Source organism: Paenibacillus sp. 2RAB27 (assembly GCF_052115445.1).
Lineage (GTDB): Bacteria > Bacillota > Bacilli > Paenibacillales > NBRC-103111 > Paenibacillus_E.
Genome location: NZ_JBFRGR010000001.1, coordinates 576714 through 634384 on the forward strand (window position 1 = coordinate 576714; position 57671 = coordinate 634384).

Consider the following 57671-nt stretch of genomic DNA (forward strand, 5'->3'; position numbering starts at 1 on the left):
GTAAAGTTATCGACATCACCTGACGGAACCTGCCCGCTCCATCGATCTCAGCTGCTTCATACAAATCTGGGTTAATGCCAGCAATTGCAGCAAGATATATAATGGTACCCCAACCGCTGTCTTTCCAGATACCAGAACCAATTAGAATAGATCGAATGTAACTGCTCTCACCCATAAAATAAATAGACTCCACACCTAACCAACCTAATACTTGATTTACAATTCCTGTTGTCGGGGAAAGCAATCCTATAATGATTCCGCCGACAATGACCCATGACAGGAAGTGCGGCATGTAAATAATCGTTTGTACCAATCTCTTATATCCGTTGAACCGAATTTCATTCAGTAATAAGGCCAGAATAATAGGTACGGGGAAAGCAAATATAAGGTCATACATACCGATTAACAGTGTGTTTTTCAAAATGATCAGAAACTCTGGATACGTAAATAACCGTTTGAAATGTACCCAACCAACCCAAGGACTGCCCGATATCCCCTTGAATATATTATAATTTTGAAACGCAATGGAGGAACCGAATAAGGGGATATACTTAAACACTGCAAAATACAGGAGCCCAGGAATTGAAAGCATATACAAGGGCCAATATTTCTGAATAAATGCCCACTGAGATCGAGCATTCGCAAACTGGAACTGTTTTTCTGCAGAGATGTCCGTTTTCGAAGCCATACGATTAGCTCCCTTCATTTTTTTGGCATCAACATAATGATCTTCGTGCCTTGGCCTATCTCGCTTACAATCTGCAACCCATACTGCTCACCAAACACCATTTGAATCCGACGATGCACATTTAAGATACCTATGCCGCCGATCCCTTTCGTCGAGCCGCTTTCTGCAAGCCGGTTCTCATTAAGCTTCTCCCGCAGCTCTTGCAGTCTTGCTTCTGCAATCCCTACGCCGTTATCTTCTACACTAATCCAAAAAATTGAATTATCTTCGCCCGCGTGAACACGAATAGCATGGTGGTCCTCCACACCGTCTGGAAAAGCATGCTGAAACGTATTCTCCACTAACGGCTGAAGTGTCAGCCGCACCATATGACGAAGCAAATACGTCGGATCGATGTCCACTTCCATATCAAACTCTCGTCCGATCCGGTGTTTCATCACGAGTAAGTAGTGCAGAACATGTTTAAGTTCATTGGCTACTGTGATTTCTTCCAAATGAGTCTGTACAGAATAGCGAAGCATATACGCCATTGCCTTCACGATCTCATAGATTTCCTTACTATCTTTAATAACCGCATAGCATACGATCGTTTCTAGCGTGTTATACAAAAAGTGGGGATTAATTTGAAGCTGCAGCGATTGAAACTCAGCTTTCTGACGCTCAATGCGATTTTCCTGATCCCTTAGCTCGGCTTGATATACTTCATCAACAAGCTCTGCGAGTCGACTAACCATCAGATTATAGCGATTAATCAGCTCTACAATTTCATCTCGGTGATTGGGAAGCGGCAGAATGACCCACTTTCCTTTCTCCGTTTCACGCATCGCGCTTTTTAGTTTGCGAATCGGGCCTGTGATCGACTTACCAAACCTGATGGCAAGCCATAAAGCGAGAATGAGTGTAAACCCTCCGACAATAATCGTTGTAGTCCGTATCGTGTCGGTTGGTCTATGCAATTCATCGACGGACATGGAGACAACAAGCCGCCAATTGCCATATTGGGAACGACGGCTCATGAACATACGTGATTTCCCATCAATCTTAGAGGTGAATGCGTGAGTACCCGCTTCTATAACCTGTTGATGAATCGCTTCCGGCATCCCCTTGCCGATCTGCGCAGCATTTGGATGATAAACATAGTTCCCATTACCGTCGGTGATAAAGAAATAACCATCGCTCTCTAAATCGATGCCCTTCCATAACTCAGAAAGCTCTGATKCTTTCAGCTCAATGGCGAGAATACCCTTAAGTTCTGTAGAAGAAAGCCCGCGGATACGGCGAACGAGCGTCAGTGTCTGATTGGCTTGCTCCGGTAAAATACTATGATTCAGTACAACCAAGCTGCCATTCGTCGTCGTATTATGTTGGAAAAAGTCTAGCTGCTGTTGTATTTGCTCCTTTGTGAACGAACCCGCGTTAATCCCATTGTAAACATACATGGCGTTACCGTTGAAATTCATTAAGAAGATATCAGTAATTTCCGGATTTCTTATAAAAATAGGTTCGATGCCTACTTCTTTGACAAGTTTACGAAGTTCGTAATACGGATATCCGATTTCCCCTTCTGGCAGATCAATGAATCGTTTAACATCGTTATTGCTGAGCAAAGACACCATGGAGCGCTCATATGCGCGAATATAATAGTCAGTGTGATACACCGCATTACCTACGACTTGAGTCAACTGCTTCTCAACAATTTGTTCCAACTCACGCGAAGAGGCTTTGTACGAGAAGTAACCTACGCTAGTTAAAGATATTAAAATGACGACGAGGTAAGATAGAAACAACTTCTGATATAAATTGAAATTTTTCATTTAATTCCTATGGAATTACGGTATTCCGACGGGGACACCCCATAAATTTTCTTAAAGGTTTTGGTAAAATGCGGGTAGTCTTCATAACCTACTTCAATGGCGATATCAAACGTTCGCATATGGGGAATGGCGAGCATGTCCTTCGCTTTCTCCATCCTTTTATTCATCCGATAGCTGACAAACGTTTCGCCCGTCATCCTTCTAAATAACGTACTGAAATAGGATGGAGAAACCCCGATCAAATCCGCCACCTCTGCTAGCGTGATCTCAACAGATAATCGCGTATCGATGTAGAGCTTCGCTTCTTCCATTGGATCCTTGTAATTACCCTGCCGTGAACATTGTAGTTCTTTCATCAACGCTCTCATGCGACACTCAAACAAGATATACAGATCCTCTCGCGTCGAAGCCTTTAGCGGATCTTGCAAACCTGGCATGCTAAATTGTTTCTTTTCTTGAAAATAGTTGTCCAATAGATGCAATACATCATCTAATTGATATTTCAATTGATTGATAGTTAACAAGCTGCAACGTTCTCGCCACTCCGTCATGAGTCTGGTCATTTCATCCATCTGCAGCGACCAGATACTCCCTTTTATCCGTTCAATCCACTCTACGTACCCTGAAATGGATATACAACTTTGCGCATGGAGCTTGAGAATCTGATCGAATATATCGTGCAAATCAGGCGGTGTAACAGGTTTCAACAAATAGTGCTTTACCCCGTAAGACAAGCATTTCTGTGCATACTCAAAATCGTTATAGCCGGAAATCACGACCTTAAGCAAATTAGGATGACTATTGTGCAGGATGCGACAGAGCTCTAATCCATCCATTTTGGGCATACGTATATCGGTGATGAGTAGGTCCGGCTCAAAATGGCTAAACCGATCGATTGCCTCGAGTCCGTTATTCGCCGTCTCAATCGTTTGAAATGGTTGCGTGTATTGTTGGGCCATCTTCATCATCCCGCTGCGAATTATCGGTTCATCATCCACAATCAGTACTTTCATCCTTCAATCCTCCACACGCCTAAGTATGACTGATAAATGAAGCGGAGCCTCCGAGATCGAAACTTGCCTCAGCTTCAGTCTAAATGTGTCAGTGCTGCCTCTTAGTCCAACAGCTGAGTCAGGCAATAAAAGATCTATTGGTTTGCAGCCTTGTGTAGAGCGGAGCATGATGTCGAGCCTACATTCAGACACATCCCACTCTAACGTGCACTCGACTCCGCCACGCGCTAGCAGTGGACCCGCTTTTCCTTTTCTCCAACGGGCAGGCAGCGCAGGTAAAATATGCAGCTCACCGGGAATTGAGAAGAGCAGCATCTCTTGGATGGCAGATGTCCATCCCATGTTGGCATCGATCTGCACGGGAGCCCACTCCATGTCAACACCAATTCCCATACCGCGCCAGTCATTATGCAGGGTAATTAGATTGTTCATGACACAGGATCGGGTTAATGTCTCCAGACATTCGAGTGCCGAATCGCCTTGACCCATTCGCGCATAATTGTTCGCCATATGCGCCAGCGACCAGCCTGATTGCTCTTTCAATCCTAAGCCTAAGCGTTTCTCAATGGACGTGACGAAAGCTTTGTAAAGAATAGGATCGCTCTCACGCGTTACCTCAGTTCCGGGAAATACAGGGTATACATGCGATTCATGGCGGTGATGATCATTTTCCTCAAAATAAGGATGCATCCATTCTCTAACGGCGCCATCTTCCGTTAGTTGATACGGTGGGATTCGTTCAAGCATTTGCCGCCATGTCGAAATGTCTTCCAGATACATCCCAGTTGTCTGGGCCCCTTCGATGAGGTGTGTCAGAAGCTCCTTGGCAATGGCAAAGTCCATCGTCGCATTCATCGTTGTTCCCATTGAGCTGCCAGGACCCTTCCAATAATTTCCCGGTGTATTTTCCGGTGAATTAGAAGGGGAACTCATCCAGTATCCATCATCATCCATCGTAAAAAAGTCTTCATAGAACAAAGCAGCCTCCCGCATAAACGGCAGCGCCCGCTCTTGTAGAAATGCCAAATCTCCCGTATGCAGGTAGTAATCATAATAATGTTGACTGACCCACCCCGCTCCACCTGTCCAGTGAATAATATGCGGGGACGTATGCTTTAACAGCCCTGAGCCCGGTACGCTAGGAGCGGGGATAAAGATTCCGCGACAGCCATACAACTGTCTGGCATTGACTCGGAAATCATCCATGAGCTTTTCCATATAGTTAAAGACGGCAAGTAACAGCTCTGTCATGTTGCCCGACAATGCCTGCCAATACATCATCTGAAGGTTTTCATTGACCATGTGAAATGCCCAAACAGCGTCATAATCGCCGAACCATAAGCCGTATAAATGGCAAGGCTGCCCCTCCGCACGAGAACTTGATATTAGCAAGTAACGACCATATGCCCACATTTTCTCAACTAGAGCATCTGGTGCTTCCCCTTGATAGGCTTGCATCAGCAACTCTTCGTTGGATAACTCTCGCCCATCTGCTGCTAAGTCAAACGCCATCGCCTGAAATAAGCGGCCGTGTTCAAGCACGTGATCTGAAAGCAAGGTATCATAGCAAAGTGGAAGCTTGTTCATCTCTTCATCCAATCTGCGCCATTCATTTTCCCTATTTCCCCGAGTAAATAACTTAATGATGACGAAGACCGACTCCGCATTCTTCACGGTTAAGCCAACCTGTCCTGAACTTGTATGTCCTCCCTGATGGATGACGCGGGCTACGCCTCCGAAATCATTCCCGTCCGGATGTTGTGCGGCATAATAAATGGTATTACCTGTAGATTGCATGTCTTCGCCTTCGGGGAACACAATACCTGACTTGCGAAAATCTCTTTTATCATGAAGCTGCATGCGTAACTGCGCTTCAATCGATTGCGGTCCCCATTTACGAATATCGATGACGACGGCATCCGCAGTTCGGGATACAAACAACCTCCTCTCATAACGGGTATCCCCATCTGTCCAGCTAACCGACACCTCCCCGGTCTCCATTTGAAGCGTTCTTTTATAGGAGCGGAATGCTCGGCGAAGGGGCATGAATATCTTAAAATCCCCCAGTGGCAGAGGGGACGCCAGTTTGGGTTGGTAACCCTGATCTTTCAGCGCATCTGAAAGCACTTTGTCTGATTCCGGAGCCTGACCTTCATTCAGCAAGCGTCTTACCTCTCCCAATCGATCACTCACATCCGGCAGCGGCATCGTAACACCGTTCCACCATAAGTCTTCGTGGTTCAAAAGAACCGTCTCTTCGTGAACCCCACCGTAGACAGCCGCTCCAATCCTACCGTTACCAGAAGGCAATGCTTCCCGCCATAAAGAACGCCACCAAGAAGCTGTATAGTTCATTGAGATGAGATTTTTCGTGTTCATTGATGTATCCTCCTAGTCATTGTGCATAAAGAAGGAAAAGTATTTGCTTGGAAAACCAAACAAATACTTTCCATCATGCACGTTGGCAGCTATTTCCGATTACTTGAAACGATCACACCTGAGCCTTTTTTATAACGGTCATTTGCTTCTTTAAGAATCTCGTTTCCGCCTTTGCTCTTGTATTCTTCAATCACTTTCGGCCAGTCTGTTATCGGCTCTTTGCCATAGATCATTTTGATCATATGGTCAATGATCTGTTTAGGACCAACATCATCGCCTAGTGGCGCTAAATCCGGATACCTGGAGAAAGATTCAAGTCCTGGTACAAAACGAACCGATCCTAGACCTTCTTTGGAAACAACCGTATCCAAATACTGAATCATATCTCGACCTTCCGGCGTCAATTCTTCTCTTGCCTTGTTGTATTTCGCATCATGGACGAACCAGAACATGCCCCGGAATCCGTCTTCGTCGATCTCTTCTGGTTTGGTTGGCGGCGTAAACTTCACTTTGCCATTCTCCATGGTGTACGTTTCGCCTTCAATGCCGAAAGAGAAATATTTCTCAGCTTCCGGTGTCGTCATCCATTCAAAGAATTGAATGATTTTAATCGCTTTATCCTTCGATAGCTTACTATTCAAGTAGTAAGATGTGTTAATACTTGAATACAGCATGTGACCTCCCCAATTCTCAGGTCCACGCGGAGAAGGAATAATGTCAATTTGGGCAGTCGGAACTGCCGTCTTGACTTTGTTGCGGTAATTGGATAATCCAGCCGCGTTGGCCGACCACATCCCGACCTTGCCGGCGTCAATGTTTTTGCCGTAGTCCGTAGAGGAAATGGACGCAAAATCCTTCGGAATTAATCCTTCATCGAACATCGCTTTGTACGCTTGAAGTGCTTTTGACATATTTTCTACATCAAAAAATTTCGGAACCACTTGGTCTCCCTGTACTTCGAATTGAGAGGGAAGGACATCATACGCTCCCAGTATGGTATCCGCATATTTGAAGTTTTCACGCAATTGATAGGGATTTTCAACTCCTATCTTTTTAAAAGCACGCATGACATTCAAGAAATCATCAACTGTCTTGGGTGCGGGCAGACCTGTTTGGGCAAGCAGATCAGCTCGAATGAATGTCGCACGCCTAGATGGATTGGATAACCAAGAAGGTATTCCGTATATTTTTCCGTTGAAGCTCGTTTCTTGCCATGCTTCCTTCGGTACCGCTTTCATAATATTCGGTGCATATTGTTTGAGCAGGTCATCAAGCGGCATGAACACACCGGCTTCCACCGAGCCAGCCATACCTTTTGTGGTAGCGCCTCCAACATTTTGCACAACATCAGGAATATCATTGGATGAAAACATCAAGGACATTTTGGAATCAAAATCTTTGAGTGGGATCATCCGAAGGTCTAAGTCCGCTTTGGTCAATTCCTCGAGCTTCATCACCCACTTTTCTTTATTGACATCTGCTGACTTCTCGGCATATTTATTCCCAGATGTCGTTATCGACATTGAAAATTTTAGCTTTTCATTCACCTTTGCAGTCTCTTCACTGCTCTTCTGTGTAACTTCACTGCTGCATCCTGAAATTACGCTGATCGCCAAAACACCAAGCCATACCTTACCCCATATTTGTTTCACATACCCACCTCTATTTCAAGATTAACTCAAGTTACACTTGGTTATTCCTATCTTAATCTTCCAAATAACCGAAGGGCATGTATTTTTTTACACTGATCTTGTGTTTATTTATAAAAAGTGACTAACCCTGGTGCCCAAAGACATGCACTGGTGTACTCACGATATAACCGCGTTCATCCGTGATTTGAATGAAACATGCAGACGTATTTTCCTCAAGTAGTGCTCGAATTTCATTTGGACCCCATTCGATGTGTGCTTCCTTCGTAAGCCATTCAATCTCAAACCAGTCTGATATCTGTGTTGCATATCGCAGCTCGGCCTTCACAATGGGAAGCTCTGATCTAAATACGACGATTACTTCCCCCACGTTCACTTTTTCACGTAGAATCTGTGGCAGTGCGTGACCACCCTTCGTTATGTGATCAGCAAAGGCATAAATCTCTGGTGCTTTCCATCCCGCCGCATGCGAGTGTCTCAATCCGAAATGAATGCTAAGGCTTGAGTCCACGCTCCCCTTGCGTGACGCTTGATACGATTTACTAAATAAGTGAAGCGGAAAATGAGGATCATGACTCCAATTCACCCATAGCATGGGAATCGTAATGCGATCGAAATACGCCGAAGGATCCCACAATTGCTTAATCTTCTTAGCATACTCAGGCGGCATTTGCTGAAAGCTTTGTCCATACTTATTGGTTGCTTCGAACAAATAGCCACAGCCATAGACTGGAATGGCATAAGAAAACCGTTCGTCCACGCCTGCGACAATACCGGCCACGATCCCTCCCCACGAAATCCCGTGCAAACCAATTTGATCGCTAGCCACGTTTTCAAAGGAACGCAGAAAGGAATGCGCCAGAATGACATTCGCAACGGCGTGGAACATCCACTGATCCTCCACGGGGCTTGCATAATCTGCAAATTCACCTTGCCGAGAGGGTCCGCTCCATGTGTGTTCTGGCCATACACCTTCCGTAGTCTTGGACGTAGCGATATGCCCTTCCAGATCCATGGCGATGGCTGCATACCCGCGGTCGTTCCACAGCTGTACCCATTCTTTGAAAGCGGTCCCCCCGCCTCCATGAACGAGAACTACGCCAGGGACCTTGGCTCCTAATGCAGCATCAGGTATCCCATAATAGGCAAATACGCGTGTTTGCTTACCTTGGTAAGGCAATGCCTCGTACATAATGGCTTTGATTTGATCATCATCCATTTCAGGAACGGATACTGCTTGTGTCGCTTGATACAGTGATTCCAGGTTCCATGGCAGAGGCGGATGATTGTTTTCCCGGTTTTGATGTTCGTTTTCCACTTGATATCTTCTCTCCTTCGCTTCGTATTGATTATCGTGCCGCTAGCGTAATTTCGGCAGATTGGAGACCGATCGATGTTCCTGAAACCACAATCTCCCCTGGGGTATTTCCGCTCTGAATTAATAACAGGCAATAGCCATTAAATGCCCGACGACGATTCGCTTTATCAGGCTCATGGCTGCTTGGATTACCGTTGCCAACCCCCAGAATGGTCCCGGCGCCCTCTACCGTGAAGTATACTTCGTTATCCGCGATCGGTACAAGGTTATCCGCTTGGTCACGAATCGAAACTTTAACTACACAGACATCCGTTCCATCCGCCTGTATGTCGGTGCGATCTGGCTCCATGTGTACTCGGTATGGGAAATCCGTCGTCTTCACCTTTTTCTCAGCAAAAAGTTCGCCTTCCTTATAGGAAATTGCTGTAAGTTCCCCAGGCTCATAAGGAACTTTCCATTCTAAATGCCCAGCTTTAATCATAGGCTGGATGCCAAGCGTACGTCCATTTAGTTGCAGATCAACCTCATCCCCATTGGAATAGACCCAGACGTCCACCAATTCGCCTTCTTTTCCAGCCCAATTCCAATGCGGCAACAGATGAACCATAGGCTCTTCCGTCCATACAGATTTGAGATAATAATAAACATCTTTTGGGAAACCGCATGTGTCCATGATGCCAAAATGAGAAGAAATGCACGGCCACCTGTAAGGAGTAGGCTCGCCACGATAATCAAAACCTGTCCAAAGAAATACGCCAGTCAAAAATGGATTCTCAATTACGTCGTTCCACGCTTTTTCCACGGTACAAGACCAAGAAGGCATATACATTCCTTCATAGGATGGACAATAGCCTCGTTCTGTATCAATGGCATATATACCGCGGGTGGTTGTGCTGCTAGCGCTCTCACTTCCAAGTATGATTCTAGACGGATAATTGAAATGATCGGTCAAATCTTGTTGCTTTCTTTGCCCGTAATTGTAGCCAACAATGTCAACTTGATCGCTGTACCCCTCTCCATTCCAGCCATGATTCATAGCCGCAAGCGTTGGTCGAGTAGGATCCAGTTTGCGGGTCACATTGGCAAGTGTTCGAAGAATACGCGAGCCTGTTATCTTTCCTTCCAGTATCTCTTCATTCTCCATGCACCAAACAATAATTGAAGGATGATTACGATCCMTCCGGATCAAGCTTTCTAAATCGGCAAGCCCGCTAGGAGAACTATCCAGCTTCCGATTCTCATCAATGACCATCATGCCTATACGATCACAGATGGCAAGCAATTCCGGGGTAGGCGGATGATGTGCGCTTCGATAGGCATTGCAGCCCATTTCCTTCAATAACTGAAGCTTATATGCGATAACACGATCTGGTAAGGCAACGCCAACCCCTGCAAAATCTTGATGATTACAAGTACCCTTGAGTAGAACAGACTCTCCATTGAGTAGAAATCCTTCTCTCGTAAAAGCAAGCGTACGTATCCCAAAATGGGTTTCATAGGTATCCACGACTTTCTTCCCAATACTCACTTCCGTGATCAATTTATAAAGAACTGGATGATCAGGTGACCAGCATTGTGGGAGTGCCACATCTACCCTGTTCTCAACTTCCACCTGATCGAACCAGGCTACCTCTACGCTTTCCGATGTAAAAGCAACCATCTCACCGGCTTCATTCACGATCGTGGAAGTGAGCCAACATCCGCGATCCTTCTCATACTCGTTGTGAATAACTGTGCGGATGACTACCTCAGCACGCTGCTCCGTCACATGAGGTGTCGTTACATAAGTTCCCCAATGTGCGACATGGAGACGGTCCGTTTTCTGCAGCCAAGTATGCCGATATATGCCGCCTCCCTCATACCACCAGCCTTCATATCGCGTAGCATCGACTCTCACAACGATGACATTATTCCCTTCATCACCGTAGCGCGCTTGATCAGAAATATCATAATAGACTTCCGTATATCCACTATCATGTGTTCCAAGCAGATGTCCATTAAGCCATACGGTACTGACGCCCATGACACCATCGAAATGTATGCTTATCTTTTTCCCACAATCTTCAGCGGGTAGCGCAAACATTTTCCGATATAAGCCAATCCCCGTAGGCAAATATCCATGACTGCCAGGTCGGCTTCCAAGGTTCGGGTCATTCCGCACTTGTTCCTCCACAACCCAATCGTGAGGAATGCTGATCCGTTGCCAATCCTTTGGTACAAGGGCATCTTCTGTCGTTTGATCTACAAAAGCAATTTCTAACCATTCTCCCAGTTCTTGACTCCCAATGTCTGTGATACCACCTGTCTTCCCTGCTTTTACGGCGTATGGAATCGATATATCTCCTTTATGGAAAAACCAATCCTTGTCGAAATGCTCTTTCGATCTTACTTTTTGATACGTCATTTCAATGCACTCCTTTAACAATAAATGTATGCTATATAACTTTATTGAAATTATATTCCTGAACAAAACCTTCAACAATCAAAGAATATTTATGCTAATATAACAATATTAATGTAAAGGGATGAGCGTGATGACAATGAAACATTTCTTCTGGCATGTCCTAACCGATATTGATTTTCAATTACCTCTTTATCTGGTCTCAACGGGCTACTGGGTGAATCAACCAACCGTAGTGAGAAAGGATGGCTACAAGGCATATCAATGGATTCAGTGCTTTGACGGGCAAGGAGTTCTCGAAATCGAAGGGAAATCGATGACACTTTCCAAAGGACAGGGCATGTTACTATACCCGGAAGTACCTCACCGATATTATCCCGTAGAGGAACCATGGACGGTACAATGGGTTGAATTTAATGGCCATTTCGCTGGGCCACTTTTGCAATCCATGCAATTTAACTGCTCTATGGTTCTCTTTATGACGAAGCCTGACATGGTCGAAGCCAGAATCAATGAAATTAATCATCTTTACAGCATTCGTAATCAAATCTCAAGCTATGATGGTTCCCATCTGTTGTATGGCTTGCTTATGGATTTATTTCGATATACATCCACATCAGATACTCGCTCGAATCAGGAGCAATTGGAGCAGCTAAAGCCGGTTATCGACTACATCCAGCAGCACTTTGAGCAGCCCCTAACCCTTCAGGACTTGGCCAATCAACTGGGTGTTACACCGCAATATACGTGTGTTCTATTTCAGCAAACGTTAGGCACAAGGCCTTTCGCCTACATCAATCAGTATCGGATTCTTAAAGCGAAAGAATTTCTTCAATTATCCCCTGATCTCGAAATAAACCATATTTCGGCAAAAGTTGGCTTTGAAAGTCCGAGCTATTTTATTAAGTTGTTTAAACGAAGTGAAGGCATCACGCCCAATCATTTCCGAAGCGTGTACAAACTAACATGAAGAGGCTGAATCTCTCTGTAGAAGATCTACGTGAGATTCAGCCTATTGCTGTTTATTCGAGCATTTGTAGCTCGAGAATAAAAATTACTGTTAAACATAAATCCGTGCTTTTTATTGAGATAGGCGACGGAATTAATCACTATATGGTTGACTGCTATTTTTTTCCCACCTAATTTATACCCGTTACCGTCGCATATTCAGAATCTTTCATCTCCTAACGGACAAGAAAAACGTTATTTGGCATGGAGTGAGACTTCCCTGAATCTAACGGACACGATTGCCTTTATTTGCACCTAATAATAGGAAATAAGCAAAATTCTAGTGAATAGCGACGTTTGTGTCCGTTAGAATTTCAAAAACACTGATTTGGAGCAAATAAGGCCAGTTGAGTCCGTTACGAACAAAAAACCGTTCCCCTGCATCACTCCAATGAGCGCTATGCAATGAAACGGTGTGTGCTTCACTCCGTCGATCTCCATTCTCTAGGTGAACATACATCCAGTTCTATATTCGGATATGCTGCTGTTTTCCTTTTTTCAAAAAAGTTATACTTAATCATATGAATCCCCTAAAAGGAGTGATCCATCCTTGCAGTATGAGCGCCTGCCCCTAGCTGCCGGCTACACGATCCAAGAGAAATACGCCCAATTCACCGACCATGATTTACATATGCACGATGCTCTCGAGGTCAGTATAGCGCTGGACCAAGGGATGAAATACAAGATCGGAGATGCGTGCTATTATGCAGGTCCAGGGGATATCTTCCTGCTGCGTCCCTTCGAGCCGCATTCGAATCTAACCCAAGAGGAGGGGCAGCCCAGTCGTTGGATCATGCTGCTTTTCTCTCCTTCTTTCGTTGGGGTCATGCCCCGAGGTTCCAGTTTGCTTACACCTTTTTACATGACGAATACTTCACCACTCATTCCAGCGGATTCGGATTACGCTCAATCGGTAAAAAGACTGGCCCTTGAAGCGCTCGAGGAAGCGAAGCACTCGCTCCCCGGATGGGAACTTCAGCAGCAAACCTTGATGATCCAAATGCTTGTTCATATGCAGAGGTACTATTTGATGCATAACCGCGATCAACTACTAGAGGATTCCTCCGCGCAGGGCATTATCCAGGCAATTGACTATCTCATGGCGCATTGGGCAGAAGAGTTGGATATGGACATTGTGATTGAACAATCGCACCTCAAGAAAACGTGGTTCTATACCAAATTCAGGGAAGTGACGGGATTAACTCCGAATGAATTTATCATTCGGTTACGTCTTCAATATGCCGGTCATATGCTTCAATCGACAGCGAAATCCATTACGCACATCGCCCTAACTTGTGGCTTCGGATCAGCGAGTTATTTTAATAAAGTATTCAAAGAGCTCCATCACTTGACTCCGAGGGAATATCGCAAGCGTTGAACCCTTGTCGTACCCACTCCGTCTAGAGTTGGTATCCTGATAGCTGTACGCGGTCTTCCAGCAACTTGCCCGTCTTCGCGTAACGGCAGTTCACCGCTCCAACTTGGAAAGCATAGGCACGTCTTGGTCTATCCGTATGATTCATTTTACTGTGGTGGAGCGTTTCGCGATGGAAAAATACCGCATCCCCCGGTGCCATCGGATGGCATGGCGTTCCGTTGGCAGGCTCATCTGCTCGTTTATGCCCCTCTTCTGTATTGAGATTTGGTTGTCGACCTAGAAGATGGGAACCAGGCGCGAGCCAAAGTCCCGCATTCTCCTGCGAGATATGATCAAGTGCAATAAAACCATTCAGCATGTGACCAAGAATATGTGTGTATTGATTATCCTGGTGCCACTCGAGTCCCTTCCCCTGCGGATCCACAACGGCATACATCCCCATCCACAGCTTGACCTCATCGCCCAAAATTCGTTCAAACACACCAACGACATCCTGATTCGTCAGAAAGCTTGTTGTTTCAGGATAAGCAGCTTTCTCTTTGGCGATGTCGATAATTGCATGACTTTTCCACTGCCCGTCGCCTAGCGTATTCGCGAACACGGCATTCTCATTGTTGATCGCTTCCACGGTCTCCGCAGTTATAAATCCTGGTGCGTAAAAGTATCCCTCCCGATAAAACTGGTTGATCATTTCCTCTGTTAATTGAAAGTTCGTAACTCGTGACATCGCGACTGCCTCCTTAAGATCCCTTGATTACTTCCCTTCCATCGTACTGAATTTAACGTGAAATTTCTTGCATTTACGAGAGTGAGAATTAGCAATTTTGTTCAGTGGCGGCATGTTTCATGACTCATGAGAAAGAGAAATTGCCGCAGATTAGTGATCTGCGGCAGTTGTATGGAGCATTTGTATCTATCAGCTGCATTAGATGGAAAAAGTACATCTATTTCCGTGTTTCCTTCCCTGTTTTATGAAATAACTGGAAAACATACAGCTAAAATCAATCATTCTCGTCAATTGTAGCCGAAACACGAAAATTAGATGGAGCTTTTCCAGTTAAAATCCAATCTAGTTCAAATTGAGTTGAAATAACTGGATATTTTCCATTTATTTACGAAAACTGCTTTACTCAGCCGGTTTAGCGAGTTGAATCATCCCTTTGTTTACCTCGATGGGCCACATAACTGGACGCTCCAATGGATGCTTGTTCGGCTGATGAATGGTCAACTGGAGCGTACCGTCAAATTTGTGAAATATCATGCCGTGTCCGCCATCGCGGATATCCAGCGGTTCCGCATCTTGTATCCAAGGTCCGGTCACCTTACCTGAGGACGAGCGGGCTAAGCCCATCGTATACCCATTTACCCCAGTCGTCGACCAGAGCATGACAAGTTCGCCATTCGGCATTCGGTGTAGATAAGGGCCATCCGTGACATAGTTGCTTGACTGCTCGCCAAAACCAACTGACCATGGAGCCTCCGAGGCACGGAATAAAAGGATCGGCTCGGAAACGGCTTTCTGAAGATCCGCCTGCAGCTGAACCGCGTACATCTCTCCATCCTTCACTTCCAGCCACTCCCGGCAGAAAATCATCCATGGAGTCCCCGATTCATCCTCGTACAGCGTGCCGTCCAAGCATTCCCAATCCCGAGGCGTAAGCGTATCACCCGCAGGTTCGAATGGCCCCAGCGGCGTATCGGCGATCAGCAAACAGGTAGCTCTGCATCGATTGTCGGCTTTGAAGCTGGCCAGCGTATAATAGCGCCCGTCACGCGCATAGACCTCCGGAGCCCAGTAGTGTTTATTTGACCAGAAGTCAGGCGATGGACGGAAAGCCTGAAATGGTCCTTCCCATCCAGCTAAATCCTCACTGACATACACATCAAATCCGATTGCTGGACCTTCCCACACATTTTGCCCAGTAGAACCGTACAAATAATATTTGCCGTTCGTCTGATCAACTAAGACATACGGATCGCGGAAATGAATGTCGCTTAACTGTAGTAGACTCATAACTAGTAATCCTCCAGCGGTTATTTCCCTTCATTATAGGGGGATCAGCGATTAAACAGCAACATTACTTCACATCGACCACAATGGAAGGCAGCAATCGTCCGTGTACGTACGGCAGTAAACGCCAACGACCTTTTTCCGGGAGCATCATCAGGGTAGGAAGATGTCGGTCAGCACCATTGTTTGCTGGCCCTAAGGCGTTAGCTGATGCCGAGAGATTAGATGAAAATACTTCGACAAATGAATTCGTTCCTTCTTTTACGGCATAAACTTGGAATGGCCCAGCAAGCTCTTCATCCGTCCCCCAGAAATGCCACATATATTTCTGATTTCTTCCAGCTATAAATCCAGCATCAATAAAGCCAATCTGTTTCGCAATACCGCGCATCCAATAATTCCCTGATTGAAACATCGGACTTAGCTCCCAAGATGGTGTTTCCAAATTTACGATTACATGTCCGAATAACTGATCGTCTAATTTCACGTCTAGTCGCCACATGCCTTCAAGGGGAAGCGTAAATCGGGTCGTATACCTTTCAAGGCTAAGATACCCAGGGCTAGGTGTTTCAATTTTCTCAGAAGCGACCGTTTCACTTCTTCCAGTTTGTAGCTGTACAGCCTGAATAGTTAACGTTTTACCTATAAAGGTCTCCATTGCAGCTTCAAAATGAAACATATACCCATTCATTTCTCCAGCCCTCGCGTTAGGCTCAGGAGCTACATAAAAAATCAGACGCCCCTGCTCATAGTAAGCTTTCTGCTCATGGATATTTGCATATTCGGGACTTGGCCCACCTACGAAACCAAACACAATCACAATAACTAGAATCATCATAGTTGCCGCCCCAAATTTATATCGTTGTTTGGAGGAATCACTCGTTTCAGTGACACGATGAAGGACACGATTTGTGAGTTTCTTTGTAAAATGTCGATCTTCAAAAGGCGAATCTGCCATTCGCTTTGCCCAGGCAGGCTTTTCATCATTCATCCCCTACACCTCCTCCTTGTTATAGGTAACTAACGCATTCATCTTTTTCTTGGCCCGATTTAATCTTGATTTGATGGTACCAACCGAGACATGCAATAGCTTGGCAATTTCAATCATTTTGAGTCCATAATGATAATCCAGAATAAGCACTTCCCGATATTTACGAGGTAATGTCATCACCAAGTCCCAGAGATCACGTGTGTCATTCCGATCGAAAACAACCTGCTCCGCAGCTGGCGAGCTGCCCGTCGAGATGAACCGATCCGTCAAAGTTACTTTTCGAAAGAATGCCCCTTGCAGGTAATGGAGTGATTTATTTCTTGTGATTGTAAGCAGCCAACTCTTCACAGAGCAATCCCCGCGAAACGCATACATCCCAGTAAATGCCGCAAGAAATACGTCTTGGGATATATCGTCTGCCACATGAGAACGGCGTGTTAAGAAAAAGGCAAAGTTCCATACATCATCCCCGAACTCTTCCATTAAGTCTCGTAGTACAAGCTCCCGGTCATACCCTTGAGCCAAATATTTTAAATACTCGAAATCGTTCGCCACGCGCTCACCTCAACTAATAAGACCGTACAACCCGGAAAAGGTTCCTTATTGTGGAAAAAAAATAGCTCCAGACCTATATAAAGTCTAGAGCTACCGCATTACCGTTCAAGTATTATTCTTTTACACGTCCAAATAATCCTCAGCCAACATAGCAAACAACACGTGATCCTCACGTACGCCATTAATTTCCAACAACTTGCGTGCCAGCCCTTCTTGCTTGAAGCCTGCTTTTTCCAACACACGCATCGACCCCACATTACGCGGCATGACACCTGCTTCTACACGTAGTAATCCTATTTCTTCAAACGCGAATTTCATGATCAGTTGAATCGCTTTTGTCATGTACCCTTTTCCATTATGCGCCTGGTCCATGCTATAACCGAGAATGCACTTCTGATGTGGCCCACGTTGGACTTCAAAAAGCGAAATATCACCAATAAGTTGATCCGTTTCCGTTAGAAAAATGCCGAAAGCGTAACGCTTATCTTCTTCTCTTTGTTTGATCCCGTTTTCAATGCCCTTCTCTTGTACTTCTTTTGTATAAACAGATTCATTGCGCTTAGGACTAACGCCCTCGAATAATTCACGATTACGCAGCATGAGGTTCAGCATATCATCAGTGTCACTTACATCCAGAAACCGGATGTAGACTCTACCATTATTGTCATTCATGAATACCATCCTTTATCTAGAAGTCCTGTTATTATACGTCGGAATAAAGAATGGTTCAAATCACGCTATTTTTGTTTAAGAAAATAGTGCTGTAATTGGTTAGCGAGCTCATCATCCGAAAGGGGATTCCTGTGTGTGTTTTCCAAGTAAATATATTTCTCCGTTTCTGGCATAAGGTATTCTTTGTACCAGTGGAAAAAGTCTGGACTATCCCCCTGCATACGCAGGAATCTGCGCAGTGTATCTATATTAGTAACGGTACTCGCGATATTCGTTAACCAATCGGCACGATAGAAATTCGCCCATTTGCCATGCTCTGCCAAGCGAAGTGCCTGTAAACCTTTGTCGTAACACCACATGGATTGTGAAGCAAATACGAAGGCTTGCGCATATTGTTCGCTCCGAGCAGCTACATAGGAACGGCAGAGCCATAGCAATCCTTCCGAACCTGTCTGGTGAATGACACCTGGCAGCCACAAATGGTCAATAGCTCGCTGTTTGTCCTCACCATCCAATTTGCTAAGCAGCTCCTCACATGCCTTGACCCACTTGGACCAAGAAGCATGTCCCTCTTCAGCTCGCTGTTCAAACCATTGTATTTGCTCAGCGAAACTACCTTCTCCCGTCGCCCACAGCAAGCCACGATCCGCTTCATTTGTACGCCCTTGCAGCCAATGACCGATCAATCTTCTCGCAGGATGATTATAAAACTCGTCTCCAGCCAGATCATCAGCATGAGGCCCATATGCAATGGAGGCATCTGTATACGTGCGATACAAACCAGCAATTTCTTCCTGATGACTTGGGTAATAGCGACTAACAAATGCCTGTAAATGAGTCTCGACATCCATCGTTCCTTGAAGCCACAGCTCACGAACAAGATCTAGCAAATACACGTGCTGACGAATATTCCCGCAATTGAGCAGGAGATAATCGGTACATCCCGCTTCAAAAGCGCTCTCCAGTTCCTCCTTCACAAAGGCAGCCGAACCCTGAAACATCGTCAAATGATTCGATGCTTGAAGATCATGGAAGGTCACGTGGTAATAGATACCATGCTGACCACCATCATCCGCAGCAGGCAGCGCTCGCATCCGCACATTCAAATTCCCGTGCCGACGAGACACCATTTTGCCATACCCATTATCCGCCCAAATTTTGATCACATCATGAGGCAATTCAATATAACCGTCTTTATATAGCTCTGCAATCTCACCGTACAAAGCTACACAATAGACGGGGTTATCAACGGCTTCCTTAATCATCTCGTATTGGCGATATATGACGCGGGAAATCATTTCCCCACGCTTTGTTGGTGTATCAAAGGATGGATCATTCTCCCAAAAAGGCTTATCCCCCTGCCCTCTGAATGAGAGCACCCACAGAATGTTTTGATTCTTTTGCTTCTCAATGGCTTTCAGCCATAACTTTTCAAATAATTCAGGGGCCTCCTTGTAGCTGGCCGATCTGCCAGTATAAGCTCTTAGGAACATTTCTGCGCCCAAAGGCTCCGCGTGATGATGGGTAATCCACAACCCCATTTCTGCTGCTAGCTCTAAATGAATACCTGTCTTCGGTAGATCCGTCCCCGGAATCACCATATTTCCACCACAGCGAAGCAGCGCTTCAAAAACGGGCAGCCATACTTCACGCGAAGGTGGGTACGTCTCTTTCCATCCTATGAGACATACCTCATCGTTGACGAACCACCCGCGGAATCTCACTTTAGCTACAGGTGAGTTATAGGGTTCGCAATTCACTTCTATCGTAGTGCATTTCTGAATCGGCTGATCCATCCAATACCAGAATGGATGAATGCCTAGAATCGTTTCACTCACATGCAAGATACCGTAAACGAGCCCCAAGTCATCATTAGCAACGACATGTAATTGCAACTTCTCACCATCGTGCGTATATCGTAGAGCAAATGCTTCCGTATGCATCGCACAGCTATCATGCTCAGACGCATAACGAATGACAATCTCTGCATGTGCGGGTTCATTTACTAGAATTGGTTCCGTACCGAGCACATGTAGGATATCTCTAGTAAGCATATTTAAGGCATGACGAACTGGCATTCCCAATCGATCTGGCGGACAAATAGAAAGCCTTCCCTCCAGCCGTAACGTTGATTTACTATTCACATTTATATGCAAGTCTACACCCCTATCGAAGGAAAAAATCATGGCGCGTCCTAAGAAGCGACAACGCCATGATTCTATGCCATCTATTATTTTTTTACTGCTGTATCATACTCTTTAGCTTTTTTCATTAATTCTTCGTAAGCTTGATCAGCTGTTGCTTTGTCGAACATAACTTTCTCTACGATCGTTTTGTAGTCTTTCTTGAAGTTACCCCAGCCTTGCGGTTCAGCCACGAATTTCTGTGCTGCCGGTCCTACTTTGTTAATGAAATCAACGGATGTTTTGTCAGACGCGCTGAAATTTGGTGCTAAAGTCGTTACGATTTTCGCATTTCCTGGAATACCACGTGTTAATGATAATGTTTTCCCTGCTTCTTGGTCGTTAATGAACCATTCAACGAATTTCTTCGCTTCATCTTGTTGCTTGGAGCCTGCGTTCACACTCCAGAACATGCCTGGTTTCAACCAACCACCCGTTTGACCTGCTTTAGGAAGTGTTGTAAATCCAAAAGCGTCTGGTTTAAGACCATTAATAGCACCAACTTGGTTGGAGAAAATGTGACGAGCAAGCGCTGTTCCATTGACCACACTATCCATTTTCGGATCAAGTTCTTTGTCTGTCACCGTAATATCAGCAGGTGTAACGATGCCTGCTTTACGCATTTCGGATTGCTTATTCATGTAGGTAATCCATGTATCTTTATCGATCGATAGCTTGTTATCTGTAAAAGACTGCCCTTTACCTTGACTAAGCTGATAAGCTGTATAGTCAACTAAATCTGAGCTTTGATCAACGAAAACGTATTTATCTTTCCCTAGTTTGGCTTTGGCATCTTGACCGAATTTATAGTAATCATCCCAAGTCCAGTCCCAAGCCGGTGCCTTTAAACCTAATTTCTCGATCACCGTTTTATCGTAAGCCATGCCAAGTGCGGCAGTTCCTAACGGCATTGCGAAGAGCTTGCCATTCACTTTACCTGATTCGATAAGCGCTTTATCCATATCTGCAACATTAATGCTGCCTAGATCAGCAACCAAATTACGTCCAACATACTCATTCAAGTAAGCAGCATCCATTTGGATAATGTCAGGCGCATTTTTCGCTGCGAACTGAACGCCGAGCTTATCGAAGTAGCCGTCCCAACCGGAGAATTCGCTTTCAAAAGTAACATTTGGATGAAGTGCCGTATATTGAGTTAATGCCTTCTGAGTCGCATCATGACGCTCTTGCGCTCCCCACCAAGCAATACGCAATTTGACTGGAGCGGCTGGTTCCGCTTTAGTCGTGGCAGCTGCTGTTGGTTGAACCGTAGCTTTCGCTGGAGCTTCCTCCGTTTTGGATCCACAAGCTGACATGGATGCCACGACAACAAGTGATAGTGCAGTAGTCATTAATTTTTTCTTCATTGTATAATTACCCCTCTCGCATATGTCGATCTCACACACTTATCGTATCGCTGAAAGCCTGAACGGTATAGGAGAGAATCGAACTGATTTCTTTCAGTTTTTGAAACAAGTGGGGAGAAAACCTACTTTTTCAGCAAATCACTCGGGTTAATTCCGCAATATTTCTTGAAAAGAGTACTGAAATATGGCACATTTTGATATCCAACCTGCTCAGAGACTTCATAAATCAACAAATTGCCTTCTAAGAGAAGAGCCTTCGCTTTCTCCAGTCGGACACGAATGACATAGTTMATAAAGGTTTCCCCTGTCACCTTTTTAAACAACTGATTCAAATAATTTTTCGAGATAAATAGCTGTCCCGCCAACTCATCCATCGTAATGTCTTTCGCATAATGCTCATGAATGTAACCGAGCATGAAATCGACGGCTCCTTTATGCTTCTGGTTAACGCTTGGCTGTCGCTTGAGTCCAATGCTCTTCACCTTGGCTTGCAGGAAGCTCTCTACATCCGCACGATGAATAATCGTATCCGTTGACGTAACCAACTCATTCTCATCCGTAGGGGTGATCGACATGTCAGCTTGCTGTGCTGCATATTGCAGCAACGTCCAAATTTCCGTAGCTAAGACACGATAGAATAGCTTGGGATCGCCGCCTTTGGCTGACGCCTCTTGCCGGTTAATGAAGCGCTGAATATGCGACCACAGCTCTTCTTCACTGCTTTCCTGCAAAGATTGGGACAGGTAACGAACCAGATCCACCGCACCTTGTCCTTGTTCAAATGCTTGTAATGATTCGAAAGCAACATCTGCTGACTTTTTCAAATCTTCCCATTTACTTATGCGTTCACCTACCGCCGCTTTCACCGTTAAACCCAAATACCGCAGCATGCTGCTTGTTAAGGTCTCTATGAAGCGAGCAGATCGTTCAAGAGATTTCTCATCTGCTTCGCTGCGAGGAATGTGCAGAACAAGTGCTGAATACGGCCCGAATAACCAAATAAACGCTGATTCCGGCCATTCCTGCTGCGTTAATTCCTTCGTAATATTGGACATGGCGAAGCGAAATAAATGCCAATCTGCCACCGAGATATCCGTAACTCGGTCTGTCTTCACTAGTTCAAGCACGACGACCTGTTGATCATAATCTGTCCAGTACGCTTCGACATGGGGAAGCTTCATGTCAGCCGAATTAGGCTGAAGAGTACCATTAAGCAGAGCGGCTAGCTGCTCATCGGCCATTTGTTTCTCATAGTTTTGAACAAAACGAACAAGCCGCTTTTTCTCCATTTTTTCCAGATAGAAATCTTCTAATTGTCCAATCGTCCGAAACAAAACTTCGCGAATTTGTTCAATCGTTATTGGTTTATTCAAATAATCGTCGACATCCAGTCGAATCGCTTGCCTCGCATACTCAAAATCAGTATAACCGCTATGAATAATAAATCTGCCTTGAAAACCTTCCCCCCGCAGTTTCTCAATCATTTCAATACCGCTAATGCCAGGCATATATAAGTCCGTAATGACGATATCAGGCTCCACTTCACGGATTAACTCGAGTCCACTTTCTCCGTCAATCGCCTCTCCTGCGAATTCGGCATCCAGCTCAGCCCAAGGTATGATATGCCGTAAACCTCGCAAAACCTGAAAATCATCATCCACTATCGCTATTTTCCACATGCTCGTGTACTCCCTTATGTTATAAATATGGTTATTCGTCTGATAGTGGGAATCGAATGTCAACTTGAACGCCGCCTTGCTCCCGGTTACTCAGTTGCAAGCTATATTGCTTGCCGAATAGGGCATCCAGCCTTTCCTTCACATTACGAAGTCCATAGCCTCCGCGCTTCCTAGGCTTGTTCTGCCAATTAACACTGAGCCCCTTGCCATTATCCGTAATGGTTACATATAAGTTGTTCTCATCTCGATTAATGTCTATACCTATCTCAGCTTCGGAAGCGCCATGAAAGCCATGCATAAACGCATTTTCTACGAACGGCTGTAGAAAAATCTTCGGCATCAGCGAGTTCTTACAACTCTCATCCACTTTAATTTGATATGACATTTTATCTTCCCAACGCACCTGCTGAAATTTCAAATAGTGTTCAATGTGCGCGACTTCCTCCGTCACAGCCACTAGACTGTTCGTATTAGATAGCGCTAAACGAAACATACTCGCGACTTGCGCGAGCATAGAGCTGATCTTATTCTGCCCCGCCTCGATCGCCGTCCAGTTAATCTGATCAAGCGTATTATATAGAAAATGAGGATTGATCATCATTTGCAACGATTTCAGCTCTGCTGCCCGCTGCTGCACATGCTGCTCCCGCAGAGATTCATAGAGGTCTTCGATACGTTGTGTTAACTTACGATACCCATGAAATAATTTCCCAAACTCATTCTTATAGTCGGTTGGTAAACCTTGATCTTCCCCTGGTGAATACTGCCCCATGGCTCGAATCAATTGATTCATCGGTCTCATGAATCTGCGGGATAAGAATAAGGTAAGCAGCAGCACGAGCACAATCGAGGTAGCTCCAAGAAGAAGGAAGAGCTTCGCCATGCTTTTACTGCCTTTGGTCATTTCACCCCAAGAGCTTGCCTCAAAGAGAGTCCACTGGGAATCTGGTGATTTGGCCCAAACGAAGAAATCATCCTCCACACGTAAGGAACCGCTTGGCTTATCCAACTCCCCCTTCAATGTGAGTGTCGCTTGCTGCAATTTGCTGCTGTTGCCAGAATGCGTAATCAATCTGCCTGCTGCATCAAGTAACGCCATATTGGTCGTATCGTCTTCACTTGAAATCAGATGCCGAATGCTCGATACTTTAATATTGAAAACCATCAAGCTGTAATACTGGTTGCTATTATTGATGACCTTACGGGCGAAACTTATCACCGATTCTTCTCGTCCATTGGACATGATTTTGTGCTCGCCAAGCCAAGCGCTGTCCGTGTCTAGAATACTTGGATACCATGCTTCCTTATCTAATTGCGACATCTGGAAGAACGTAACAGGACCTTGGGTGTCCGATGTAAACGGGTAATCCGAATAGACATGGATCGATTGCAGAATTGGTGTGCCGAAGACAAGATAGTTCAATTGACTCTGCAGATCCGTCTCGATTTGCAGGCGCTCATAAGCGTCCTTATCTCGTAATCGGCCGTATAGGAGATCGACATTCTTAGCCGAGGTTCCCGAGGTCTGCTCAATACCAATTAAGCTTGTGCTCATTTTTTTGCTCAATTCATTCAGCAAGCGCTGCTGATAAAAAGAAGTATTGGAAGCAATTTCACTCGAAGTCCCCGAGTAACTAACGGCAATAACAATGCCGATCAGCATGGCAATAATGACGGCTGAGCTGAAGAAATAAACCGCGATAATGCGATATGTTTTGAATGGATTTTGCAGCATGTCTCTGCCCTCCGTATGATTCAAACTAAGCTCTTATGCAAAGAAAGCCGCAGCAAATGCAGCAGCTTTCCTAGTCAATCCTAAGCTTATCCTTTTAAAGCACCCGAAGCAATACCTTCGACGAAATGCTTCTGAGCGATGAAGAAAATGATCACGGCAGGCATAACAGAGACTAAGGACATGGCTAACATTTGCCCCCACGGCACCGTTCCTGCAGAATCAATGAACAGCTTCAAGGCTAAGTTAACCGTGTATTTATCGACGGAATTGATATACAGTAATTGACCAAAGAAATCATCCCAGTTCCAAAGGAAACAATAAATGGCGACAGTAACCAGTGCAGGCTTGGTCAATGGAATGATAATGCGCCAGTAAATTCCGAACCAAGAGCATCCATCTATTTTCGCAGACTCATCCAACTCTTTCGGAATGGAACGAATAAATTGCACTAGCAAATAGATAAAGAAGGGGCCTCCCACGCCGCCTGCGAGCAAATGAGGGACATAGAATGGTAAATACGTATTAATCCAATCAAATTTACTGAATAATACATACTGAGGTACGATCGTTACTTGCGTCGGAAGCATTAACGTCACCAGCAGGATACCGAACCAGAGCTTACGAAGCGGGAAGTCTAGTCGGGCGAAAGCAAACGCAACTAGTGAACAAGATACGATACTTGTGAATAATACGCCAATAATTAACTGAAAGTTATTGATATAAAATACACTGAAGTCATAGTTAGGTACTGATACCCAGCCTTCGGTGTAATTAGCCCAACGGAATGTTTCGGGAAATAAATTCGGCGAGCGCATCTCATCATTCGTTTTGAGCGAAGCGCCTAACCACCAGAAAACGGGATACATCATAATGATGCTTGAAATTAGTAATAAAAGATGGGTCAAACCTTGGCGTCTTGCCATCATTTCCCCTTCCCTCCTTGCGTCTCATAGTAAACCCAGTATTTAGAGGTTGCGAAAATAAGCGCGGTTACCGCTGCAATAATGACCAGTAAAATCCAAGCTAGCGCTGAGGCATAGCCCATTTGAAACTTCGAGAACGCTCGCTCATACAAGTACATGACGTATACATACGTTGAATTTACTGGCCCCCCATTGGTGATGATAAATGCCTGTGTAAACATCTGGAAGGAATTAATCGTTGATTGCACAAAGTTGAACAAAATAATCGGAGACAACATCGGCAGCGTGATCGTGAAAAATTGTCGTACCTTGCTAGCGCCATCTACAGAGGAAGCTTCATACAAATCCGTTGGAATTTGTTTCAGTCCGGCAAGGAAAATAATCATGGCCGATCCGAATTGCCACGCAATAAGAAGTACTAGTGTCCCTAACGCAGTGTCAGGGTCAGCAATCCATGACTTCCCTTGAATGCCAACAAGTGCTAAGGCTTGGTTAATAAAGCCGTCTTTGCTGAAAATATTTTTCCATAGAATCGACACTGCGATACTCGTCCCAATCAATGATGGGAAGTAGATCATCGTCCGATAGAAGGAAATCCCTCTGATTTTCTTATTCAGCAGCATCGCCACCAACAGAGCTGTAACGAGCTTCAGCGGTACGGAGAATACGACGAATAGTAAGGTTACCTTGATGGACTCGCGGAAGGTATCATCCTCCATCACGATATGCTTGTAGTTCTGTGCCCCAAGCCAATGCGGTGCATCCAGCAAGGAGTAGTCCGTAAACGAGTAATACAAGGACATCAAGATTGGCCCTAGTGTTAACAGGAAAAAACCAATCAGCCACGGGGACAAAAAGAGGTATCCGGCCACGGGAGACTCCCATCGGCTAAGAAACGGGATTTTCTTTTTCTTCGGTTTTGCAAGCAAACGGTCTGTTTGCTCCACGGTGCTTTCCATTAATCATTCCACTCCCTGTTCAAAGCGCTACGAGATTCGCTTGTTATCTTATAGGTTTATTATAAAAGGCATCTCCGATTAGTTACATTGCGCATCGAATGAAGTTCTTTCACTATTTCACAGTAAAAAAAGAAGACCCAGAGCACTTTCGCCCTGGGTCTTGCCTCTATACGATTACTTATTCACTACAATCCGATGAATCAGAACCGCCGCCTGTGCGCGGGAGAGCTCCTGCTTCGGATGAATGCCTGTTTCATCACCTTGAACAAAGCCTTTGGCGGTAAGGGCTGCAATGCTGCCTTTGGCGTAGTCAGAAATGTCGGAAGCATCTGTGTAGTCTAGTTTTACCTCTATTGAACTTGGACGACTAGGAAGCTGCTTACTTACTTGAAGTGCCCTTGCGGTCAGTACCATCGTATCCTCACGCGTGATCTGTTTCGTCGGTTCAAAAAGGTTATTTCCTGTACCCGTTGTAATGCCATATGCCTTGGCATTGGTGAGCGCATTGAAATAATAGTTACTGCTGTCAACATCTGTGAAGGCATCTACTGTTCGCGCTGAAAGATCTAGTGCTCGCATCAATAGAACAATGAAATCTGCTCGTGTAATGCTGCTTTGTGGGTCGAACTCCTGTACATTTCTACCTTCAATAACTCCCTTGGCTGCAAGTGTTTCAATCGACGCTTGTGCCCATTTCACTGAAGCTAGATCGGTGAAAGTCGGACTCTTATACATAATTGTATACTGACTAAAATGTTTAGTAGTAAAGATGACTTGACCTGACTGTACGTCATAATGCCCATTCGGTACAGGGATCATCTGTCCTTGTGGATTGACATAAAAAACGACAATGTGATCCGGATTCTGCTTTTCTTCTCGTGAAGGCAAATAAGGAATCTGAATCGTTACTGGTGCTTCTGGATTATGCCAAGCAATCGACTCTCCATTCGCTAGCAGCTGTATGTCGTAAACAGGATGATTATCAATCGAGTTAGCTTTCTTTAAGCGAATTTCCACCATGTCACCTAGATTGTTGAGACCATTCAGCATTTGATCAGAGATCACAATAGTGCCTAACTCCGATTGAAGCTTAAGTTCAAATGCATGCTCCTTCGCCTTCAACAGCTCAGCTGAGAGCAGCAGGCCAAATTGATCTAAGGATGAGTTGTTGGATTTCAAGTTAACAACGATCACTTTTTTGCCATTGGAATCATCTTGTGTAGATTGAATAGCGCTTTCTAAGTTAGCTTTCGTAAGCATAGCAATCCCTTGGTCGTTCGACTCTAACAAAAGTTGGGACGGGTCTTTCGTCGTATTCGTTCCCGTGTCTGGCTTCGTAACCGGATCTGGATCTGGTGATGGATCTGTGGTTGGATCTGGATCTGGTCTCGGATCAGGATCTACAATCACTACCCGTTTGATCTCAAGCGCATGTTCTGAAGCCGTCGCTTGAAATAGATCTCCCCGACCATTCGTTACATCTGATTTCGCTAATCGGATTACTGTTTCACCTGCGGGAGCTAAGTCTTTTACCTTCCACTTTACAACGAAGAGATCGGTATCAGGCGGGATAGCTTGATTGACATCCGCCATCAACACTTTTATCGTAAGTGATCCCTCAGTTGCTTGATCAGCCTGTATTATTTGCAATTGCGATGAGCTTGGAAGTGTGGATATCCACTGCAGCTTTGTTGAATCAAAGCCCACGATGAGGTCAACCGAATACACGGCCGAGTACACACTGCTCGACACATTGTTAATTTGGAAAGTAGATTGCATCGATTGGCCTGGTGTCGCTTCTGCGACGCCTGTTAAAGATGCAATAGCTCCGTGTGCTTGCAAGAACATTGCGTTAACCAACGTAGTCTGTCCAACTGTCACAGTGACATTCCCCGTCGTAGCTTCGTCATAGCCTGCTTTTTGTGCTGTAATCGTATATTCTGTATCAGGCACCACGTCAGAGAAGGTAAATGTACCAGACGCATCTGTTATCGTAGTTCTTGAGTCGCCAAGTTTAGAAAGCGTTACATGAGCACCAAATACATTATGGTTACTTTGATCCTTGACTGTTCCTGATATTTGACCATAAGGACTATTGGCCCTGTGAACGCCAATCTCATACGTTTCGTTTGCAGTTCCATCAGGTGAAACTACATAAACGACAATGAGATTTTGTCCTTCCACTAATGGAATTACTTCTGAAGTTGCACCACTTAACACCGTTTTTCCATTGATCGTGATATCCGCTTGGCTGTTGCCTGCAGTCGGAACGAGTGTGAGGCCATGAATGTCATAGGGTACATTGATTTGATATAGCGTTATGTTCGGATCAAAATCAGGTGATAATGTACCACCATTCACAAGTAGTCCTTGTAAAGATGCATCGACCTGAGCAGAGATCCGATGAATCGAAACGGTATAGGTTGCCGTTGTCAGATTATCTTCTGCTGTTACAACAATGGGAATGTCCGTGTCATCTCCAGTTAAAGCAATGGAATCAGAGCTATTACCACTTCCAACAGGTACACCGTTTACAAGAATTGATTTTACATTAGGACTGCTAGCTACAGGTGTCAGATTCACCTGCTCCACATTACTCGGCACTTGTATCGCGTAATGTGTTTCATCCAGACGTGTTAATGTTCCTGCATCACTCGATAACTCTGCAAGGGTTGCGTCTGTCTTCGAGTAACCAATCCCTTGCGTGACGCGGACATTATCGATATACACACTGCCATAATTGGTACTGTTCGCATAAAAATCAATTTTCTTAATATCCGCCATGGCGATTCGGTATGGGGCACGGTCTACTATTTTAAGACCATCGATGTATAGATCGAAACTCTGTGCAGCCATGTCGATCACCATACGCATGTTATACCATTGGCCAACAACATACTTCATAAAATCAGTCGTCGTTGTACCTTTATATCCCTTCATTATGCCTTTATCAAAAGCAAAGCTAATGCCAGGGTTCGTTAGATTCGTACTGCCATACACATAGGGCAAGCTAATCCAGTTATTCCCGTTAACATACGTGTCTTTTCGTTTCAAATCGGCTTCAATGGTGACAATCCCTGTTAGTGGTGTAGCAAAAGTTTGAGACAAACTAGTACTTCCAGAGTTGCTGCTTCTCGTTAAGAGGACACTTTTATCTGACACACTAGGGACCTCAGCGACCTCAACACTTCCGCCACTGGCGCTGATTGTCAAATTATTTCCCGAGCTCAATGTTCCTGTCGAAAGACTATTAAATGTATGATTGTACAGCACTTGCGGTTGTTTGCTCGATAGCAGCACTTTGCCAATATCCGTGAGACTCTCCGGTGTAATGCTGACATTACCTTTGAAAACCGTAAAGTAACCTGCTTTCGAAAGCACAATTGTGTAATTCTCGCCGATCGGCACCTGACCTAATTGCAAAATGCCTGTATGATCGGTTGCTCCGCTTGCAATTTCCTCACCTTCATACATGACTTTGGCAGAAACTCCCTCAAGAGCGGACATCTTCTCATCCAAAATGGTTCCACGTAGACTGCCATAAGGACTTGTGGAAGTAATGACAATATCCAACGTCGTCATATTCGGTGGTTGAATCGCGATTGTCGAGGTCGTCGTCGTATAACCCGTTTTTTCAGTTTTAAGCTCTACTCCCGTAGCTAACGGTACATCCGCAATCACGAACGAGCCTTTCGCATCACTGGTTGCCGTATAACTCACCGTATTAACAACCATGGATACCTTCGCTCCAGCAACTGCTTTGCCAGAACCATCCTTTACTTTTCCGTTCACTGATTCTGTTGGGCTGTCTGCTTCTGTGTAATATTCAAATGCCCCGATATCCGGGAGTCCGTTATACAGCGTTTTACCCGCATAGTCTTTCGAACCGTTGTTCGGCATCGCCATTCCGGCATTAATCATCGCTGAACCTGATTTTGAACGAAAACCCAGCGCTGAATCCAACCTTGGTCCTGTTTCGATTGTTCCAGAGGGGCCACTCACCGTGCTAACAAATTTAGGATCTACTTGTAGGGCCTTGGTATCACTAGTAGGAATCATTAATCCAGTACCAAAATAGTTGTTATTCTCGTAGAACGTTGTTCCACTAGTAGTTATTGTCGCTCCTGCACGTGTCGTGTACAGATTATTATTACGAATGTTGTAGGTTGCGTCTAAGGAAGTGCCATAGCCATAGATCAAATAATTACTTTTATCATTATAAATGGTGTTGTTATACACCTCGGCTATCGCCTTCTTATCTGAATGCAGATATATGGGGTATCTGGTGTTGCTTTTAATCACATTGTTACGAATCACGGTATCGCCGAATGAAAATTGGCAGATTAGAATGCCATCTCCATTATCATGAATATAATTATATTGAATGAGTATTTTTGTTGTCGCTTTATCCGGATCAATCCCATTGGAATCGGCTCCGCCCGCTTTTTGCGTAGTCTCATAAACCTCATTGTGCTGCACGACGATATCATCTGCATAGTACATTTCAATCCCTGAGGTTCCTGCCTTATAGACGACATTATTTTCAACAAGTCCGCCTCTTATATCTGTCAAATACATCGCATTACAGCCATATGCCGTATCTTTCTGCGTTATATAATTGTCTCTAATTATAATATTGGTATGCGGTGTGAATTTCGGATCGGTCCCATTGGCACGCTCGCCCCAGCCCGTTGATACGGCAATGGTATTCCCATCCGCATCCTTTCCATCCCCTGTGTATTGCTTAAATGTAATACCCGCAAAAGAAGTATTCGTAATTGTGGATTGTTCCACAATTACATCATTAATAACAGTCGCTTGACTAGGGGGACTAAATATATTCGGCACAGTTGTGTCGAACACGATGCCTCCTGTTTTTTTGGAGCCGTCCCAGCCTGTTTTAAAACGGATGCCTGGCTGTGGTGGAACTGGCTGTGTACCGCTAATCCAGTTGATTTGTCCTGTTACATCATGAACATCGACAGCTACGATACGGAAATAATCCAATGTTGAACTATTATCACCAGAGATATGAATGCCCCTGTAATCACCAAGGTTCTCACCTGGTGTAGCCGTTGCTGGCTTAGCATTGGATACGTCTAAATGATGAATCTCCCAATACTCCTGATTGAATAAACGAACCGCATCTTCTACCAAGCCTTTCCCTTGTATGGCAGGCTTACTCCCGCTGCCATATTGATCAACGATAATCGGCTTGCCTGGGCTACCTGAGCCCTTGGGCCATAACTGACCTTCCCAAACTTCACCTGATTTAAGCAAAATCTGATCCCCAGGTTGAAAAGTGGTAGCGTTTACTTTTTCTAGCGTTTTCCAAGCTGTGCCTTCACTTGTACCTGTATGCGAATCATTACCTCCTGTCGCATCTACATAGTAGATCATCCCCGTGACGGGTGACGCCTGAACACGAGATACCGGAAGCAGAGAACTTACAATTCCAAACACGAGTACAATGGCGAGGATCAAGGATGACCATTTCAATCTTTTGGGCTGAAGCAACATGTGTGACCTCCTCTTAATTTCGATATGCCATATTATAAGATCGATTTTCCCATCAATACCAGTAGGTAAATGAACGATTCTCTTTCACTATTCCAATCATTCGGGTTCACTTCGCACAAAAAATCCCAAATCACCGTCTCCGGCAATTCGGGATTTCAACAATACTAATCGTTATGGCGTATATACTTTTACAATGTCTACATTCGTTGTGCCCGTTTGTGAGTTATCCGCATAGAATTCGATCTTTGACACATTCGCTACTGCTGCTCTCATTGTTGCTTGGGATAGCTTCAACGTGCCATTAACATAGAAATCAAATTTATCGGTATTCGTATCTAGCACGACTTTGAAGTCATACCAGGTGTTCGCCGTGAAGGCTTGAATGTTCGTCCAAGTCCCATTAACGTTCGCTTTGATATTCCCTGTATCCATGGCGATCGATTCAGCTACGACACCAGTGCTGTCATAGAGGTATGGCAAGCACCACCATGACGTAGTTTCACTTCGTTTAACTCTAGCCTCCATCGTGATTGTACCGCTTGTAGCTCCAAACGATTTGGACATAGAGGTTTTGGCCGATGCTGTCGGCTTGCTGATCTGCACGCTCTTATCGGTTGCACTTGGCACGGCTTGCACGGTAATTGCATTCGGACTCGTGCCGTTGGCAATGGTCCAACCTGTTGGAGCACTGCCAGTAGCCACAGCATCGAACGTATCATTTACCAAGTAAGTAGGTCCAGTACTGCCACCCGTAACCTGTGTTTCATCAGCACCAATATCTGCTGCGCCTGTGTATAAGGTATCTCCCCAGAAATCAAGTCCACMGTTGGACGCAATCGTAACGCCTTGATTGATGATCGGAGAACTCGTTTGAAGCTTATAGCCACCTAATGTGCTCATTGCGGGTCCACTCGCTTCTGTTCCCGTTCCGCCAGTTCCTGGATTCACTAATTTCGGATCACCTGTTTTCGGATTCGCATCTCCAGCTGGAACCGTAAGCCCAGTCCCATAGTAACTATTCGTATTATAGGCAATCCCTCCGCCAGTTGTTAGCACCGCTGAACTCTGTGTCGAATCCAGAATATTATTTCTTATATGATAGCTAGCATTAATATAGGACCCGTAACCATAAATCAAATACGTGCTATTCGTATTGTAGATCGTATTATTATAAATTTGCGAGGTCGCAGCCGAATCGGAATGGAGATAAATTTGATATCTCGAATTACCTGTAATCACATTGTATCGGATGATGGAGTCGCCAAAGCTGAATTGACATAGCAGGATCCCATCCCCATTGCCATGAATGTAATTGTATTGGACGACCTGTTTCGTCGTACCTTTATCCGTATCGATGCCGTTGTAATCGGCACCACCGGCTTTTTTTACCACACCATACGTCTCATTCTTCTGAATAATAACATCATCCGCATAGTAGGTTTCAATCCCGGAAGTTCCCGCAGCCGCAACGACATTACTCTCAATCAACCCTCCTTTAACATCTGTCAAATAAATACCATTACAACCATAGATCGTGTTGGCTTGGCTAATGAAGTTATTCTTAATCGTAATATTCGTAAAAGGAACCCAATTCGTATCCGAAGCGGAGCTGCGAACACCCCAACCTACCGAAACGGAGGTATTCCCATTGTTATCTTTTCCATCCCCCGTATATTGCTTGAGAATAATCCCCCCAAAAGAAGTGTCCTTAATGGAACAATTGGAAATGATCACATCGTTGAATTTGCTCTTTACGGTTGCTGCGGCCGGAGCAAGCACGTTCGATGACATATCGAATACAATGCCGCCAGTTCGCTTGGAACGATCCCACCCTGTCTGGAAAGTGATGCCTGTTGCATTATCGGCCACATCGCCGCCAATCCAATTGACTTCACCACTTACATCATGAACATTGAGCCCATCTAAACGGAAGTAATTGAGCGTTCCAATATCTGCTCCTGTAATATGTACACCTCGAAGATCACCTACGAAACCGGTTGTTTGGTTACTAATATCTAGATTGTGAATTTCCCAATACTGCTGATTGTACAAATATACGGTAGCCTTCACCGCACCTTGGCCCTGAAACTTTGGTTTGGCTCCTGTGCCATACTGATCAATGACGATTGGATTCCCTGATATACCCGAGCCTTTCGGATATAACTGACCCACCCAGGTATTTCCGGCCTCAAATAAAATACGATCGCCAGGCTGGAACGTTGTGCTATTTACTTTCGTCAATGTTTTCCACGCCGTTGCCGTACTTGTGCCATTGTTTGAATCACTGCCGTTGCCAGCGTCGACATAGTAAGTTGTATTTGCAGCAAATACGGTTGCCGGTACAAGCATTATCAATAAAGAGAACATCATCATAATGGTTATGACGAATGCACTTAACCTTTTACCCTTTTTCATAAATAATTCCATGATCCTAGCCTCCCCCTAATTGTAAGCGCTTAACTTTTGTGCGAAAATAAAACGACTTACTTGCATGTGTGCTCAATAACAATCCAACTTCCTTGCCATCCCTCCCTTTGTCTCAACAGCCTGGCATCTCGCTAGTATATTTACTCATGTTGTATGTGCCCGCCAATTCAATTTTGAGTTCAGTATAGTTGACAATGGGGGGAGAACATAGAGGGGGATTGAACAAATTTCTTTCATTTTATTAGGAAATAAATGGATAAGATACAGTTATTTTCACCTGAAATCTTGAATAATTCCATTTAACTGTAAAATATACATGTAATTCGAATGGAATACTTCGAAACCACTCAAATCCTGAGAATTAGCTGTACATTTTCCATTAAAACTTAAAAATTAGGCTAATAACTGAAATATAGATGGAGTTTTTCCAGTTATTTGGATGCCCCCCCCCCCTAGCAGCACCTGCCAGAAGCTATATCGAAAAAAAGCGATTGCCACTTGGCATCGCTCGGGAAATATCTACTTTTTACATAATTTGATCAATCTTGAGAATACTAGGCAGCCAATTTCCCTGAACATTTACTGCTGATTTTTGAATGGCATTCATACTCATAATAGCCACTAGCCCAACTGTAAATGTGAGTACGAGTACAAGGATAAATCCTGCTAATAATTTCATTCTAATTGTTGCCTTCATCATTAAATCCCCCTAAGTATTGGTTACATGTCTTTTAATTGAATCGCTGAGAACACAAGATCAATGATTTCCCCACGTGCTTGATTTAAAAAACCTAATGATGTTTGTTGTAAATTTTCAATCGAGATACAGGATGTTAAAAGAATCTTATCCGTGAAATAATACATAGAAAGCTCGTAGGAAGAAGATACACTCTTAACAACTTCACTTATATTCGTGTTCTTGTATTTCTCAGGAAGTTCAATGGCATACATTAAGTACAATGTTTCATTTGGCATTTGTGTCATCTGAAAAAATTCTTTATACATATTCGTCGTAAACGCGTTCCATCGAAATCCTAATTGATAAAATGGCTCCTCCTCCCAATTCGGCTCGAATTGTGATATTAATTCGAGAAATTGCTCGCGATAGTAGTGGATTAGATTCATTGTTGTAGGTCCCTCGCAATTCCCTAACAAAATTTTTTACTTCTCAATATCCTAATCTTACCGATGAATTGTTGTGAAACTTCTATTTCGGATTTTAGCTAAACATGTTTTTTACTAATAATTAGCTAATGATTGTCAGAATTTTAGGTTAAAGTGATTAGAAAAGTCCTAATTTGTAAGGATTTTATCACGAAATTAAGTCTTAAGACCTAATTTTATCCTTGCAAATACAAGACTTTTAACCCAGTCACATTGAATATCCACGTAAAAAAGCGAACAAAAAAACGCCCCTCCTTCTGCTAAATTCAGCGAAGGATGAGCGTACTTCTTTATGTATTATATAGCTCTGCGTATGGCGTCCAGAACACGATCACCTTGAAATGGCTTGACGATGAAATCCTTGGCTCCAGCCTGAATTGCTTGTACGACCATGACTTGCTGCCCCATGGCTGAGCACATCACAATTTTGGCATTCGCATCTTTTTTCCTAATTTCCTTAACTGCTTCTACGCCTTCCATCTCAGGCATCGTGATATCCATCGTTACTATATCCGGTTTAAGCTCCTGATACTTCTGGATAGCTACTAGACCATTTTCCGCTTCACCAACAACATCATGTCCGCCTTTCGTCAAAATATCCTTTAACATCATACGCATGAAAGCTGCATCATCTACGATTAATATTTTTGCCATGATCCCTCACTCCTCTTATCAATACTCTTTCATTAAAACGACGCGGATATCTCCAACTGTCTGAATGGAAATGGGCAGCATCAGCTTGTTAGTCTGAGAGTCAAAATGGTAATTTTCCTCCAATAAAGACGGTGGCGTAATATCCAGTGCAACACCTTGTTCACCAAGGATCGTGGTGGTTCTGCCTGCAATAATATTGGCAATTTCGCTCACACAGCTATCCAGCATTTCACCTTCCATGTACATTCCAAAAATCGCTTCGCTCATTCGACTAAATACGACACGTTGCCCATCTAAAATCATACAATACTCACTATTCGTGAAATTGATGGAGACGCCAATTTCATCCTTACGGATCGGTTCATTACTTATACGAACTTCGGTTTGATCTAATGATTGCGGTAGCATGTTGCCAATTGATACTCGGACGCTGTCCAGTAATAAATTTTGCAAGTTCTGAGTCATACTTCTCTCCCCTATCCAGTTGGTTGTAACCGGTTATAACTTCGTTCAATACACTCACTTTAGCCTATAATTGTTAGGTAACTACAATCCTAATTGTTAAAGATGTATGTGAAAATGGAAAAAAAACGGAGCTCGCTTATCGCGATGCTCCGTTTTTAAACGTTTAAGACGCTAAGATAAATCATGTAATAATTGCTGGAATGCTGCGGCATCTGTTCTAAATTGTTCAACTGTGTCCCCCATAACAAACTCCATTAACATATAGCGGTCTTCATGGCTACCAATCTGCGCCAAGTACTGAGACCACTCGTGAATCCCCTCAGCAAATGGTCTGCGAATATCGCCTTCCCAATAATAAGCGTGAAGGTTTAACAGCTTCTTTCGCGCCGCTAATTCATGCAGACCTTCACAACGTTCCTTTACGGATAGCTCCGGTGTTGGCTGCCACAAGCAATACAGATTGGCATGATCTGCCTCATCCAATAGCCGCATAGACGATTGATTCGTGTCCGTTAGTGTCCCTCTATGCCACTCAAGCGCAACTTTTATACCTTCTGCAGCAGCCATTTCAGCGATATGTGTAGCTTCTTTAGCAAGGCGAGCATAATAATCGGAGTCAGCTGCCGAAGAGGGTACTGCTCCTGCCCAAATGCGAATGAGCGGAGCATGCAAAGCTTTCGCAGCAATCAAACTCTCTCGAAAAACTTGCTCAGGTTGTTGGTTTGCAAGCAATCGAAAATAAGAACCATATGCGGCTACCTGCATGCCGGAATCGATTGTTCTTGTGTACAGATTGTGTGCTTCGACCTCATCCCCAGGTTGAACATGCGCATTCTCCGACCATTCAATTGCTTTTAGCCCACATTGGCTGCTTAATTCGAGTATTTCAATTGCTGATCTTTCACGAAATGTCACGGATACAATTCCAGGTAAAATCATAGTTGCTTCCTCTCATTTTAACATAGTCTCAACTTACATAATTCCCTAAACGATTGCATTTGTAAAGAAAAAAAAGACGCCAGATCACCCGAGTAGAAAGAGTGATTGATGTCTTTTTAAACTTGCCTATAACCAATGGTCTAGCGGTTGAAGCCTTGCAGTTGTTGTTCAGCGATTTGTACTAGTCTCTTCGTGATTGTACCACCGATTGAACCTGCGTCGCGTGTAAGAAGATTTCCATTATAACCATTTGGCTGCAAGGCAATCCCTAATTCTTGTGCAACTTCATATTTCAATTGATTTAAAGCGGCTTTAGCCTGTGGAACTAGCAATGTGTTGCTTCTGCTACTGTTGTTGTTAGCCATTCGTAAATCACTCCTTCTTGTGGTGTAAACTTAGGATGTGGAGTGTAAGGAAATCTTATACATTCAAATATTTATTTTTCATGTTTTAATGGAATGACGATGGAGAACGTTACGCCAGTCTCTTGCGTTGTGAAATCAATACTTCCTTTATAGCGTTCAATTAACTGCTTAATAATATGAAGGCCAAGACCTTTATTGTTCTTTCCTTGTTTGGTCGAGAAGCCTGATTCAAATATTCTTGTGTGTATGTCAGGAGTAACGGGATTACAAGAATTCTGTACCTGAATCGTGAGTTGGTTAGCTTGAACAATCCCTTCCACATTGATTTTTCTTTCGTTGACAGGCAACTCATTCGTCGCGTCAAATGCATTATCGATTAGATTGCTTAATATGCGGACTAAGTCAGTGGTTTTAATCGTCGTGAGTCGCAAATTTTCCATATTTTTAAAATCCACCTGCATGTCAATGTTATGCACTTCGGATTGTGCCAACTTCGCTTGGATAATTCCGCTTAATGCTGGAATATTAATTTCAACCGCTTTAATTTTGTTATCCATCATTTTCGCTTCTTGGATTAGAGGATCTATGTAGTCTTGCAGACTTTCATATTTCTTTAATTTAATCATCCAGGAGATGGTCGTAATATGGTTGATGATATCATGACGCTGTTCTTTGATCGACTGAACAATCGAATTGATATTCGCCAGATACACATCTTGAACTGTTTTCACAGCTCCTTCATTCTTCTTCCGCGTAATCGAATACAGAATGATAATAACAACGCAGACTAGCAGCGTGACAATGCTCATGAATATAAAAACTTCACGAAACTGCTGATGTAACGTTTTTTCGATCTGTGTGTAATCGGTTGCAACCATAACCACTTTGGGTAAGTCATCACGCTTATATTTCAGATTGGTTGTGACCATCGGTGTAAAGCTTTTCAGAATGTTCGTTCCATTAATTACAACATTGTAAAACACCGTACTGTTCTTGGTCAGCGCTTCCTTGATTTTACTCTCTTCAATGCCGTCTCTATACTTATAGCTGCCGTTTAATAAGAGTCGCTCTGAATACCAGCTAGCCCTATTATTTGGTGTTGGCGTTTTATCAAAAATCTTTTCCGGATTTAAGACGCCAATCTCAATTAAATTTCCTTTATTGTTTTCTAGGAGCTCTTGAATACTTGCATCAACACCTACTTTTTGCCGATAGTGTTCAAGACTGCTTGATACGTCCAAATAGGGATTAATAACATAATTCGTCGTTCCGTCGTAATATTCTCCCCATTTCCTGATATTTGTAGCATCCGTCGAAGCTGTATCAATGGGGCCACTCCAGAAATTTTCGAGGGTCAAGCCGGTACCTACGTCGACACTTTTGCGATCCGTTAACTGCAATTGGGCGGAATACACGATTCCCCACGTTTTCGAGCTTGCGTTGATTTCTTTGGGATCCGAGGATCTTACCCCAATGAAATCATCACCTCGTCTCTCGAATAATGTAATCCCTTCTATATTCAATTCCTTTGCTAAGGTGACCAGCTGTTCGTTCGTGACTTGGTGAAAATCAGGATGTAAAGTCTTCTGAATCACAATCGAAGCGGTTCGTAGTTCATGACCCAGCATTTCATCATAAGTTGCCTCTACTTCACTTTGCTTTCCAAGTTCGGCAGAAATCGTAGAAGTCACTAGTTGTATTTTCTCTTTTTGATGATTATTTAAAAGCACTTTCGAATGTTGAAAATACGTTAGATTCATACTTAATATGGCGATTAAGAAAATTAATATTGTTTTTAATGGGAACTTGTCTAATGATGAAAACATGCTTACGACTCCCTCAACAGCATTTTGTATCCTCATTATAAAGCAATTTTGTCGAATTTTGCAGTTTTTTTAAAAAAATTGTCCATTGGTGTATTTTAGATAGCTAAGAACGATTTTTAGAATCTCAAGTGTTTCCTTATACTGCTGTAAAAGGGCTGATTTCTCAAATCTTTCATGGGCGATATCCTCTTCTATTAAAAGTAACAGCCAGACGGAATACAGCGCACTGTATTTGTGATAATCCGTAATGAAGTTACCTTGTGTAGGCGTTTGAAGGTTCTCACGAACGGAGATATATCTAGCAAGAATTGCGATACGTGACTCCTGCTGGATGACCAATCTCCTATATTGAGGGCTCGTAATGTCCATCAACGTATACAGATCCCAGAATACGCTATTCGTATGAGCGTACTCCCAATCAAAAATATAGACTTGATTATTCACTTCGGCGATGTTTAACGGATACAAATCTCCGTGCGAAATGACGATTTCATTTTCAAGATGATCCTGGTGTAGAATATCCTCATAAAAGTAAGTGATATGCTCATCTCGAAATCCTAAACGCTCGAATAATTGCCTCGTTTGCATATCCTTAGTCAAAATATAACGTTGAATTTCCTGAATTTTCGGAGTGTGACCCTCAAAATCTTCTGGTAGAAGTGATGTCGGCAAGAGATGCCAATAAGGGATAAACTCTGATGTTTTCAACATCATCTCACTGCTGAAGTTATGCTCCAATTCGCCCAAATCTTCGAAAACCATCCATTCCTCTTCCGGCTCCAGCGCTTGAGAAGCAAAGAGGATCTTGGGGATGTTCACCTCAGGAATTCGTTCGAATAAATTCGCTTGCAGCCATACTTCTTTTCCCTTATTGGGATAGTTCGTAAGTGGTTTATAAATAAAACTCGTTATCGTATCATCTACATTCGCCTGAATCCGCTCAACTTTCTGACCATTACGACCCACATAGATAACTTCTCTTACATGCGGAAGACCATCACGAACCTTGCCAGATTCTAAGAAGATTCTCTCGTTCATTGCTGTCATTATTTCTCACCGTCCTAGTCCTGCTMATTATCTTAATTTACMATATCACAATTGTTAATAGGCATGATATCCACGAAAAAATATGATATATTTTGCATATATAGTTAATTCATAGTCGCCATGGAGGCTTACTTATCATGTTACATGTACTTGTAGACGAAAATGATCAAACAGCGTGGTATCCCAATTATCTCAGCGGTTTAAAAAAAGGACTTGATTCCGCGGGTGTCCCGTATTCCTTTTCCCCTCAACTGCCGGAGGACCCACAGACTCCCGTATTGATCACACGCTTCACGCTATTTGATATGATCAAAGAAGCAAGTCCAGTTCCCCAGCATCTGTATATTCAAGAACATGATGTCTGGAACCCTTTTACGAACGTGCTAGACTTAGAGTCATTATGGATTTTCCGTCATCCTTCATTGAAAGCTATTTTCTATACGAATCCTAGCATGGTGCCTTGGGGCAAACGTTGTCTGCCTGCCGGATCACAAGTCGAAGTCATCGCAGCGGGCTTTCCTTATGACCATGACTATGTGAATGCCACCTTAAATGGCATCACACCTTCAGATGAGCGGGAGAAACTAATTGTTTTCCCAGGTCGCATGAATGAATTCTATCAGCCTTATCTCTCTGTCCGCTTGGCGTTTGAATTTATGGAGTTAGGGTATCGCGTGGTAATCGCCTCGCCTGTTACACCTTTGTCCCATTATCCAGTTGCCATGTGGAGAGAATTAGGCATTGAAGTGGGAAGGCTGCCGCATGCTGAGTATTATCAACTTTTATCCAAAGCAACAGCAGCGGTATCTGTCACGATCGGCGGTAGTCTCACTTTGGCACTCTACGAAGCTCAATTGCTAGGCGCCACGCCAATTGCTCCAAAGGGAAGAGATGATCTGCCTCCGTTCACCGAAATGTACAGCCCTAGATATGATCTGCTGCATCCAAGAGAAGCTATTGACATGGTAGAAAATAAAGTCCCTGTTACCATAGATACGCGCTGGTTTAGTATTGATGCCTATGTTCGAACCTTACTGGATACAGTTTCCAACCATTAAATTATGACACGTACCTGCGAGATATGGAATAGGTTCCACCATAGCTAACGCCAATAAGACTTAGTTACTCCTAGTAAATAGTAAATAAACCAGTTAACTTCCGCTTTTGTAGATGTTAACTGGTTTTTTATGTGCACCAAATCGCCACTAATAGCTTCAAATTATGTATGAACTGGAAAATCTACAGCTATTTATGAGAAATTCCCTCAAAAATTCGAAATAACTGGAAAACATGTAGGTAAAACTGCCTCTTTTATTCAGATCGGGCAAAAAAATGACAAAAAACGCTCACTCCATGGGAGTGAACGCTTCGATTCAACCACTAGACACTAAGGAAGAACATTTCCCGCGGCACGATATATCTCATACCATTCTTGACGAGTCAACTGAATATCGGCAGCTTTGGCGCAATCGATTAATCGATTGATATTCATTGTCCCTGTAACAGGTTGCATCCGCGCAGGATGACGAAGAATCCACGCAATCGCGATTGTCGTATTGGATACTTCATATTTCGCTGCGATTTCATCAATCTTCCCATTCAACTCTGGGAATTTCTCGTTATCAAGAAAAATACCTTCAAAGAATCCGTATTGGAAAGGAGACCAAGGCTGAATCGTGATATCATTCAATCGGCAGAAATCTAGAATGCCGCCATCACGGTCCACTGCAGAATCATTCAGCATATTCACATTGATACCATTTGAAATCATCGTTGCATTCGTAATGCTTAATTGCAATTGATTCGCTACAAGCGGCTGTTTGACCGATTTCTTCAGCAATTGAATTTGCAGAGGCGTCTGGTTGGAAACACCGAAATGTCTGACTTTCCCTGAGCTTTCCAGTAAATCAAACGCTTCAGCAACTTCTTCAGGCTCTACTAAAGCATCTGGACGATGTAGTAGCAGAATATCTAAGTAATCCGTTTTGAGCCTTTTCAAAATGTTGTCAACCGATTCCAAAATATGTTCTTTGGAAAAATCGAACATTCCTTTGCGAATACCGCATTTGGACTGCAGAATGATCTTCTCTCGTACATCATCGTTCATTTGGATGGCATCCGCGAAAATTTCCTCACAAGTCCCTCCACCGTATATATCCGCATGGTCGAAGAAATTAGCTCCAATATCCATAGCCCCTTGTACGAAGCGTTCAGCCTCAAGCTTGTCCAGCGAGTTAATTCTCATACAGCCTACTGCAATAACCGGAACTTCTAAGTTACTTGTTCCAAGTTTCATTGTTTTTATCATAAAATAATTCCTCCTTCAAAACTGCATCACTTACTACTTGTTCCTGAGTTACCTCTCCTATTGTCACACATTGCTAACTCATATTCAAGAATCGCGATCCCTGACATGTAGAACGAAGCAAAAAAAACCATCCACACAATAGACAGCCGATTAGCTGTTTGTGCTAGATGGTTTACACACGTTACCATATATTGCTTATCACTTTTTCAAATACAAGATTGCCGCATCATTCGCGACCACGTTCACACTCAAAGTCCCATTCGAAATGAACGGACTCTTCCAGATCCCTTTGCGTCAACACATGTTGACCAATGAATCGTCGAGATTCCMGGAGATGAATGCCATCGGTTTACCCATATTTCTTGCTGTAAATAACAGCGAAGAAGCGAGACAATACGTATCGGCTACTGCCCCAGCGAAAGACTCTCCATATTGCTCAGAAGACTCACGTCCTGTCGTGAATCGCGCTCCTGCTTCTTTGCCGAGACGGCCATCTCCCGTACAATCCATGAATATGTTCGCATAGATTTCGAAGCTATGTTCCGTACTTTCCCTCGTTGCCCAAGCTGACACAATGCGATTTCCGCCCATTCGCACACCAATAATGGCCGTATTCAGCATTAGCGTCAGGTTGGGTTCCGCTCTGCACTTTTCATATAAAAGGAGATCCAGCATCGAAGCGCTTCGCTGTGGATTGCGAGCAGCGCACTCCAGAAGAATTTCTTCCAGGATGCCACCTTCTCTTGCTTCTGTTTCTAATGCTGTCCCTCGTTTGGAATGCGCCGCCCCGACAATATGCATACGGATCTCGGAAGAGGCATTGCCTCCCAGTACCGAGCGATCCTGACAAAGCGAAACCTTTGCACCGTTCCTCGCAGCCGCAATGGCAGCTACAACACCAGAAATGCCGCCTCCGGCAACCAAGATATTTATATAAACCTGTTGTTTCTTGCTATCTCCACTTATCATTCCTACTCTCCCTCACGATCTTATTTAGAATGACAGAATGATTTCGTAAGCGCATACAATCCTGCAAGAATGCCTTTCTTCCCATTGCCAGAATCGGTACATATACCTTATTTTTCATAGTAACGCTTTCCTCTAGTATAGTATAATTTTTTTTACAAATATATTGTGAGTATGGACGATACGGATAACGCTTCTGGTACCAAATAGTTCGAATTTGCCAAATTAATCTTACTATCCGCCTCATTTTATTGTGTTTAGTCCGAATTAACCCAAGTAAATACACCAATTAAGCCTCCGAACAAGGATAGTCGGTAAATAGTTCGGCAGAATCGGACTATGGGTCTTTTTTACAAGTAATCCTCTTTTTAATTCGGAAATTTCGGACTAACGCAGTCTCCGCCCCTGCTACACAAAGAAAACGCCGCTAGCTCCAGTAATAAGGAACTAGTGGCGTTTCTAGCTTAAGCGTAATGCCAACTATTATTTCGGGCGCGCAGCGACCCCTGCCAAGAAGCTGAGCATGAACTGTACTGCTAGTCGCGAGGTCACATTACGCACATCGATGGTCGGATCGATGCAGACGAAGTCCAGACCCTGCACCTGCGGCAGCGATCCGAGTCGGTAAAGGGCATCCAGGGCATCCCACGGATTCATCCCACCCGTACCGATCGCAGGGCAACCTGGTGCATAGGCCTGATCAATTACATCTACGTCGAAACTCACGTACAGCACATCCGTGCCGTTCCCCGCGTGTTGAAGCGCCTGGTCGAGTACCTGATCGATGCCCATCCGACGGATATCACGAGATGTATACACATGTACCCCTTTACCCTTCACGTAATCATGGTACGGTTTCGAATTCATGAAGCCTCGAATGCCTATTTGTACGATGTGATGTCCCTCTACCGCACCTGATTCGAGGATACCGCGGAACGGCGTACCGTTGGTGACGCCACCGTCCTCAAAATTACGGACATCATGATGGGCATCAAAATGAATAATACCCACTTTTTTCCCAGGATGACGACTCACGAAAGCTTTGATCGACGGGCAGCTCGTCGAATGATCGCCGCCGAAGATGATTGGAATTAAGCCCGGCTGATCGATATATAGCGCGCGCAAGCTTTCCTCGATGCGGCGGTGACATTCCGCGATGTCTGTCACATGCATTTGGATATCGCCGAGGTCGCGAACGGCTAAGTCTTGCAGATCAACACCATACTCCATCGAGTATGTCGTAAACGACTTGAAAGCTGCACGCACTGCCGCCGGTGTCGTCGAAGCACCTGAATGCGAAATCGACGACTTAGACAGCGGGATGCCGATGATCCCTGCAAGCAATGGCTCTTGACCGTCCCATTGGCGAATCCAATGGGCAACCTTGGTTTCCATGTGATCTCGGAATACAGCTTGATCAGGTAATTTGAGAAAAGGGATTTCGTGGCTCATCGTGCCCCCTCCTCCTTACCTGACTCTTCCATCACAAGGATACGGTCCCATACGATCACCTTTCCGTTTTTGATGACCCCAAATGTATGATTAATCCCGAAATGATACGGCAAATATGCCAGATTCGGCGCATCAAATATGGTTAAATCCCCACGCTTTCCCACCGCAATCGAACCGATACTTTCCCCACGTCCGAGCGCGTTAGCCGCGTTGATTGTGCATGCTGTTAAAATCTCCTCCGGCGTCATCTTCAGGTTCAGCGATGCCAGCATCATGACGAGCTGGATCGACTCGGTCGGACAGGACCCTGGATTATAGTCCGTTGCGAGAGCCACCGGCAGTTCAAACGTATCGATCATATCGCGTGCTCGCGCATGTTTGGCCAAACCTAGGTTGAACGAAGTGCCCGGCAAGAGCACTGGAATCACGCCTTGTTCCGCCATGGCAGCGAAGCCTTTGTCGGTCGCTGCAAGCAAATGTTCAGCGGATATCGCACCGATTTCACCTGCCAGTTCCGATCCGCCAAGCGTTTCTATTTCGTCTGCATGTATTTTCGGAAGCAAACCGTACGCCCTACCTTTCAGCAGAATTCGGCGTGACTGCTCGACGGTAAATACACCCTTCTCACAAAACACATCGCAAAACTCCGCAATCTCCTCTTCCGCCACCATGGGAATCATTTCATTGACGATGAGGTCTATATATTCCTCGGTACGACCTTTATACGCCAGCGGCACCGCATGTGCCCCCATAAATGTCGAGACAATTTCGACTGGGTGATTATCGTTCAAATGTTTTGCCACACGCAGTTGCTTCAATTCATCTTCCAGGGTGAGTCCGTAGCCGCTTTTCGCCTCAACCGTCGTGACACCATTCAACAGCATCTCGTTCAAACTTCGATGCGCCTTATCATAGAGCTCCTGCATACTCGCTGCGTGTGTACTTTGCACCGTGTTAAGAATGCCACCGCCCTGCGCCAAAATGTCCAAGTACGAGACACCCGACCGCTTCAGCGCCAGCTCATGTTCACGGGAACCGCCATGAACGAGATGGGTGTGCGGATCGACCAGCCCTGGCGTGACCATACGTCCACCAACATCGATGGTTTCTTCAATTTCTACGCTTGCAAGGAGACTCATGACGTCTCGTGCTGCTCCAAACGCCACGATTCTTCCTTCGCGAATAGCTATCGCCGCGTCCGTGATTACATCGACTTCCTTCATTTGTTTCCCGCAGCGTGGTACATTCCCAGGAGGGGTAACCAAACGGCCAATCCCCGTAACGAGCACATCAATCCGCTCCATCTCCTCACTCCTCCCTCACTGTCCCTGCTCACGCATCGGGATGCGAATGCCGTGCTTCTCCGCTGTCTCAATCGCTTCGTCGTAGCCCGCATCCACATGGCGGATAACCCCCATGCCGGGATCAGAGGTTAGCACACTGCGGAGACGCTCATCTGCCCCATCCGTCCCGTCTGCTACGACCACCATCCCTGCGTGCAGCGAGTAGCCCATCCCGACGCCACCGCCATGATGGACAGAAACCCAAGAAGCTCCTGCAGACGTGTTGATCAACGCATTCAGGATCGCCCAGTCGCCAACGGCATCGGAACCGTCTTTCATCGCTTCCGTTTCACGGTTTGGCGACGCGACGGAGCCACAATCTAAATGATCGCGACCGATCACAATCGGTGCTTTCAACTCGCCGGTTCTCACCATGTCGTTTAATGCTAGACCGAATTTTTCGCGTTCACCATAGCCTAACCAGCAAATACGCGCTGGGAGACCTTGGAACGCGACACGCTCACTTGCCATCGTAATCCATCGGCGCAGGTGATCATTTTCCGGGAACAGCTTCATCACAAGTTCGTCTGTTTTGCGAATGTCTTCCGGATCACCGGAGAGCGCTACCCAGCGGAAAGGTCCTTTCCCTTCGCAAAAAAGCGGCCGGATATAAGCTGGAACGAAGCCGAGAAAATCGAAAGCATTGGCAACACCTTGGTCGAAGGCGACTTGACGAATATTGTTGCCATAATCGAACACGACGGAGCCCATTTGCTGTAGGTCAAGCATCGCTTGCACATGGGTTGCCATACTGCTTTTCGAAAGCTTCACGTATTGCTCAGGGTCCTTCTCACGAAGCAACGCTGCTTCGGCCAACGTAAATCCAATTGGAATATAGCCAATTAGCGGGTCATGAGCCGACGTTTGATCTGTCACGAAATGTGGCTTAATGCCGCGACGCACGAATTCGGGATATATGTCCGCAGCGTTACCTAGCAGACCGATGGCTAGCGGCTTATTCGCTTCCATAGCTTTACTTGCCAGCTGCAATGCTTCATCCAGCGTTTCAGCTAGCACATCGCAGTAACGGGTTTGGATTCGGCGCTCAATCCGTATTCGGTCAACTTCAACTGCAATGACGACCCCCTCGTTCATGGTGACAGCTAACGGTTGAGCGCCGCCCATCCCGCCAAGGCCTGCGGTCAACGTCAATGTACCTTTGAGCGAACCACCTGTATGTTGGCGGGCCGCTTCGGCAAAGGTTTCATACGTACCTTATAAAATCCCTTGCGTCCCGATGTAAATCCAGCTGCCCGCGGTCATTTGGCCGTACATCATCAGCCCCTTCTGCTCCAGCTCACGAAAATGCTCCCAATTCGCCCATTTGGGCACGAGTACAGAGTTAGAGAGCAGCACGCGTGGTGCCCGTTCATGGGTTCTGAAAACACCGACCGGTTTGCCGGATTGAATTAACAATGTTTCATCGCTTTCCAGGCGCTGCAATTCGCGGATGATGGCATCGAAGGAAGACCAGTTACGAGCCGCTTTGCCGATGCCGCCATACACAACGAGATCTTCCGGTCGTTCTGCGACATCCGGGTCAAGGTTATTCATCAACATACGCATAGCCGCTTCCTGTACCCAGCCTTTGCAAGTTAGATCAGTACCGCGAGGGGCGCGAATTTCTCGCTTCTGAGAATTGGCATTCATCATAGTGATCTCCTCTCATGTCAAAATAGCGTGCCAGTCACAGCCTCAACCGCTTGTAGCCACTCGCCTTCCAGTAAAGCAGTCGCCACGCTTTCAATATCACGGGAAGTAGAGCGGTCCTCCACAACAGGGGGAACGAGCGCCCTCAGCTTGTCGTACAGAATCCGAGTCGCCGGAGCAAGGCCCTCAGCCCCTACAAATTCAGCAGCTTCCGCTGCACAAATCAACTCGATCGCCAGCACCTTGGACACGTTGTCGATGACCTGAGCGGCATGGCGCGCTGCTGTTGTTCCCATCGACACATGGTCCTCCTGGTTCGCTGAAGACGGTATCGAGTCCACGCTTGATGGGTGCGCCAGCACTTTATTTTCCGAAACGATTGATGCACTTACATATTGCGCGATCATCATGCCCGAATTCATCCCTGGATGATGGCTCAAAAATGCAGGAAGTCCACCTGAAAGCGCTGGATTTACCAGTCTTTCAGTACGGCGTTCCGAAATGTTCGCGAGCTCGCTCATGCCGATTTCCAGAAAATCCATCGCGAATGCGATCGGCTGACCATGGAAATTACCGCCGGAGATGACGAGACCTTTCTCCACGAATAGCAACGGATTGTCGGTCGCAGCGTTCAATTCTATTGCAATCTTATCCTGTACATAGGCAAKAACTTGGCGTGTCGCACCATGCACTTGGGGCAGACAACGCAGTGAGTAAGCGTCTTGTACGCGAAGCTCTCCTTGGCGTGTCGTCAACTTGCTGCCTTTCAGAAGGTTGCACAAGTTCTTCGCTACGCCGATCTGTTCTGGATAAGGGCGTACCTGATGCACCTCTTCCGCAAAAGCTTCAGGAATACCGCGCAAGCATTCAACTGTCAGTGATGCGATCACATCTGCGATTTTCGCAAGTCGTTGTGAGTTGATAAGCGCCAGCGTACCAATGGATGTCATGATCTGTGTGCCGTTAATAAGTGCTAGCCCCTCTTTTGCCTGTAAGCTGATCGGTTTGAGGCCTGCTTTTGCGAGCGCTTTCTCACCCGACAGCCGTTCACCTTGGTAAAATGCCTCCCCCTCGCCCATCAGAACCAGTGCCAAATGTGACAGCGGAGCCAAGTCCCCGCTAGCACCAAGTGAGCCTTGTTCTGGCACGACGGGATGTACGCCACGGTTAATGCAGTCGATCAACAGCTGCAGTGTTTCGGGACGAATGCCGGAATGTCCTTTGGCCAGCGCGTTTGCGCGCAGCAGCATCAATGCGCGAACCGTAGGTTCCGGCAGCGGTCTGCCGACGGCGCAGGCATGGCTGCGGATCAGGTTAACCTGCAGCTGGACAGCGTCTTGCGGTGAAATCGTCACGTCGCTGAATTTGCCGAACCCCGTCGTGACCCCATAGACCACTTGGCCAGTTGCAACCAGTTCCTCCACCATGTTGCGGCACGCAATCACACGCTGGTGCGCCTGTTCATCTAGTCGGACCGGCACATGATCATAAACAACCGCCGCGACTAACTCAGGTATCAATTGCTCCCCGTTTACTAACACTGGGATCGCTTCTAGGCTATTTTCCTGCTGTTTGTATACCGTCGCCATGACAACTCAGACTCCTTCCTTTCTCGCTTTACCAAAAGAAAGGGACCGTACGGAAGTTATTAACTTCCATACAGCCCCTTTTTTTAAATAAGAGGGTTATATGCGATTGTTCGGTATCAAGCTCCAGCCGATCCTTCATCGCTATCACCACTTTATCGTTTATTCTGTTTTTGCCTAATCTTACCTAATCTTATTTTCACACGCTGGTTCGCGAGCTGTCAAGATGGCTATAAGCCCAGTTGTCGCCGCTAGTCTTGTCGATTTTCGTATCACCGCTTAAGGATCGGCTTCAATTGGGCAATGATGTCTTCCATCTGCTTCGAGCATTGCTCGTACATTTCCTTAGCCTGTTTATTCTTCGTGGACAGTCCATACAACATTAAGTCACCTTCGCATTTTTTTAATGTTGCAAATAGTGTAGCTTTTTCCTGTGGGACCGGAACCATGATTTTGTCATCATACAAATCCACAAACAGTTGGCCGTAGGAATCTACTTGACCTAGAAATACATTTTCAACTGTAACACCTATTTTAACTAATTCGGTATTCAACCATGCTCTGCTATAACCTAGTGTAGCCAATGATTCATCCATGATGACACCATCCATGATCACCGCTTGGGGCTCTTTCTCTGGTGCAACCTTAATGCCTAAATGTTTGGGAGTCAACGGTAAATTCTCTCGCGTTAACAGGACATTAATCTCTCCGCTTGGTTCCATTATAGCAAACTCGACATCAGCAACTTTAAATACCGACCTCTTGCGCAATTGCTCCATGAGTTCATCTGTGGTAAGGCGTTCTTTCTTTAAATTATCTTCCATAATCTTGCCTTCACGAATGAGTATAGTTCCTTTACTATCAATGAAATCCCGCGCTTTTTTACTTTTCATCTGCAGAAACTCAATGCCTAACGTACAAGTCACCCATACACCAAGAGAGACCAACCCCAGATACCATTTCGTATCGATGTCCAGCGATATGGACGCCGCGAGATTACCAATTGAGATCCCGGTTATGTATTCGAAGAAGGATAGCTGGGTCACTTGCCTTTTACCTAACAGCTTAGTCATAAAGAACAGAACCACAATTGATAAAAATGTGCGTAAAACAATTTCAACCCAATCTAACACATGGGATCCTCCTCAGTATCAAATAAATTCCAATTGTATTCAATTGTTTGTTGAATGCGTGAAATTTATTCAAATAAAAGGAAATTATTCCAATGCTTATATGAGCGAAAGAACCAGCTCTATGGCGAGCTGGCAGTTTCCCATCTGCCCGGTCTTAATATCGAATTCCCAAAAAAGCCATGGGCAATGCACGATCCCCCCTTCCCGTTCAAAGCAATACTCTTCACCAGGGCCGTTCGATGTGATGAAAGCCGTCGTAATCCCTTGCCTTCGCATAACGACGCACTCTGATGCGGACAGAGATTGCGAATGGCGTAATATTCTCCGCCCAAATTGTATTCGCCAACGCTCCGCCCACCAGCTTCGATGATCTTCTTTAATCTTGGCGTAAGCTCAGCAATCGTCCCTCCCACATAACGACATTCATCCAGAAACTATCCGGGAGTGGATTAGGGAGCACCGTGACACCATCTAATCGCTAAATATAAGGGAATATGGCAACATTAACTGTATTTTTTACAGTTATTCGATGCAACTAACAAAAGTCCGCTGCCTCCCAATCAGGAGACAGCGGACTTTCACTTCCTACATTAATTTAATTCCCTTTCATACCAATACCCCGGAACCCCACGAACAAGCCGCATTAACGCCTCCATGTAGAAGTAATCTCCCCATATGACGAAGTCATCTGGCGACATGCCTCCTCGTACATGGTAGGAACCATGCCGTAGCAAGCCTTCTTCATCTGGATCGTCGCTCGTAAAGTAGTTCTCCGTCAGTGACTTCATGCAGCGATTCACCGCTTTTTCGAATCGCTCGCGATCTGGGTCTCCTTCCGGCAAGCAGTCCACGAGCTCCAACATACCGCAGCAAGCAATCGCCGTAGCCGAGCTGTCCCGTGGCGTTCCCGCGTCAATCGGTACGTCAAAGTCCCAATACGTCACCTGATCCGCTGGAAGACGCGAGATGAAATAATTGGCCATTCGGCGCGATACTTCCAGATACACCGGATTCTTCGTATATTTATACGAAAGAATAAATCCGTATATGCCCCAAGCTTGTCCACGCGTCCACGTTGAACCGTCATTATAGCCCTGGTGCGTACCGCCCCCAACCGGCTCACCGTTCTCCTGGTCAAAATAGAAGGTATGATACGAGGAATCATCCCCACGTACAAGATATCGCCGGCTTTTCTCTGCATGGGCAAGTGCAACTTCTAAGTACATCTGATTACCCGTCTTTTCATATGCCCAGTACAAAAGCGGAATGTTCAGCAGGCAGTCGATGATGATGCGACCGCCATTCTTGGGATCGCCAGCAGGTCCCCAAGCCTGAATGTATCCTCCAGCTGGACGCCATCTTTTCACGAGTATATCCGCTGCTTCCAGCCCCAGCACCTTGGCCTCTTCCTCACCTTCCAGCATCCACCACGCCACCGCTGACGGCAAATAGAGAAAGCCAATATCATGGTGATCCAACACCTTGAACGTATCCAGCCGTTGACGGAAGCTATGCACAGTACGCACTGCAGCATCCCTGAACGTCTGGTCTCCAGTCGCTTCATAGCTGAGCCAAAGCATTCCTGACCAGAAACCCTCAGTCCAGTCCTGGTGATCACTCCTTTTATAATCGCCGCCATCAAGTCCCGTCCAAGGGAAAAGATTCTCGAATTTATCTATATTTCGCCGTGTTTTCTCCACAGCATGCGTTAACGCTTCTACCCACATCGTCAAGCACCCCTTTTCAATGGATTAAACAACTACCCTTTCACAGCCCCAACCATAACGCCCTTAATGAAGAAACGCTGAAGGAACGGATACACACAAAGGATAGGTAAGGTCGCTACGACAATCGTAGCGTATTTGATCGTCTCCCCAATCTGGAACATATCGCCTCCCGTCCCTGAGGACATGCTGTCGGTTGAGTTGGAAATGAGGATTTCACGCAAAATAATTTGCAGCGGAAACAGCTCCCGATCTTTAAGAAAAATTGAAGCGTAGAACCACCCATTCCATTTGTCGACTGCATAATACAAAGCAATTACAGCAAGTGTAGGCAAGGACAGCGGGATAATAATGCGGAATAACAGMACAAAATGATTCGCCCCATCGATCTTCGCCGACTCCTCCAAGGCATCCGGAATGGAGGCAAACGCCGTCCGCATGATAATCAGATTGAATGTACTAACAGCAAAAGGTATGATCACGGACCACAGCGAGTCCAGCAGACCTACGCCTTTGACAATGAGATACATTGGGATCAACCCACCGCTGAAGAACATCGTAAATAAAATGGCGAACATGATCCATTTGTTCCAGAACACGTTTTTGCGGGAAAGCACGAAAGCGCCAAGTGCTGTCAAAAGTAGATTAAAGGCAACACCAACAATCACGATAAACAATGTATTTCCGTACCCAACGATAATCGCGGAATTTGAAAAAACGAGTTTATAAGCCTCCAAGTTAAAACCAAGCGGCCGCCATAATATCCCTTCATGGGCCACAATTTGATCGGCGTCGCTGAAAGAGGCGAAAAGCACATGAAGCAGCGGGTAAATCGTGGCCGCCATTAACAAGGTCAACACAGTATAGATGACGGCATTAAAAATCCGCTCTTCCCACTTCGATTGGATGGACATCCGGGCACTACCTTTCTTTGTAAAATCAAACCAAACAGCAACCTGCCTGGCAAGTTACCATAAACTATTGTCAGTCACTTTCTTACTAAATCGGTTCGCCGCTATAAGCAGCAACAAATTCAGAACAGAATTAAACAATCCGACAGCCGAGCTGTAGCTCCAGTTAAATTCAAGTAAACCTTTACGATACACAAAGGAAGAAATGACGTCTGAAGTCTCGTACACGACTGGATTGTACAACAGAATAATTTTTTCAAAACCGACATTCAACAAATTCCCGGACCGCAGAATAAACATAATGACAATGACTGGCAATATACCCGGCAGGGTAATGTTCCGTATCTGCTGCATGCGGGACGCACCATCGATACGCGCCGCCTCGTACTGCTCCTGATCAATGCTCGTGAGCGCAGCCATATAAATAATGGATTCCCAGCCGATACGTTGCCAAATATCCGAGATCACATAGAGGGATCGGAATAGTTCCGGCTTTTGCAGCATCGCCTGACCATCCGTACCCATCACCGAAACGAAAAATGTATTAATAAAGCCGCCACTGTTCGTAAAGTCCTTAATCATCCCGCAGATGACGATCATCGAAATGAAATAAGGCATGTACGTAATGGACTGTGCTGTCTTTTTKAAAGTTTTGTTTTTCACTTCATTCAGAAGCAGGGCGAGCAGAATCGGCATCGGAAATTCAAACAAAAGCGAGTACAAGCTAATGAGAATCGTATTTTTAAAAATACGCCAAAAATAATAGCTATTAAAGAAGCTCTCAAAATGGGCAAATCCGACCCATGGACTGTCCAAAATGCCTTTCATCGGCGAGTAATTTTTGAAGGCGATCATTGCTCCGTACATTGGGGCATAGTGAAACAAGACGTAATAAGCAAGCACGGGTAAAATCATCAGATACAAATATTTATTCGTAATAAAATCTTTCGCAACGGTTCTACGTAAGGAACCGGCACGGGACGGAGCAACGGGGGCAGCAGTAGTCTGCAGGTTCCGGTTCATGCACAGATCTCCTTTATTTATAAGTGAGGAGAGGCTTTGATTTTGATGAAAGTCATCGCCTCTCCTTATGCAACGGATTAACGTTTGTTGTAACGATCAAGTGCCGCTTTCTGAATCCCGATAGCACGTTCGATCTTCAGCGATTTGATTTTATCCACATACTTGTCGAACGAATCGATCGGCTCTGAGCCCAAAATAATTTTCAACGACATTTCATCCACTAATGTTTTCACGTCGTTCATAATCGTCGCGAATTCCGAACTCTCATCAGGCGTAGGCGTAATTGGCGGCAGGAGGTATTTGTCTGCATCCGTTTTCGACCAAACCGTGATCCCGTCTTTTTGCTCCGGCATCGTCAAATATTGCTCGATATATCGTTTATCTTGTACGAAAGGACCGTTATAACCGCTGCGTGCATACATCGCCAGTGCTTGCGCAGGAGCCAGCTTATCCGGATTCTTCATGACAAGATCCGTGTATGTTGGATAGCCGTTTTCCATTTTATAACTAACGCCTTCGATCCCGAAGTTAAAGAAGTTGTGACCTTCTTCGCCATAGGCATAATCAAGCAAACGTACGGCTGTTTCCACATTCTTAGAATTGGCTGTAATCGCAACCCCGCCTGTTGTCACAAAAGAAAAGTCTTTTTGCCCGAACTTTGGCTTGTCACCACTCTTCAGAACTGGATATGGCGCTGGAGCGAACTGAGCTTTCGGTTCTTTCTCCTTGACGATCGGCTGCCATTTGCCGATGCCCGCACCGGAATTCCATACCGTTGCCCCACTCTTGCTTGAAGTCATGTTGGAGTCCATCGTCTTGGTATCGACTGTGGCTATGTTTTTATCAATCAAACCCTCTGCATACCACTTTTGCATCGTTGCTAAGAATTGTTTATACCCAGGCTCCATAGGGCCGTATTTGATTTTCCCGTCTTCCTGATAGAAATTCTTGATGACCCCGAACGCCCCAGTGAATGCACCGCCATCCAAGCCAAACAGTGCCGTAGGCATACCTAAGAAGGTAAGCGGAGCCGCAACGCCTTTCTTCTCTTTAAACGCTTTGAGTACATTGTACCAATCGTCCATCGTTTGCGGCATCGGGAGTCCCAGCTCATCCAACCAGTCTTTCCGAATAATTGGCCCTTGGTATGTTTTCAACAGATCGTCTCCGCGAATGAACGGAAAGGCATAATAGCTGCCGCTGTCGGTTTTAATTTGCTTATCAACTTCAGGATGCTCTTTCAAATATTTCTTTAAATTCGGCGCATACTTATCCATCGCATCATTTAGTTTAAGGATATAGCCGTCGTTGATCGCCTTTTCTGGACCACCTGGGAAGCCAGAGCTCCATACATACTCGATCATATCCGGAAGCTCGCCTGAAGCCAGCAACACGTTCAACGCTTCCTTCGCTTGATTCGCAGGCGGTTGAATGAATTTCAAATTAACGCCTGTCCGCTTCTGCCACTCTTGAAAGAAAGGTACCTCTTGGAACGTCGGCTTTACGCTTCCGATGTTTCCATTGAGCTCCGCCCAATAGGTGAGAGTTTTATCCGTTTTCATCGGATAGCTGAATGTGCCGGCTGTGGTCGCAGGTGTGGGACTTCCCCCATCCTTCGGTTGTTCGGTTGCCGTCTCCTTGGAACAACCAGCGATAACGGAGCCTGACAGAGCTAGCAAAGTTGCCAATGTTACGATTTTTTTATTAACTTTCATAACGCTTACCTCCCTTTTCATTTAACAGCGTCTATGTAACGCCTCGGTCCTTACAGCCTTCATATTGCCGCTTGCGATCACAAAAAGATATATCGAAAAGTTCCAATTTCATTGTTAAAACAGGCTGCAACATGCACAAAACCGCCAATTCCATGTCATTTTAATACGGAAAACGGGCAACCACTTCGTGGCCACCCGTCTACCCCCGCAGCTCACGAAATTTGCCCGGCGTAATGCCTTCGAACTTTTTAAATACCCGGATAAACGACGCCGCTTCATTAAAACCAACCTGCTTACCGATTTCCACGATCGCTTGATCCGTGAAGCCCAGAAGTGCTTTGGCCTGCTCAATTCGAACGCGGTTAATATAATCGAGCAGTCCCTCGCCTGTTTGTTCCTTATATAGTTTGGACAGGTAGCTCGCTTTTAATTGAAACTGCTCGCCCAGCAGTCCTATATTTAAATCCATATCCTGATAATGTGTTTCTACATAGACATTTACTTTGAAAATCAATTCCCGCAGCGATTCCGAACGTCCTTTCAAAATACTTACGTCCAGTTTGGCTGCTGTGTACTCACACACATCTTCCAATAGCATGTTAAGCTGCTCAACCATTTCCTTCACCGTATCACTGTTGGCCATCGTCTCCATCCAATTCGGATGCTGGGCTAGGAAGCTTTCATCAACTTCCCCAAGCTCATGGATTGTTTTCATCATCGTGGAGATCAA

Annotated in this window: 43 protein-coding genes and 1 pseudogene (2 of these 44 cut by a window edge); 3 read left to right on the forward strand and 41 right to left on the reverse strand. The window is 45.0% G+C overall.

What is annotated here, in order from left to right; translation table 11 throughout:
• The 7 genes from AB4114_RS02715 to galA all read right to left on the reverse strand — a co-directional run.
• Positions 1-688, reverse strand: partial view of an ABC transporter permease gene (locus AB4114_RS02715; protein WP_441986994.1) — the 5' portion only. It extends 269 nt beyond the left edge of the window; the window shows 688 of its 957 coding nt (coding positions 1-688); the start codon lies at positions 686-688; its stop codon lies beyond the left edge, outside the window.
• Positions 689-702: 14 nt separating this feature from the next.
• Entirely contained in the window at positions 703-2502 is a 1800-nt protein-coding gene (locus tag AB4114_RS02720; RefSeq protein WP_441986995.1) for a sensor histidine kinase, read from the reverse strand.
• Complete coding sequence (locus AB4114_RS02725; RefSeq protein WP_441986996.1) at positions 2499-3515, reverse strand: response regulator transcription factor; 1017 nt, start codon at positions 3513-3515, stop codon at positions 2499-2501. The genes AB4114_RS02720 and AB4114_RS02725 overlap by 4 nt, the downstream gene beginning before the upstream one ends.
• 3 nt (positions 3516-3518) lie before the next feature.
• The gene (locus AB4114_RS02730) at positions 3519-5894 is read right to left on the reverse strand and encodes a glycosyl hydrolase family 95 catalytic domain-containing protein (RefSeq protein WP_441986997.1); all 2376 of its coding nucleotides are present in this window, start codon (positions 5892-5894) and stop codon (positions 3519-3521) included.
• Between the two features lie 89 nt (positions 5895-5983).
• The gene (locus tag AB4114_RS02735) at positions 5984-7546 is read right to left on the reverse strand and encodes an extracellular solute-binding protein (RefSeq protein ID WP_441986998.1); all 1563 of its coding nucleotides are present in this window, start codon (positions 7544-7546) and stop codon (positions 5984-5986) included.
• Between the two features lie 121 nt (positions 7547-7667).
• Positions 7668-8861, reverse strand: a complete 1194-nt coding sequence (locus tag AB4114_RS02740) for an alpha/beta hydrolase family protein (protein WP_441986999.1) — start codon at positions 8859-8861, stop codon at positions 7668-7670.
• 31 nt (positions 8862-8892) lie between these two features.
• Positions 8893-11265, reverse strand: a complete 2373-nt coding sequence (gene galA, locus AB4114_RS02745; protein ID WP_441987000.1) for a beta-galactosidase GalA — start codon at positions 11263-11265, stop codon at positions 8893-8895.
• 130 nt (positions 11266-11395) lie between these two features.
• Between galA and AB4114_RS02750 the strand changes: the two genes are divergently transcribed.
• A complete protein-coding gene (locus AB4114_RS02750) occupies positions 11396-12232 on the forward strand; it encodes an AraC family transcriptional regulator (RefSeq protein WP_441987001.1) in 837 nt (278 codons plus the stop codon).
• Between the two features lie 588 nt (positions 12233-12820).
• Positions 12821-13648: a helix-turn-helix domain-containing protein gene (locus AB4114_RS02755; RefSeq protein WP_441987002.1), complete on the forward strand. Its 828-nt coding sequence runs from the start codon at positions 12821-12823 to the stop codon at positions 13646-13648.
• Positions 13649-13670: 22 nt separating this feature from the next.
• On the opposite strand, the gene AB4114_RS02760 is transcribed toward AB4114_RS02755, so the two are convergent.
• The 21 genes from AB4114_RS02760 to AB4114_RS02860 form a co-directional block, all read right to left on the reverse strand.
• Positions 13671-14375: a phytanoyl-CoA dioxygenase family protein gene (locus AB4114_RS02760; protein WP_441987003.1), complete on the reverse strand. Its 705-nt coding sequence runs from the start codon at positions 14373-14375 to the stop codon at positions 13671-13673.
• Between the two features lie 399 nt (positions 14376-14774).
• Entirely contained in the window at positions 14775-15662 is an 888-nt protein-coding gene (locus tag AB4114_RS02765; protein WP_441987004.1) for a glycoside hydrolase family 43 protein, read from the reverse strand.
• A gap of 64 nt (positions 15663-15726) precedes the next feature.
• Entirely contained in the window at positions 15727-16650 is a 924-nt protein-coding gene (locus AB4114_RS02770; RefSeq protein ID WP_441987005.1) for a DUF4871 domain-containing protein, read from the reverse strand.
• 3 nt (positions 16651-16653) lie between these two features.
• Positions 16654-17205: an RNA polymerase sigma factor gene (locus AB4114_RS02775; RefSeq protein WP_441987006.1), complete on the reverse strand. Its 552-nt coding sequence runs from the start codon at positions 17203-17205 to the stop codon at positions 16654-16656.
• Positions 17206-17325: 120 nt separating this feature from the next.
• A complete protein-coding gene (locus AB4114_RS02780; protein ID WP_441987007.1) occupies positions 17326-17877 on the reverse strand; it encodes a GNAT family N-acetyltransferase in 552 nt (183 codons plus the stop codon).
• A 65-nt stretch (positions 17878-17942) separates the two neighbouring features.
• Entirely contained in the window at positions 17943-20033 is a 2091-nt protein-coding gene (locus tag AB4114_RS02785) for a glycosyl hydrolase 115 family protein (protein ID WP_441987008.1), read from the reverse strand.
• Between the two features lie 74 nt (positions 20034-20107).
• Positions 20108-21427 (reverse strand): ABC transporter substrate-binding protein, encoded by a 1320-nt coding sequence (locus AB4114_RS02790; protein WP_441987009.1) that lies wholly within the window; start codon positions 21425-21427, stop codon positions 20108-20110.
• A gap of 122 nt (positions 21428-21549) precedes the next feature.
• On the reverse strand, positions 21550-23106 hold the full coding sequence (locus AB4114_RS02795) for a response regulator transcription factor (protein ID WP_441987010.1): 1557 nt from the start codon (positions 23104-23106) through the stop codon (positions 21550-21552).
• A gap of 31 nt (positions 23107-23137) precedes the next feature.
• Positions 23138-24841 (reverse strand): sensor histidine kinase, encoded by a 1704-nt coding sequence (locus AB4114_RS02800; RefSeq protein ID WP_441987011.1) that lies wholly within the window; start codon positions 24839-24841, stop codon positions 23138-23140.
• An 86-nt stretch (positions 24842-24927) separates the two neighbouring features.
• The gene (locus AB4114_RS02805; protein WP_171629844.1) at positions 24928-25764 is read right to left on the reverse strand and encodes a carbohydrate ABC transporter permease; all 837 of its coding nucleotides are present in this window, start codon (positions 25762-25764) and stop codon (positions 24928-24930) included.
• On the reverse strand, positions 25764-26723 hold the full coding sequence (locus tag AB4114_RS02810; RefSeq protein WP_171629600.1) for a carbohydrate ABC transporter permease: 960 nt from the start codon (positions 26721-26723) through the stop codon (positions 25764-25766). The genes AB4114_RS02805 and AB4114_RS02810 overlap by 1 nt, the downstream gene beginning before the upstream one ends.
• Positions 26724-26897: 174 nt before the next feature.
• Positions 26898-32243 carry a carboxypeptidase regulatory-like domain-containing protein gene (locus AB4114_RS02815; RefSeq protein WP_441987012.1) on the reverse strand — a complete coding sequence of 1782 codons (5346 nt, stop codon included), beginning with the start codon at positions 32241-32243 and terminating at the stop codon, positions 26898-26900.
• 171 nt (positions 32244-32414) lie between these two features.
• On the reverse strand, positions 32415-34670 hold the full coding sequence (locus tag AB4114_RS02820) for a right-handed parallel beta-helix repeat-containing protein (RefSeq protein ID WP_441987013.1): 2256 nt from the start codon (positions 34668-34670) through the stop codon (positions 32415-32417).
• A gap of 526 nt (positions 34671-35196) precedes the next feature.
• Positions 35197-35370, reverse strand: a complete 174-nt coding sequence (locus AB4114_RS02825) for an MCP four helix bundle domain-containing protein (RefSeq protein ID WP_441987014.1) — start codon at positions 35368-35370, stop codon at positions 35197-35199.
• 20 nt (positions 35371-35390) lie between these two features.
• The gene (locus AB4114_RS02830) at positions 35391-35795 is read right to left on the reverse strand and encodes a hypothetical protein (RefSeq protein ID WP_441987015.1); all 405 of its coding nucleotides are present in this window, start codon (positions 35793-35795) and stop codon (positions 35391-35393) included.
• Between the two features lie 336 nt (positions 35796-36131).
• On the reverse strand, positions 36132-36488 hold the full coding sequence (locus AB4114_RS02835; protein ID WP_441987016.1) for a response regulator: 357 nt from the start codon (positions 36486-36488) through the stop codon (positions 36132-36134).
• An 18-nt stretch (positions 36489-36506) separates the two neighbouring features.
• A complete protein-coding gene (locus tag AB4114_RS02840; RefSeq protein ID WP_441987017.1) occupies positions 36507-36953 on the reverse strand; it encodes a chemotaxis protein CheX in 447 nt (148 codons plus the stop codon).
• A gap of 171 nt (positions 36954-37124) precedes the next feature.
• Positions 37125-37892: a sugar phosphate isomerase/epimerase family protein gene (locus tag AB4114_RS02845; RefSeq protein ID WP_441987018.1), complete on the reverse strand. Its 768-nt coding sequence runs from the start codon at positions 37890-37892 to the stop codon at positions 37125-37127.
• Between the two features lie 140 nt (positions 37893-38032).
• Entirely contained in the window at positions 38033-38257 is a 225-nt protein-coding gene (locus AB4114_RS02850) for a small, acid-soluble spore protein, alpha/beta type (RefSeq protein WP_441987019.1), read from the reverse strand.
• A gap of 71 nt (positions 38258-38328) precedes the next feature.
• Positions 38329-40083 (reverse strand): sensor histidine kinase, encoded by a 1755-nt coding sequence (locus AB4114_RS02855; protein ID WP_441987020.1) that lies wholly within the window; start codon positions 40081-40083, stop codon positions 38329-38331.
• Positions 40084-40152: 69 nt separating this feature from the next.
• A complete protein-coding gene (locus AB4114_RS02860) occupies positions 40153-41130 on the reverse strand; it encodes a hypothetical protein (RefSeq protein WP_441987021.1) in 978 nt (325 codons plus the stop codon).
• Between the two features lie 137 nt (positions 41131-41267).
• On the opposite strand from AB4114_RS02860, the gene AB4114_RS02865 reads away from it, so the two are divergent.
• A complete protein-coding gene (locus tag AB4114_RS02865) occupies positions 41268-42188 on the forward strand; it encodes a hypothetical protein (protein WP_441987022.1) in 921 nt (306 codons plus the stop codon).
• 329 nt (positions 42189-42517) lie between these two features.
• On the opposite strand, the gene AB4114_RS02870 is transcribed toward AB4114_RS02865, so the two are convergent.
• From AB4114_RS02870 to AB4114_RS02930, 13 genes and pseudogenes are all read right to left on the reverse strand, one after another.
• Entirely contained in the window at positions 42518-43435 is a 918-nt protein-coding gene (locus AB4114_RS02870; RefSeq protein WP_441987056.1) for an aldo/keto reductase, read from the reverse strand.
• 297 nt (positions 43436-43732) lie between these two features.
• Complete coding sequence (locus tag AB4114_RS02875) at positions 43733-44407, reverse strand: FAD-dependent oxidoreductase (RefSeq protein WP_441987023.1); 675 nt, start codon at positions 44405-44407, stop codon at positions 43733-43735.
• Between the two features lie 480 nt (positions 44408-44887).
• Entirely contained in the window at positions 44888-45856 is a 969-nt protein-coding gene (gene hutG / locus AB4114_RS02880) for a formimidoylglutamase (protein ID WP_441987024.1), read from the reverse strand.
• Positions 45853-47160 carry an imidazolonepropionase gene (gene hutI / locus AB4114_RS02885; RefSeq protein WP_441987025.1) on the reverse strand — a complete coding sequence of 436 codons (1308 nt, stop codon included), beginning with the start codon at positions 47158-47160 and terminating at the stop codon, positions 45853-45855. The genes hutG and hutI overlap by 4 nt, the downstream gene beginning before the upstream one ends.
• Before the next feature lie 15 nt (positions 47161-47175).
• Positions 47176-48849 (reverse strand): annotated as a pseudogene (gene hutU / locus AB4114_RS02890) (urocanate hydratase).
• Positions 48850-48869: 20 nt separating this feature from the next.
• A complete protein-coding gene (gene hutH, locus AB4114_RS02895; RefSeq protein WP_441987026.1) occupies positions 48870-50438 on the reverse strand; it encodes a histidine ammonia-lyase in 1569 nt (522 codons plus the stop codon).
• Between the two features lie 269 nt (positions 50439-50707).
• Complete coding sequence (locus AB4114_RS02900) at positions 50708-51568, reverse strand: DUF421 domain-containing protein (RefSeq protein WP_441987027.1); 861 nt, start codon at positions 51566-51568, stop codon at positions 50708-50710.
• A 119-nt stretch (positions 51569-51687) separates the two neighbouring features.
• Positions 51688-51981 carry a Rieske 2Fe-2S domain-containing protein gene (locus AB4114_RS02905; RefSeq protein ID WP_441987028.1) on the reverse strand — a complete coding sequence of 98 codons (294 nt, stop codon included), beginning with the start codon at positions 51979-51981 and terminating at the stop codon, positions 51688-51690.
• Between the two features lie 177 nt (positions 51982-52158).
• Positions 52159-53295 carry a glycoside hydrolase family 88 protein gene (locus tag AB4114_RS02910; RefSeq protein ID WP_441987029.1) on the reverse strand — a complete coding sequence of 379 codons (1137 nt, stop codon included), beginning with the start codon at positions 53293-53295 and terminating at the stop codon, positions 52159-52161.
• A 32-nt stretch (positions 53296-53327) separates the two neighbouring features.
• Positions 53328-54206 carry a carbohydrate ABC transporter permease gene (locus AB4114_RS02915; protein ID WP_441987030.1) on the reverse strand — a complete coding sequence of 293 codons (879 nt, stop codon included), beginning with the start codon at positions 54204-54206 and terminating at the stop codon, positions 53328-53330.
• Positions 54207-54260: 54 nt separating this feature from the next.
• Complete coding sequence (locus AB4114_RS02920) at positions 54261-55226, reverse strand: ABC transporter permease (protein ID WP_441987031.1); 966 nt, start codon at positions 55224-55226, stop codon at positions 54261-54263.
• Positions 55227-55303: 77 nt separating this feature from the next.
• Positions 55304-56941: an extracellular solute-binding protein gene (locus AB4114_RS02925; RefSeq protein WP_441987032.1), complete on the reverse strand. Its 1638-nt coding sequence runs from the start codon at positions 56939-56941 to the stop codon at positions 55304-55306.
• 199 nt (positions 56942-57140) lie between these two features.
• A protein-coding gene (locus AB4114_RS02930; protein ID WP_441987033.1) for a helix-turn-helix domain-containing protein crosses the window boundary here: on the reverse strand, positions 57141-57671 show its final stretch. The gene runs 1833 nt beyond the window's last position; only the last 531 of its 2364 coding nucleotides appear in the window; its start codon lies off the right edge, out of view — the gene reads right to left on this strand; its stop codon occupies positions 57141-57143.

What these genes read in the sequence shown, in the direction of transcription:
- AB4114_RS02725 (WP_441986996.1), bottom strand. Translation starts at nt 3,515, where the DNA reads ATGAAAGTACTGATTGTGGATGATGAACCGATAATTCGCAGCGGGATG.
- AB4114_RS02730 (WP_441986997.1), bottom strand. Translation starts at nt 5,894, where the DNA reads ATGAACACGAAAAATCTCATCTCAATGAACTATACAGCTTCTTGGTGG.
- AB4114_RS02750 (WP_441987001.1), top strand. Translation starts at nt 11,396, where the DNA reads ATGACAATGAAACATTTCTTCTGGCATGTCCTAACCGATATTGATTTT.
- AB4114_RS02760 (WP_441987003.1), bottom strand. Translation starts at nt 14,375, where the DNA reads ATGTCACGAGTTACGAACTTTCAATTAACAGAGGAAATGATCAACCAG.
- AB4114_RS02765 (WP_441987004.1), bottom strand. Translation starts at nt 15,662, where the DNA reads ATGAGTCTACTACAGTTAAGCGACATTCATTTCCGCGATCCGTATGTC.
- AB4114_RS02770 (WP_441987005.1), bottom strand. Translation starts at nt 16,650, where the DNA reads ATGAATGATGAAAAGCCTGCCTGGGCAAAGCGAATGGCAGATTCGCCT.
- AB4114_RS02780 (WP_441987007.1), bottom strand. Translation starts at nt 17,877, where the DNA reads ATGAATGACAATAATGGTAGAGTCTACATCCGGTTTCTGGATGTAAGT.
- AB4114_RS02790 (WP_441987009.1), bottom strand. Translation starts at nt 21,427, where the DNA reads ATGAAGAAAAAATTAATGACTACTGCACTATCACTTGTTGTCGTGGCA.
- AB4114_RS02800 (WP_441987011.1), bottom strand. Translation starts at nt 24,841, where the DNA reads ATGCTGCAAAATCCATTCAAAACATATCGCATTATCGCGGTTTATTTC.
- AB4114_RS02805 (WP_171629844.1), bottom strand. Translation starts at nt 25,764, where the DNA reads ATGGCAAGACGCCAAGGTTTGACCCATCTTTTATTACTAATTTCAAGC.
- AB4114_RS02810 (WP_171629600.1), bottom strand. Translation starts at nt 26,723, where the DNA reads ATGGAAAGCACCGTGGAGCAAACAGACCGTTTGCTTGCAAAACCGAAG.
- AB4114_RS02815 (WP_441987012.1), bottom strand. Translation starts at nt 32,243, where the DNA reads ATGTTGCTTCAGCCCAAAAGATTGAAATGGTCATCCTTGATCCTCGCC.
- AB4114_RS02825 (WP_441987014.1), bottom strand. Translation starts at nt 35,370, where the DNA reads ATGATGAAGGCAACAATTAGAATGAAATTATTAGCAGGATTTATCCTT.
- AB4114_RS02830 (WP_441987015.1), bottom strand. Translation starts at nt 35,795, where the DNA reads ATGAATCTAATCCACTACTATCGCGAGCAATTTCTCGAATTAATATCA.
- AB4114_RS02835 (WP_441987016.1), bottom strand. Translation starts at nt 36,488, where the DNA reads ATGGCAAAAATATTAATCGTAGATGATGCAGCTTTCATGCGTATGATG.
- AB4114_RS02840 (WP_441987017.1), bottom strand. Translation starts at nt 36,953, where the DNA reads ATGACTCAGAACTTGCAAAATTTATTACTGGACAGCGTCCGAGTATCA.
- AB4114_RS02845 (WP_441987018.1), bottom strand. Translation starts at nt 37,892, where the DNA reads ATGATTTTACCTGGAATTGTATCCGTGACATTTCGTGAAAGATCAGCA.
- AB4114_RS02850 (WP_441987019.1), bottom strand. Translation starts at nt 38,257, where the DNA reads ATGGCTAACAACAACAGTAGCAGAAGCAACACATTGCTAGTTCCACAG.
- AB4114_RS02855 (WP_441987020.1), bottom strand. Translation starts at nt 40,083, where the DNA reads ATGTTTTCATCATTAGACAAGTTCCCATTAAAAACAATATTAATTTTC.
- AB4114_RS02860 (WP_441987021.1), bottom strand. Translation starts at nt 41,130, where the DNA reads ATGACAGCAATGAACGAGAGAATCTTCTTAGAATCTGGCAAGGTTCGT.
- AB4114_RS02865 (WP_441987022.1), top strand. Translation starts at nt 41,268, where the DNA reads ATGTTACATGTACTTGTAGACGAAAATGATCAAACAGCGTGGTATCCC.
- hutG (WP_441987024.1), bottom strand. Translation starts at nt 45,856, where the DNA reads ATGAGCCACGAAATCCCTTTTCTCAAATTACCTGATCAAGCTGTATTC.
- hutI (WP_441987025.1), bottom strand. Translation starts at nt 47,160, where the DNA reads ATGGAGCGGATTGATGTGCTCGTTACGGGGATTGGCCGTTTGGTTACC.
- AB4114_RS02910 (WP_441987029.1), bottom strand. Translation starts at nt 53,295, where the DNA reads ATGTGGGTAGAAGCGTTAACGCATGCTGTGGAGAAAACACGGCGAAAT.
- AB4114_RS02925 (WP_441987032.1), bottom strand. Translation starts at nt 56,941, where the DNA reads ATGAAAGTTAATAAAAAAATCGTAACATTGGCAACTTTGCTAGCTCTG.